33 protein-coding genes and 2 pseudogenes are annotated in these 41,151 nt (G+C 59.0%); 19 read left to right on the top strand and 16 right to left on the bottom strand.

The genetic code is table 11. The features are described from left to right. From AC04SF_RS36035 to AC04SF_RS36020, 4 genes and pseudogenes are all read right to left on the bottom strand, one after another. The coding region (locus AC04SF_RS36035; RefSeq protein WP_488481671.1) for a LysR family transcriptional regulator at window positions 1-269 on the bottom strand (269 nt) is incomplete at its 3' end. 56 nt (window positions 270-325) lie between these two features. Then, complete coding sequence (locus AC04SF_RS36030) at window positions 326-1,369, bottom strand: D-alanine--D-alanine ligase family protein (RefSeq protein WP_488481670.1); 1,044 nt, start codon at window positions 1,367-1,369, stop codon at window positions 326-328. Window positions 1,370-1,944: 575 nt separating this feature from the next. Further along, window positions 1,945-2,442: pseudogene (locus AC04SF_RS36025) on the bottom strand (IS630 family transposase); the annotation flags it as partial. A 695-nt stretch (window positions 2,443-3,137) separates the two neighbouring features. Continuing rightward, a pseudogene (locus AC04SF_RS36020) lies at window positions 3,138-4,439 on the bottom strand (ISNCY family transposase); the annotation flags it as partial. A gap of 377 nt (window positions 4,440-4,816) precedes the next feature. Here AC04SF_RS36020 and AC04SF_RS36015 point away from each other — a divergent pair. The 6 genes from AC04SF_RS36015 to AC04SF_RS35990 all read left to right on the top strand — a co-directional run bounded on the left by AC04SF_RS36015 (window position 4,817) and on the right by AC04SF_RS35990 (window position 9,999). Then, window positions 4,817-5,329: a Tn7 transposase TnsA N-terminal domain-containing protein gene (locus AC04SF_RS36015; protein WP_488481669.1), complete on the top strand. Its 513-nt coding sequence runs from the start codon at window positions 4,817-4,819 to the stop codon at window positions 5,327-5,329. Beyond that, window positions 5,326-6,456, top strand: coding sequence for a DNA-binding domain-containing protein (locus AC04SF_RS36010; protein WP_488481668.1), 1,131 nt, complete (start codon window positions 5,326-5,328; stop codon window positions 6,454-6,456). The genes AC04SF_RS36015 and AC04SF_RS36010 overlap by 4 nt, the downstream gene beginning before the upstream one ends. Beyond that, entirely contained in the window at window positions 6,432-6,956 is a 525-nt protein-coding gene (locus AC04SF_RS36005; protein ID WP_488481667.1) for a Mu transposase C-terminal domain-containing protein, read from the top strand. The genes AC04SF_RS36010 and AC04SF_RS36005 overlap by 25 nt, the downstream gene beginning before the upstream one ends. Beyond that, on the top strand, window positions 6,947-7,849 hold the full coding sequence (locus AC04SF_RS36000) for a TniB family NTP-binding protein (protein WP_488481666.1): 903 nt from the start codon (window positions 6,947-6,949) through the stop codon (window positions 7,847-7,849). Before AC04SF_RS36005 ends, AC04SF_RS36000 begins: the two co-directional genes overlap by 10 nt. Next, window positions 7,836-9,206 carry a TniQ family protein gene (locus tag AC04SF_RS35995; protein ID WP_488481665.1) on the top strand — a complete coding sequence of 457 codons (1,371 nt, stop codon included), beginning with the start codon at window positions 7,836-7,838 and terminating at the stop codon, window positions 9,204-9,206. Before AC04SF_RS36000 ends, AC04SF_RS35995 begins: the two co-directional genes overlap by 14 nt. A 454-nt stretch (window positions 9,207-9,660) precedes the next feature. Then, entirely contained in the window at window positions 9,661-9,999 is a 339-nt protein-coding gene (locus tag AC04SF_RS35990; RefSeq protein ID WP_488481664.1) for a hemin receptor, read from the top strand. Window positions 10,000-10,050: 51 nt separating this feature from the next. Here the strand turns inward: AC04SF_RS35990 and AC04SF_RS35985 are convergent, their stop codons facing one another. Further along, window positions 10,051-11,475: an ISNCY family transposase gene (locus AC04SF_RS35985; protein ID WP_488481663.1), complete on the bottom strand. Its 1,425-nt coding sequence runs from the start codon at window positions 11,473-11,475 to the stop codon at window positions 10,051-10,053. A gap of 426 nt (window positions 11,476-11,901) precedes the next feature. Here AC04SF_RS35985 and AC04SF_RS35980 point away from each other — a divergent pair, with 426 nt between their 5' ends. Then, window positions 11,902-12,639, top strand: a complete 738-nt coding sequence (locus AC04SF_RS35980; protein WP_488481662.1) for a hypothetical protein — start codon at window positions 11,902-11,904, stop codon at window positions 12,637-12,639. Here AC04SF_RS35980 and AC04SF_RS35975 read toward each other — a convergent pair. Next, a complete protein-coding gene (locus AC04SF_RS35975) occupies window positions 12,626-14,038 on the bottom strand; it encodes an ISNCY family transposase (RefSeq protein WP_488481661.1) in 1,413 nt (470 codons plus the stop codon). The two genes, AC04SF_RS35980 and AC04SF_RS35975, sit on opposite strands and share 14 nt — an antisense overlap. Before the next feature lie 530 nt (window positions 14,039-14,568). On the opposite strand from AC04SF_RS35975, the gene AC04SF_RS35970 reads away from it, so the two are divergent. Beyond that, window positions 14,569-15,846 (top strand): NAD(P)/FAD-dependent oxidoreductase, encoded by a 1,278-nt coding sequence (locus AC04SF_RS35970; RefSeq protein WP_488481660.1) that lies wholly within the window; start codon window positions 14,569-14,571, stop codon window positions 15,844-15,846. A 21-nt stretch (window positions 15,847-15,867) separates the two neighbouring features. Here the strand turns inward: AC04SF_RS35970 and AC04SF_RS35965 are convergent, their stop codons facing one another. Beyond that, window positions 15,868-16,116: a hypothetical protein gene (locus AC04SF_RS35965; RefSeq protein ID WP_488481659.1), complete on the bottom strand. Its 249-nt coding sequence runs from the start codon at window positions 16,114-16,116 to the stop codon at window positions 15,868-15,870. On the opposite strand from AC04SF_RS35965, the gene AC04SF_RS35960 reads away from it, so the two are divergent. Then, the gene (locus AC04SF_RS35960; RefSeq protein WP_488481658.1) at window positions 16,108-16,833 is read left to right on the top strand and encodes an aspartate/glutamate racemase family protein; all 726 of its coding nucleotides are present in this window, start codon (window positions 16,108-16,110) and stop codon (window positions 16,831-16,833) included. The genes AC04SF_RS35965 and AC04SF_RS35960 overlap by 9 nt on opposite strands. An 84-nt stretch (window positions 16,834-16,917) precedes the next feature. On the opposite strand, the gene ehuA is transcribed toward AC04SF_RS35960, so the two are convergent. From ehuA to AC04SF_RS35935, 5 genes are all read right to left on the bottom strand, one after another. After that, a complete protein-coding gene (gene ehuA, locus AC04SF_RS35955; RefSeq protein ID WP_488481657.1) occupies window positions 16,918-17,730 on the bottom strand; it encodes an ectoine/hydroxyectoine ABC transporter ATP-binding protein EhuA in 813 nt (270 codons plus the stop codon). Window positions 17,731-17,732: 2 nt separating this feature from the next. Beyond that, entirely contained in the window at window positions 17,733-18,401 is a 669-nt protein-coding gene (gene ehuD, locus AC04SF_RS35950; RefSeq protein WP_488481656.1) for an ectoine/hydroxyectoine ABC transporter permease subunit EhuD, read from the bottom strand. Beyond that, window positions 18,398-19,063, bottom strand: a complete 666-nt coding sequence (gene ehuC, locus AC04SF_RS35945; protein WP_488481655.1) for an ectoine/hydroxyectoine ABC transporter permease subunit EhuC — start codon at window positions 19,061-19,063, stop codon at window positions 18,398-18,400. Before ehuC ends, ehuD begins: the two co-directional genes overlap by 4 nt. A gap of 63 nt (window positions 19,064-19,126) precedes the next feature. Next, the gene (locus tag AC04SF_RS35940) at window positions 19,127-19,975 is read right to left on the bottom strand and encodes a transporter substrate-binding domain-containing protein (RefSeq protein WP_488481654.1); all 849 of its coding nucleotides are present in this window, start codon (window positions 19,973-19,975) and stop codon (window positions 19,127-19,129) included. A gap of 145 nt (window positions 19,976-20,120) precedes the next feature. Beyond that, on the bottom strand, window positions 20,121-21,302 hold the full coding sequence (locus AC04SF_RS35935; protein ID WP_488481653.1) for a M24 family metallopeptidase: 1,182 nt from the start codon (window positions 21,300-21,302) through the stop codon (window positions 20,121-20,123). Between the two features lie 415 nt (window positions 21,303-21,717). On the opposite strand from AC04SF_RS35935, the gene AC04SF_RS35930 reads away from it, so the two are divergent. From AC04SF_RS35930 to AC04SF_RS35905, 6 genes are all read left to right on the top strand, one after another. Further along, the gene (locus tag AC04SF_RS35930; protein ID WP_488481652.1) at window positions 21,718-23,010 is read left to right on the top strand and encodes a methylaspartate ammonia-lyase; all 1,293 of its coding nucleotides are present in this window, start codon (window positions 21,718-21,720) and stop codon (window positions 23,008-23,010) included. Next, complete coding sequence (locus AC04SF_RS35925; protein WP_488481651.1) at window positions 23,010-24,155, top strand: CaiB/BaiF CoA transferase family protein; 1,146 nt, start codon at window positions 23,010-23,012, stop codon at window positions 24,153-24,155. Before AC04SF_RS35930 ends, AC04SF_RS35925 begins: the two co-directional genes overlap by 1 nt. A 1-nt stretch (window position 24,156) precedes the next feature. Next, complete coding sequence (locus AC04SF_RS35920) at window positions 24,157-25,053, top strand: HpcH/HpaI aldolase/citrate lyase family protein (RefSeq protein WP_488481650.1); 897 nt, start codon at window positions 24,157-24,159, stop codon at window positions 25,051-25,053. 113 nt (window positions 25,054-25,166) lie between these two features. After that, entirely contained in the window at window positions 25,167-26,102 is a 936-nt protein-coding gene (locus AC04SF_RS35915) for a LysR family transcriptional regulator (RefSeq protein ID WP_488481649.1), read from the top strand. Between the two features lie 144 nt (window positions 26,103-26,246). Further along, window positions 26,247-27,680: an aldehyde dehydrogenase family protein gene (locus AC04SF_RS35910; RefSeq protein ID WP_488481648.1), complete on the top strand. Its 1,434-nt coding sequence runs from the start codon at window positions 26,247-26,249 to the stop codon at window positions 27,678-27,680. Then, complete coding sequence (locus AC04SF_RS35905; RefSeq protein ID WP_488481647.1) at window positions 27,670-29,220, top strand: fumarate hydratase; 1,551 nt, start codon at window positions 27,670-27,672, stop codon at window positions 29,218-29,220. Before AC04SF_RS35910 ends, AC04SF_RS35905 begins: the two co-directional genes overlap by 11 nt. A 12-nt stretch (window positions 29,221-29,232) precedes the next feature. On the opposite strand, the gene AC04SF_RS35900 is transcribed toward AC04SF_RS35905, so the two are convergent. Next, a complete protein-coding gene (locus AC04SF_RS35900; RefSeq protein WP_488481646.1) occupies window positions 29,233-29,712 on the bottom strand; it encodes an Lrp/AsnC family transcriptional regulator in 480 nt (159 codons plus the stop codon). 314 nt (window positions 29,713-30,026) lie between these two features. Here AC04SF_RS35900 and AC04SF_RS35895 point away from each other — a divergent pair, with 314 nt between their 5' ends. Together AC04SF_RS35895 and purU are read left to right on the top strand one after the other, a co-directional pair. After that, on the top strand, window positions 30,027-32,522 hold the full coding sequence (locus AC04SF_RS35895; RefSeq protein WP_488481645.1) for a GcvT family protein: 2,496 nt from the start codon (window positions 30,027-30,029) through the stop codon (window positions 32,520-32,522). A gap of 41 nt (window positions 32,523-32,563) precedes the next feature. Beyond that, entirely contained in the window at window positions 32,564-33,430 is an 867-nt protein-coding gene (purU, locus tag AC04SF_RS35890) for a formyltetrahydrofolate deformylase (RefSeq protein WP_488481644.1), read from the top strand. Window positions 33,431-33,556: 126 nt separating this feature from the next. Here the strand turns inward: purU and AC04SF_RS35885 are convergent, their stop codons facing one another. Both AC04SF_RS35885 and AC04SF_RS35880 read right to left on the bottom strand, forming a co-directional pair. Beyond that, window positions 33,557-34,963, bottom strand: coding sequence for an aminotransferase (locus AC04SF_RS35885; protein ID WP_488481643.1), 1,407 nt, complete (start codon window positions 34,961-34,963; stop codon window positions 33,557-33,559). Window positions 34,964-35,151: 188 nt separating this feature from the next. Further along, window positions 35,152-36,315: a M20 aminoacylase family protein gene (locus AC04SF_RS35880; RefSeq protein WP_488481642.1), complete on the bottom strand. Its 1,164-nt coding sequence runs from the start codon at window positions 36,313-36,315 to the stop codon at window positions 35,152-35,154. A gap of 1,612 nt (window positions 36,316-37,927) precedes the next feature. Here AC04SF_RS35880 and AC04SF_RS35875 point away from each other — a divergent pair. Together AC04SF_RS35875 and AC04SF_RS35870 are read left to right on the top strand one after the other, a co-directional pair. After that, window positions 37,928-38,395 carry a Ros/MucR family transcriptional regulator gene (locus AC04SF_RS35875; RefSeq protein WP_488481641.1) on the top strand — a complete coding sequence of 156 codons (468 nt, stop codon included), beginning with the start codon at window positions 37,928-37,930 and terminating at the stop codon, window positions 38,393-38,395. A gap of 848 nt (window positions 38,396-39,243) precedes the next feature. Further along, window positions 39,244-40,719 carry an NAD-dependent succinate-semialdehyde dehydrogenase gene (locus AC04SF_RS35870; RefSeq protein ID WP_488481640.1) on the top strand — a complete coding sequence of 492 codons (1,476 nt, stop codon included), beginning with the start codon at window positions 39,244-39,246 and terminating at the stop codon, window positions 40,717-40,719. A gap of 192 nt (window positions 40,720-40,911) precedes the next feature. Here the strand turns inward: AC04SF_RS35870 and AC04SF_RS35865 are convergent, their stop codons facing one another. Beyond that, complete coding sequence (locus tag AC04SF_RS35865) at window positions 40,912-40,995, bottom strand: hypothetical protein (RefSeq protein ID WP_488481672.1); 84 nt, start codon at window positions 40,993-40,995, stop codon at window positions 40,912-40,914. Window positions 40,996-41,151 lie beyond the last annotated feature (156 nt).

Raw genomic sequence — 41,151 nt, 5'->3', positions numbered from 1 at the left:
GAGAGGGTGCCGATTCGGTCAACGCACCGGGACATCTCGGAACATTCCTGGTAAATCTGTTCGCCGCGCAATGTCAGCGCAAAATGGCGAGGGTCACGGAAGACGAGCTTGCAGTCGAGTTGGTCTTCTAGTTTTTGCAGCGCAAGGCTCACGGAGGGCAGGCTCATGTGAAGACGTTTTGCGGCGCCCGTGATGCTCCTCTCTTCAGCGATGATGCAGAAACTGCGCAAGAGGTTCCAGCTCAGGCTTTGGCCGCCCAGATTGCCCAACAGGGCGCCTGGTTTGTCTCCTGGGCGTTCACACCCACCCCGCCATTGAGACAATTTCAAGATGTCCAACATGGCCGGGGGATGCCAATTCCGAAGCAGCGCAGGTGGGCGACATGGAGGATTTGATTTATCAAGCTTGAGTAACTGTGTCCGGCGGTCATTGCGGCTGTAGCAAAAGTAGAGTGGATGTTGAGCCCCGGCAGCGGGTTAATCTCAAGCACGAACGGCTGGCCCGCGCGATCGATCCGGAGGTCGACGCGGGCATAGTCCCGGCACTGGCACGCACGGAAGGATGCAACCGAAATATCCTGCACCAAAGTCGCAAGGCCGCTCCCAATTTCAGCCGGGCAAACTTTCGGCCGGCTCGCGGCCGCCTGGTACTTCGCTTCCCAAGTATAAATACCAGTTTCGCCGAGGTCGATCTCCACCGAGGGAAATACCTCGAGCTCTCCGTTTCCAAGCAGCGCAACGCAGATTTCACGACCGTCTATGTATTCTTCCACGAGCGCATCCTGCATATACTGCGTGACGACCGCTTCCACAGCCTGACTCAACTGAGCGGGCTCATGTACGAGCTGTAATCCGAAGCTGTTGTCTTCGTGCCGCGGCTTCACTACCACCGGGAATCGCAGGTCGCCGGTACTCTCGGTTCCCAGGCGCATGACGCGAAAGTTCGGCGTCGGCACGCCACTGTTGCGGATGAGTGTCTTGGTGATGACCTTATCATACGTTATACCAAGCCAGAGCGGGCTCGATCCGGTGAACGGAACACCGGCCATCTCAAGCATAGCAGGAACCTGCGTAACACGGTCCTCGCCATGAGTGCCCTCCGCCAAGTTGAAGACGATACCCGAGGGACGGGCTTGCGGATCGGGTGGCATGAATCGCTCGAGCGTAGCGAGCAGTGTTTTGTCGCCTTCGCAAAGCAGCGTCTCGTGGCCGACCTCTTGCAGTGCCGACACCACGCTTCTAATTGTGCCCGAGACCACGCTTCTAGTTGTGCCCCAATTCGGCCATGGCTGCGGCGGCTTCGGACAAGGCTGACCGAAGCGGTTGATCACGTCCGTAGAATCAACGTCCGTCACGATGGCTACCCGCATGAGCTACTCCTTGGATTTGTCCGCTATCAGTTCATTGGCTCGGACTTCTGATTGATGGAGGTTGATGGCTAAACTCCGCGCCTTCTGGCTCCAATGCAATCGGCGTGCCACCGTGTTAAAACAAAGAGGAAGCCTGTTTTTCGCGCCGGGCTGTCGCGGCTCAGTGTGTCGTGTCTCAGACAAAACCTCTTCAATCGGATATGGCTGAACATGACACGAAGCGGCCGGCTGAGGCGACTTCTAGGACGACATGCGAATCTGGATGACGGCAAGTGCCACAACGATCAGGGCCGCTACAAAATCTCAGCATCGATCGCCGGGATCAATTGGCGGTCGAAGTTATGATCCGAGCCGATGCGGCAGGACGTGCTGGCGATTCCGTGCCCTACTGGGTCTACCCTGGGCACGCTAAAATCGTGCGCATGGTCCTGATCCGTCCCTTTAGTCGGGAGGTAGAGCGCTACGAGAGTCTGAAAAAGTCTCTGGCTGCTTTGGCCAGCCCCGGCAAGATGACTTGATTGAGCTGTTTTCGACGTTCGGATCTGACGTGGTGGCGGAGCTAGAGCACGTCCCGTTTAATCCGGGTCATATCCTGCGGCCTTGAAGTAGTTCTGGCATTCGGCTGGGGTGAAGAGGTCGACGAGCGATCCGACGGCGTTCCACAGGGCTGTGATTGTCCTCACGGCTTTGGCACGCATAAGAGCCTTGCGCTTTGAGAAGGCGTTTTCGATCGGATTGAAGTCGGGGCTGTAGGGCGGCAGGAATATTAGCCTCGCGCCGGCCGTCTCGATCGCCTCTCGCACGCCGGCTGCCTTGTGGGCAGGCAAGTTGTCCATGATGACGATGTCACCCTCCGACAGGGTCGGAACCAGAACCTGCTCGACATAGGCCCGGAATACGTTGCCGTTCACGGCGCCGTCATAGACGAACGGAGCGGTCATGCCCGTCAGCCGTAACGCGCCAGTGAAGGTGGTGGTCTTCCAATGGCCATGCGGCACGCCGGCCCGGCAGCGCTCACCGCGCGGCGCACGTCTCCGCAGACGAGCCATCTTGGTCGACAGCCCGGTCTTATCGTTAGCCGGCGAACTTCTGACGATTGGCGGCTGATCGGCTACGGAGCGGTCGGCTTTGTCCCCTCCATATCATCGAGCGAAGAAGAGCCTGCATCTGCTCTGGCACAATGCTAGGGCGAGAGAAATTACGGAGTTGCTGTACTTTGAGATTAGTTAGGATTTGGCTTAGCTGTGTTCATAAATTGGACTGGAATGAGGAAATAGAGCTTCTTTGGTCCGAACTTCAGTCGACTAGGAGTTGAGCCAATTGCGGTCTGGCGGTGTGTTGGCGGCCTTGCTACATGCAATGTCAAAGCGAATTGGGGACGCGACACCGCCAGAAGTCAGAAATGCGGCAGCGCCGCCTGGCACGACCTCAGCGCCCGATCGGGCGCCACCTGGTCGGGGTTGCACAGCCCGATCGGGTGCGGCTCATGCTCTGGCTCCCGTCGAGAACTCCAAACATGTGGTTCGCCTGGCCCGCGCGCCGCGAGGTCCATGTTGGCTGCGCGTTAATTCGCGGCCGGCCTGCATCTCGGCCACCATCGCCAGGGCTCGTCTAGGGGTTTGTTCGCGACGATCTCCGATCTGTGAACCGAACGCAGCTTGTCAAATGTCTTATAGGGTAGGGGCGTGCTGCCCTCGTGAAGCGGCTCACCCGTTCGACCAGCGAAGTGACGTTCGCCTTGCCGAATTTCTTGCGGAACTGGATAAGATTGCATTCCCAGTGTCCGATCTGGTCTCCATCCCGAACGACATCCGGACAGTAGGCTACGCTTGAGTTCCCGACCTTTCTGCATCTCGGCAACCATCAGCAGCGCTGCATCGAGACGTTTGTTCTCGACGACCGCGGTCCTATGCACCGAGCGAAGTTTGTCGAACGTTCTGTAGGGCAGCGCTATCCCGTCATGAGTTACCTCGAGGCGGCCGTCTGGATAGTCGCAGACCACGACCTTCTTGCCGGGAAGACGCTTCGCCAAGGCGGTCGGATCGAGGATGAACAGGACCTTGTCGTACCGTAGAGTCAAAGCCTGCGACACGGTGCGAAACTCTTTATGGCACATCGCGCCATCCAGCTGCTCGTGATCGGCGAGGGGGCGATGCATGTTCTTCGGATTGCGGGGCTCTTTGCCAAAACGCGCGTTGAAATCCGCCATGAACTCAGGCGCAAAGGCGTTGGCCGCCTCGATCGTGCTGATGCCGCGAAGGCGCAGTTCCTTCACAAGTCGGTCCTGTAGGGTCTGGTTGGCGCGCTCGACACGTCCTTTGGCCTGGGGCGTGTTGGCACAGATGATGTCGATGTTGAGCTCATAGAGCGCGCGGCCGAACTGCGTCAGGCCGCTGGTCCGATCCAACTCCGAACCATGTGTCGTGCGGAAAATGCCGTGCTTGTCGCTGTAGAAGGCCAACGGCTTACCCCAGTCGCTCAGATACGCTTTGGCCGCACGAAAATAGTCGAACGTGTTCTCCGATGCCGCAAAGCGCAGATGCATCAGCTGGCCGGTCGCATCGTCGATAAAGACGAGCAGGGCGCATTTGGGACCGCGGTTCTCGAACCACCAATGGTGCGAGCCATCGATCTGCACCAACTCGCCGAGGCAGTCGCGCCGGCCGCGCGGCTGATGGAGCTGGCGTTTGCGCTCACGCCGTGATTTCCAGATGCCGGCTTCTGTCATCCACTGCCGCAGCGTCTCCTTGCTGATAGCTATCTGATGGCGTTCGAGCAGCTTCTCGGCAGCCAATGTCGGTCCGAAGTCGACATAGTGCTCGCGTACCAGGTCGAGTGCCTCGTTACGAAAATCCTCTGTGTGCCTACGATTGCTCGGCCGGCCGCGCTTCTTCGAAGCAAGGCCAGCAGCGCCATCGTGATCGTAAGCTTGCAACAGCCGGTGAACCTGTGCGCGGCTCAATCGCAACAGCTCGGCCGCCTGGACAACGCTCAGCCGACGTTCACGGATCTTCTGTACAGCTTCGAGGCGATGAAGTTCGTTCTGCGACAAGGTAACGAGACAAGGCATGACGGTCTCCAACGAGCCCGGTCTGTCGCCAGGCTGAGGCCGCAAGCCTTCCTTTCCAGCTTCGAGTTGGCCAAGGCATGAGCTGTGAAAGTCGGGGACTGTCGCATCTCTAAATTGCTCAAGTGTCGCTGTCGGTGCGACGAGTTTCGTGAATCGGCGCGCAGCGGAAACTGAGTCCGCGCAAAGGCTTGGCGACATAGATATTGTCCCATGTTTGTGAACTGACCCCAAAATGTGCGATGTTTGCGTACTGAGTCGTTTGAAGGTGGAGGCCGATGCGGCGGCGCATTCCCCTCAGCCGGCGGTCGCATGTGACCGGGTTCCAGGCCCTTGCGACGGGGGTGGCGGAGCACGAAAGCGCCCTCGAACGAGACTTCGTGACGCTTGTGAGCTGGACGGATGCGGGCGCGGTGGTGACCGAGCAGCCGGTCACGATCCGGTTCCGGCAGGGGCAGCGGTCGCGGCGATACACGCCTGACTTCCGCGTCGACTGGAGCGCCGGGGGCTCCGATATCGTCGAGATCAAATATCGCGCCGACCTTAGATCGGACTGGCACCGGCTGAGGCCGGCGTTCGCCGCCGCCCGGGCCTGGGCCGGCGAGCATGGCGCCCGCTTCAGGATCGCCACGGAGCGCGGCATCCGCGGTCCGCGCCTCGATGCGGCGAAGAGGTTGCTGCCGCTCAGGAACGTGCCGATCGACACGGCGCTGGCGGAGTTGGCCGTGGTGCGGGCGCGCGCCGACACCATAGACTTCATCGGGCTGGTCGACGCCTTGCCAACGACGCGCGAAGCGGGACTGGCCGTGGTCTGGCGCCTGATCGCGCGGGGCGCCCTTGTCGTCGATCTGTCGGCGCCAATCGTGCCGAGCACGCGCGTGGGTGCGGCGTGAGCGTGCCCGACATCGCGACCGTGAGCCCTACCGCTTGGGATGAAGCCCGCCGCTTCCTGCCGATCATCCGGCGCCTGGCGGACGATCCGACCCGAACCCGAGCGGACGTGGAAGCTGGCGCGGCGGAACTGGGCTGTGGGCCGACCCACGTCTATGCCCTGATCCGCCGCTACATCGCTGATCCACGACTGACGAGCTTGCTGCCGCGCAAGCGAGGGCCGAGCGCCGGCTTCTCCCGGCTCCAAAACGAGGTGGACGTGCTGGTCGAGGAGGCGATCGACGGCGTCTATCTCACGCGCCAGAAGCCCAAGATCATGCACCTGGTCGAGGAGGTGCTGCGCCAGTGCGCGGCGCGCGGCCTCACCGCGCCGAGCCGGCGAACCATCACAGCCCGGCTTCGCGCCCGCCCGGGTCGGGAGGTGATCGCCAAGCGCCAAGGCGCCAAGGCGGCGCGCGACCGTTACGCTCCTGTCGTCGGTTCGCTGGAGGCTCACTGGCCGTTGTCGTTGATCCAGATCGACCACACGCTGGTCGACGTGGTCGTGGTCGACAGCGAGACGCGCGCACCGATCCAGCGCCCCTGGCTGACCCTGGCGATCGACGTCTGCACGCGCTGCGTCGCCGGCTTCCACCTGTCGCTGGAGCCGCCCTCGGCGACGTCCGTCGCGCTCTGCCTGACCCACGCAGCACTCGCCAAGGATAGCTGGCTCGCCGAGCGCGCCATCGACGCAGAGTGGCCGGTTCGCGGCATCCCGGAACGCCTGCACCTCGACAACGCCAAGGAGTTCCGGTCCGAGGCGCTGAAGCGGGTGCGAGCAGTATGGGATCGCGATCGACCATCGGCCGGTGCGCACGCCTCACTATGGCGGCCATATCGAGCGGCTGATCGGCACCATGATGGGCAAGGTCCACCTGCTGCCCGGCACGACGTTCTCCAGCGTCCAGGAGAAGGGCGACCTGAATCCCGAGAAGAGCGCCGCCATGACGATCGACGAGGTCGAGCGCTGGCTCGGCCATGCGATCGCCGGCGTCTATCACCGCGATCTGCATCGGGGCATCGGCATGACGCCCTTCCACGCTCGGCCGTGGCGCGCCGGTCGCCGTGCCCGATCCTCGCCGCTTCCTGATCGACTTCCTGCCGATCGAGCGTCGCAGGGTCCGGCGTGATGGCGTGGCGCTGCACTCGATAGCCTACTGGGCTGACGTGCTCAGCACCTGGATCGGCTATCCCGAGCCGATGATCGTCCGCTATGATCCGCGCGACCTGAGCCGGATCTACCTGCTGGGGCCGGACGGCGCCTACTATGACCTGAGCTACCGCGATCTGCGGCGTCCACCGATCAGCCTGTGGGAGCATCGACTGGCGCTGAAGCGCTTGCGGGAGGAAGGGCGCTCGCATGTCGACGAAGCCGCGATCTTCCGGGCGGTCGAGACTATGCGCGCCATCGCCGATGACGCGGTCCACACCACCAAGACCGCACGCGGCCAGCGAGAACGCCGGCTCCGGGTCGTGTCGAGCAGCGCGCCCGAGCCGGCGGTGGGTCCCGAGCTGGGCAAGCCCGCTCGGCGCGCCGACGCCGACGTGCCGCTGGAGGATCGCATCTTCCCGTTCGAGGAATGGTCGTGAGCGGGGACTATCCGCACCTCCACCCTGCGGTCCGGCCGTTCGTGGACGAGGCGACAGAGGTGCGCGTCCGGCGCATCCGCACGGATCGTTGGATCGCCTATGCACGGGCGAACGCCGCCCTGGCGGCTATGGAGGACCTGCTGACGTTCCCGAAGCGGATGCGGATGCCGAATCTGCTGCTGGTCGGCCCGACGAACAACGGCAAGACCATGATCGTGGAGAAGTTCCGGCGTGCGCATCCGGCGCTCACTGCTGTCGAGGCGGCGGACGGCGTTGCAGTCCTGCCGGTGTTGAGCGTGCAGATGCCGCCGGGGCCGGACGAGGGGCGGCTGTTCGGCGCAATCCTCGACGGGCTTGGGGTGCCGTTCGGCCCCCGCGACCGCATCGCCGCCAAGCAGGACATGGCGGTGCGCATGATGCGTGCAACGGGCACACGCCTGCTGGTGATCGACGAACTGCACAACCTGCTGTCGGGCACCACGATGCAGCAACGGCGGCTGCTCAACCTGCTGCGCTGGCTGGGCAATGAGCTGCAAATACCGCTCGTCGGCGTCGGCACGGCCGAGGCGTTGCGCGCGATCCGCAGCGACGACCAACTCGTCAATCGGTTCGAGCCGTTCGCCTTGCCGCTGTGGCAGGACGACGAGGAATATCGGCGGCTTCTCGCGACGCTCGAAGCGGCCTTGCCGCTGCGCAAGCCGTCGCACCTCGACGATCCGGTCATGGCTGGCCGCATCCTCGCGGCGGCGGAAGGCGTGCTGGGCGAGATCATCGCTGTCGTTGTCAAGGCGGCTGTGCTGGCGGTCGAGACCGGGACGGAGGCGATCCCGGGACGCATGATCGAGGATGCGGGCTTCATCCGGCCCTCCGAGCGTCGGCGTGTTGCGGTCTGATCTGTTCGCCGTCTCGGCGATGCCCCAGGCGTTCCCGGCACGGGCGATGCTGCCCGTTCACATCGAGCCGGCGGCGGATGAGGCGCTCGTGTCGTGGCTCGTCCAGCTGAGCTGGGCGTTCCGACAGTCTCCGCTCATGTTCAGCCGGCACGGCTTCAAGGTGGATGCCGCGGGTGATCCCGAGTGGTGGCGTCGTCCGTCGGCAGGCCAGCTCGCAACGATCGTCGAACGGACCGGAGTCGAGCAGGCCCGGCTGAAAGCCATGACGCTCCTGGGCTGGTCGATCGCACGTGATGATGAGGGCGCGCAGCGCTTCACAAGCCGGCGCTGGACAAACCCGAAGCTGGGCCGCCGGAAAGGCCGGCGTGTCGATGTCTGCGGGCAATGTCTGGCGGAAGACGAGCGACCCTATCTGAGGCGGCTCTGGCTGTTGGGCTGGATCGGCGTCTGCCCGCGGCATCGGACCCGGCTGATCGGGGAATGCCCGGGATGCCGGTGTCCGATCCGGTTCAAAGGGCTGAACGCGAAGGCGCCAGTCGACCTGCTTGCGTGCCAGAAGTGCGGCCGAGGGTTGGCCTGCTTGCAGGGGCAACGGGCGAATGATCGGTCGGTCGATCTGCAATCGCTGCTTGTTGCGGGGAAGAAGACCGGCGTCGTGCTCCTGCCTAGCGTGGGCGAGGTCGAGTGGGCCACAATGATGGCGGTTGCAGACATGCTGCTCGGCATGATCTGGACCGGTGTCGCCACCCAGCACCGCGAGCAGCTCTTCAACCGGATCGCCCGCGAGCTTGATCTGGGCTGGGAAGATCGGCTCTCGCTCTCGCTTGGCACGAACTATGGAAGCTTGCTGATGCTCGACTGGCTGGTAGCGGACCTGCCGCACCGTCTGCCTGCGGCGATCGCCATCCTGAAATCTGTCCGCCTCGAAGGTCTCCTGGGCCGCCACAACGACATCGACGACGATATAGCCGCACACCTGCGCACGATCCTGGCGGCGGCAATAGCCACGCCGGCGGTCGGACGAGGTGCGTGGCATCCCTGGATCGAAAGCTTGCCTGATAGCGCCTCCGACCTGCGGGAGCGAGCCGCTCGCGAACGCTACAAGCACCGGCGCCAGCGGCTGACGGCCTTTGCCGCACTCAAGGCGGGGGCGACCATCGGGGAGGCGGCAGCGATAGCCCGTGTCCAGCCGATGAGCGTTTATCGCTGGCTCGACCGCGGGATCGAACATGGGCTCGAAGCGGCGCTCGAACGCCCGACCGGGAGGCCCGCTCTGACGTCGGCTCAATCCGAAGCGCCTGAGCAACGATGGCGTGGCGATTCTGGTTGGCGCGGTCGGCGCAGACCCATTGCGTGAATCGAGTCCGCGAAACTTCGCCCCGGTACACGAAACTCTGCGCCGGTTCGCGAAACTCGTCGCACCGACAAGGACACTTTAACTTTGCGGCTACAAGTGATGTCAAAGCGAATTAGAGACGCGACAGCGCCAGCCAGTTAGAAATGCGACAGCGACGCGCTTGGCGCCGACGGGAGCGCCCGATCGGGCGTCAGCTGGTCAGGGTTGCAGAGCCCGATCGGGTGCGATCCAGTGAACTCCTCGGCTTTAGCTTTGAGAGCCTGTCAATGACCTGCATTGAAGGGCAGGGGCTCGCCCTTTGCCGCCCTTATCTCATTGCTGAGAAAAGTGTTTCTTGCGACGATGAAGCGACCAGAGGATTGGAGACGCTTCATGACAAAACGCACGCCCCCGCCTGGCGTCGGGTCCACATAATGGCCGTGAACTGCAAATGATGCTTCGGGGCGAGAAACCAATGGCGTTGTTCTCAGCAGAACCGGGTATGAATGCAGAAGATGTCGGTGACGCGCATTTCAAACCCTTTGTCGATGAAGGGCGTATCCTCAAGTTCTCCTACACTGATCCTGAAACCTCTATCGAGGAACGCCGCTACTGCCTGCCAACAGAGGAGTGGCGCTGTAAGCTTAGCCAGATGATCTCACGGATGTGCCGCAGTGGGGAAGCCTTTGACGTCTTCACAACGAATGATTTAGCGAGGCTAGAGGGCACTCTCCTTGGCTACCCAAAGGACAGTATTGAAGCGTTTATTGCACATGCTACGGCGCTGAAAATCTCGAACTTCAGAACAGATTAATCGGGTGCCGCCCACATAGGCGCGATGTCGCTGAGCATCCGGCGTGGAATCTTATTCCGCAGCTTCCAGCCTCGCCAGCGACTGTTCTCGCCGTGCGATAACGGCAGGATCGTTCATGAAATCCGTCCGACGTCCCGGCTTCGTGCCGCGCTTCACATAACCGTTGCCCTGGCTGCCATCGGGAATGCCGAACATGTGGTTCGCCTGGCCGGTGCGGCGCGGGCCGTGCTGGCTGCGCTGAAGGTCGCGGCCAGCCTGCATCTCGGCCACCATTGCAAGCGCTTCGTCCAGGCGCTTGTTCTCGACAATCTCCGATCTGTGAACCGAGCGCAGCTTGTCAAATGTCCTGTACGGAAGGGACGTGCCGCCATCCATGATCTCAAGCCGGCCGTCAGGATAGTCGCAGACCACCACCTTCTTGCCGGCCAGGCTCTTCGCAAAGGCGCTCGGATCGAGGATGAACAGCACCTTGTCATAGCGCAGCGTCAAGGCTTGCGACAGCGTGCGGAACTCCTTGCGGCACATAGCGCTGTCCAGATTCTCATGCTCGGCGAGGGGACGGTGCATGTCCTTCGGATTGCGCGGCTGCTTGCCGAAGCGGACATTGAAGTCGGCGGCGAACTCCGCCGCAAAGGCATTGGCCGCATCGATCGTGCTGATGTTGCGCAGACGCAGTTCCTTCACAAGACGGTCTTGCAGCGTCTGGTTGGCGCGCTCGACGCGGCCCTTGGCCTGCGGGCTGTTGGCACAAATGATGTCGATGTTCAGCTCGTAGAGCGCTCGTCCGAATTGCGTCAGGCCGGTCGTTCGATCCTTCTCAGAGCCATGCGTCGTGCGGAAGACGCCATGCTTGTCGCTGTAGAATGAGAGCGGCTTGCCCCATTCCTGTAAATAGGCCTTTGTGGCGATCAGGTAATCGAACGTGTTCTCGGAACCGGCGAAACGCAGATGCAGCAGCTTGCCGGTCGCGTCATCGATGTAGACGAGCAGGGCGCATTTGGGGCCGCGGTTCTCGAACCACCAGTGGTGCGAGCCGTCGATCTGCACCAACTCGCCAAGGCAGTCGCGCCGACCCCGTGGCTGGTGAAGCCGCTTCTTGCGCTCCCGGCGCGATGTCCAGATGCCGGCTTCCGTCGTCCATTTGCGTAGCGTCTCTGTGCTGACGGCGATCTGGTGCCACTCAAGCAGCTTCTCGCGAGCAAGCGTCGGGCCGAAGTCCCGGTAGCGATCGCGTACCAGATCCAATGCGGCGTTGCGGAAGTCCTCATCATGGCGTCGATTGCTCGGCCGGCCGCGCTTCTTCGACGCCAGCCCGCCGGCGCCGTCCTGGTCATAGGCCAGCAACAGCCGGTGAACCTGACTGCGGCTGAGATGAAGGAGCTCCGCCGCCTCAACGACGCTCAGCCGTCGGTCACGGATCTTTTGGATGGCCTCGAGACGGTGCAGCTCTTTTTGCGACAAGGTGACCAAAGGCATGACGGCTCCGCAATGGGCCCGGTCTCACACCAGGCTCTGTGAGTCGCCAGCCTTCCTTTCCAGCTTCATGTTGACCAGTCTCGGAAGCGGGAAGTGTCGCATCTCTAACTGGGGCAACTGTCGCATTACTAAATGGCTGCTACAAGTGATGTTGCAACCAAGTTCGAATGTCGCGCTGCCAGCAAAGTAGAAATGTCGCCAGGGGCTGTTCAAAAGGGCAGGGCATGGCAAGTTAGAAATGCGACAGTGACGTACTTCCTTGCGCCGACATAAGCGCCCGATCGGGCGTCGGCTGGTCGGGGTTGCAAGAGCCCGATCGGGGGCGTTCCTGCCTGTCTCCCTGGCTTTAGCTTTCTCAGTTTCATTTTTAGCAATCCTGGTGAATGGTTCGCGACGGCTGCCTCAGCGTTGAAACGAGATGACGTAATGCTTCCAAAAATTGAGCTAGTTGCTGATGTGGATGTCGTGGCTATGTCGCCGCTGCTTCGCGGCATGGTGATGGCCATGTCCTATGCCGACACCGAAGGCGGCATCGGTCTGACCGCATCTGGTGCGATGAACCGCAAGTTCGTGCATTGGGCCGCTGTTCACTTCAATTGGCCCGACTACACGTCGGACGACTTATATAGCGTCAACAAGGCTCTCAATGAAGCCGACATGCCGCCGCTTTGGGCAGTCCGCGACATGCTCAGCCACCTACGGTTACTTCGGCGGCGAAAAGACGTACTGGTACCAACCCGACGCGGTCGGGAGTTTATTGCTGGTCCGCGTGCCTTCTTCGATCTGATCGCGACGGATTATCTTTATGCTTATATCCATGACGGGCAGACACAGGAGGCTGTCCGTGATCGAATGCGTTGGTGGCACGTCTTTCTCAATCTTATCAATGTGAAAGCAAAAACGGGCTGTTCGCTGAGTGACCTGGTGAACGAGCTATACCCGAGCGAGTCGTACCCGGCACAAGCAGAAATGACTGTCGAAGCCTGGACGGAAAAATCGGAGTTCCGCTACGACATCATTCGCCCGCTGTGCTGGCTTGGATTGCTGCACGAAGATCGCGAGGGACTCACTATTCTGCAGGACGGAACCTACCACAAGACACCATTGTGGACTGCCTGTTTAAAGCTGGAATCCGACGTGCAATCCGAAATCACCCTTCATTGAACTGTGTTGGGCGAGATTGTCCTTGCTCCGCCGCACCCAGCCGGGAAAGCGCTTGCCGGCGCCGCGCAACAACTGCCGGATCGTTCACGAAATCCGTCCTGCGGCCCGGCTTCGTTCCGCGCTTCTTATAGGCGGTCTGCTCGCTGTTAGTCTTTATCTTCGGCGCAGGTCGCGCCTCGTCTTGCTGAGCCTTGATCCACGAAAGCACTTCACCAAGCCGCTTATTCTCGGTGATCGCAGTGTGCGTGACGCGCTGCTCCTTGTCGAAAACGGTGTAGGGCAGGGAGCACGCCTTCCATCGAACTTCCAGTTGGCCGTTGGCGAACTCGTGGATATCGACATACTTGCCAACCAGCCCGCACGAGATGTCGTTCTTCTCGAGTATGATCTGTTTGCGTTCGTAGGAGAACGACAACTGCTGGCCGACATAGCGCTGCTCGCGCTTGCAAAGCACGTCGCGGAGCCGATTGGGCGCGACGTTCAAGGCGCGATGCAGATTGTCAGGCCGGGCAGGGACCTTGGCGAACTTCTGGTTGAAGCTCGTCGTGAACACCGGCAGGAAGGCGTTGGCCGTCTCGATGTCGGATACGCCCGCGAGGCGCAGTTCCTTCACAAGCCGGTCCTGGAGCGTGCGATTGACGTGCTCCACGCGGCCTTTGGCCTGACTGGAATTGGCGCACAGGATCTCGATGTTCAGCTCCGCCAGAGCTCGGCCGAACTGTGTCATGCCCCGGCCGGCGCGCGCCTCGGCCTTGGCAACCCGGAACACCGTGTGCTTGTCGGAATAGAACGCCACCGGGCAGCCGTGCGCCGCCAGATAAAGCTCCAGCGCCTCGAAGTAGCTGAACGTGCTCTCCGACTTCACAAAACGTAGCTGCTGAAGCTTGCCGGTGGCATCATCGATAAAGACGAGCAGGGTGCATGCATCACCCCGCTCCTCGAACCACCGATGCTCGCTGCCGTCGATCTGCACCAACTCGCCATAGGCTTCACGGCGCAAGCGCGGCTGATGGAATGTCCGGCGCTGCTTGCGCGACAGCCAGATTTCGGCCTCAGCCATCCATTTGCGAAGCGTCTCGCGCGATACGGCCAGGCCGTGTTCTTCGGCCAGCTTCTCAGCAGCTAGCGTCGGACCAAAATCGAGATAATGTTCGCGGACCAGACAGACGGCGAAATCTCGAATGCCATCGCCAATCTCACGATTTGAGCGTCGACCTCGTGCCTTGTGTCGCAGCGCGGAAGCACCGTCGATTTGGAATGTCTTCAAGAGCCTCTGGACCTGACGCCTGGTCAAGCCGAGCACATGTGCCGCCGTGACCGTTGTCATCCTTCGCTCGATGATCTTCGATAGAACCTCTATGCGTTGCAGCTCGCGTTCGCTCATCAACACCAATCCCACCTACAGTCTCCCTCGCTATCGGTGCCGGGGAGAATGGCATTCAGCAAAGCGGAAGCGACATTCCTACTTTGCAGAAGTGGGACATTTTAACTTTGCGCGTACATCAAAAAGTCGCATAATCTATATTATGGAACCTAAAATTCTGCAACAAAATCACTATCTTATTCGACGTCATGAAAGTTTCGGCCTTGTCGGAGGGCTCGTCTGCAACCGTTAGCGGGGCATTTCATATGACTGATCATTTCGAGCCCTTTGGTATCCATCGTCGGCTCCATCTCAGACGGTAATGGAGGCAAGGCTGCCGATTACTTGGCAATACGATCTCGAAGCCAGATACCGTAGATATCAACTATGAATTTGACGTTGATGTCCTCTGGGATGATCTTCACTAAGATGGTTGCGGGTAGGATAGTACCTGGTGTTCGACAAAATGAATCGAGATCCTTCGCCACCAACGAAGCGGACTGCCTCGGAGCCATGCGTGCTACGGGGTAATCGCATGTGAGGGTTTCGGCTTTCCGGGATGGCAAATGATCACTGAGCAGTCGCACGGGCTTTGGGGGCAGACGGCGACACTTCGTCCGGAAACGGAAAGTTTGGCGGGCGAGACCGCCGTGGATGTTGCCGTAGTAGGCGCCGGCTATACCGGATTGTCGACCGCACTGCATCTGGGCCAGCGCGGTGTGAGTACGGTTGTGCTCGAGGCGAGTGAGATAGGTTCTGGTGCAGCCGGCCGCGCGACCGGGATGGTCAATGCGGGTCTCTGGGTCATGCCGGCTGCACTTCGCGAGACCTTAGGTCCCATCTACGGTCGACGCATGCTTAACCTGCTGCGCTACTCGCCACGCATCGTTTTCGACATCATCGAAAAATTTGACATTCAATGTGAGGCTAAGCGGGTGGGCACCGTGCACTGCGCTGTCGGAAAGAAGGGCGTGGCTGAAATTGAGGAGCGTGCGCGGCAATGGCAGGCCCTTGGTGCCCCAATTCATATTCTCGCCAAGGAAGAGACGAGGGCGAAAACTGGGACCAACGCCTTTGCGCTAAGCCTTCTTGATCTTCGTGCCGGTACCATCCAGCCACTTTCTTATGTCCGCGGCCTCGCCAAGGTTGCGATGGCATGTGGAGTCAAGATCTATACCAAAAGCCCTGTAAAGACGATCGCCCGCGACGGTACCAAGTGGCGGCTTCAGACAGATCGCGGTAGCGTCCTTACCAAATGGGTTCTGGTTGCTACGGACGTGTACACATCGGAAATCGCTCCGGAGCTTCGTGCGGGACAAGTTGTCTTGCCCTTCTTTCACGTCGCGACGCCGCCGCTCAGCCCTGATATTCGCCAAACGATCCTTCCGGAGGGCCACGGAGCTTGGGATACCAGAACCCCGATGACGGCGTTCCGAATGGATGACCAGGGTCGGCTGATCCTTGGAGGCGTTGGCGCTCTCCGTGGCACAGGGACAGCCATCCATCGATCGTGGGCCAAACGGCGCATGCGAGCGCTTTTTCCCCAACTCGACAAAATAGAGATCGAGCAAGCATGGTATGGACGGATTGGCACGACCCGCGACCATCTGCCTCGCCTTCATGCCATCGCCGATCAGATGATCGCGTTAACAGGTTTTAACGGCCGCGGAATCGCACCAGGCACGTTGTTTGGCAGTGAACTCGCGCGCTACATAATGGGCGATTTGGCTGAGGACGACTTGTTCCTTCCCTTCTCTGCAGCGGAGGAAGCACCCCTACGCTCTCTCAAGGAAGGGTATTATGAGTTGGGTGCTCAGATCGCACATCTGCCGCCCCTAAATTGACGCGCGCGAGACGGGTTTGACTCAATCACAGGTTATCTGCAACACGAACACGTTGCGACCTTCGACTTTATAAATGCCAAGCGAAGCTTCCTCGGGCTCCACGGTAGAACCAAGGAACGCCACGTCGCCGTCTCCGACTTCGCAAGGCGCATATCGTGCCTTGAGCTGCGAAAGTCGAAAACGACCGAAAACTCGTCCGCCCGGCTTATGCTGGGAGGGATTGCTGGGACCATCAAACATCAGGATTGCGAGCCAATCAAAATGAGACACGTCGGCATTCTTGCACATAGCGCAGAAGGTTCATCGCTTTGCTACCTCGAGTTTTGTCATGCTGCTTCGGCTAAACTGGGGGATCACATGCACCCGGACGTAACGATGGATGCGATCGCGATGGGCGCAAGCATGCCAGACTGGGAACGTGACAATGTCTCTCTGATCCGCAACACTCTTGCTACCTCGGCCACTCGATTGGCCGCGGCAGGCTGCGACTTTTTCATATGCCCCGATAACACCGCTCATCTAGCTCTTGGGTCAGTCGGCCCAGATTTGTCGCTGCCAGGGCTTCATATAGCGGATGTGGTAGCAGCGGAGGCAGTTGCAAGAGGCCACCGGAAAATTGGCATTCTAGGGACTAAATGGACAACTGGGAAGCCCATGTATTTCGAGGCGGGGCGGCGGAAAGGTATCAAGGTAATCGCTCCAAACGACGCCGATAGAACCTACCTAAACCATGTCATTTTTGCACAATTATGCAAAGGGATTTTCAGCGAAGAGACGCTTGATGAACATGTCAGAATTATTCAGCGCCTCAAGAACTCGGGTTGCGACGCTGTAGTACTCGGCTGTACTGAGATTCCTTTGCTTATCTCGCCTGAGCAGTCCCCGCTTCCGACACTGGATTCGACGCGATTGCTCGCGCGACATGCACTGGATGTTGCCTTGGGCGCGGAAGATCTCCCAACCTGGCGCGGAGGCCCAAGGGCGTGAAACGAAGCCTCAGCGCACGGGCGAAGCTATATTTCGCAGTAATACTGCTATCTAGACAAGCGGTGCCGGAAACAATTTGTACCCTTAAATTGCTTCCTTGATGGCGGACAGGAACTGTTTGGTGCGATCGCGCTGCGGGTTGCCAAACAGGCTTTGTGGAGATGCTTGTTCCTCGATCGTGCCGCCGTAAAAGAAGCAGACACGATCCGAAATGTCGCGTGCAAATCCCATCTGATGGGTGACCATAATCATAGTGAGCTTATGCTCGGAGACCAGCTTGCGAATTACCTCTGTTACCTCCCCTATCACCTCAGGATCCAATGCGGACGTCACCTCATCGAAAAGCATCACCTTAGGTCGCATCGCCAACGCGCGCGCGATGGCTACGCGCTGTTGTTGTCCGCCAGAAAGGCGCGAAGGATGCTGATCGCGCTTGTCGATCATGCCCACCATTTTCAAAAGCTCTTCGGATCGCTCCAAGGCTTCTTGTTTTGACAGGCCAAGGACTTGGACCGGGCCCTCCATGCAATTCTGGATGGCGGTCATGTGGGGGAAAAGATTGAACTGCTGGAAGCACATGCCGATCGACGAACGTATTTTCCGCTGATAGCGCTCGTCCGCCGGGACCAGGACTCCGTTGCGAGGCATGTGAGTCAGAGGTTTCCCTTCAATGTAGATCACACCCTCATTGATTGCCTCAAGCGTCATCAGGGTTCTCAAAACGGTTGTTTTACCGGACCCCGACGGGCCAATAATGCAAACCATTTCGCCTTCGGACACGTCGAAATCGAGGCTCTTAATTACTTTAAGCTGTCCGTAGCTCTTGCTGACGTTCATGAACCGGACCATCGGTCGATCATTCGCCGCCAGTTCGAGAGGGTATTCGGTGCTGGTCATCACTATAGTCCTAGCCCGAGGCGTAGCCGGCGTTCAAACACCCGGACGAAGCCAGCTGTGGGTAGTGAGATCAAGAGAAAGATCAGCCCAACAAGCGTGAACGGTTCCAGGTAGCGATAGTTTTCTGAACCGATGGCGTTGGCTGCGTGCATAAGCTCAGCGACCCCTATGACCGACAGCATCGGCGTATCCTTAAGGATGCCGACAAGATAGTTGCCCATGCCGGGAACTGCAGTCGCCAGAGCTTGTGGGAAGATGATGCGGAAGTACGTTCTCCGCAGTGAGAGGTTCAACGCGCGACAGGCCTCCCACTGACCGCGCGGCACAGCTTCAATGCCTGCGCGATAAACCTCGGACAGATATGCTGAATAATGAAGGCCAATAGCGATGAGCCCCGCGACCCAAGGGGAGAGATTAACGCCGAACTGGGGTCCCACGTAGAAGACAAAGAAAATTTGCAATACGAGTGGTGTGGACCGAATGAACTCAATCACCTCCCGAATGGCCCTCCGGCCGCCCGGGATTCCAGTCCGCTGTGCCAACGCCAGCCCAAGCCCCACTGCAAGAGCAATTGCATAACCGATTAGCGCAGCAAGAAGCGTATTTACGGTTGCCCATAAAAGCCGTGGCAGGATCGCCAAGGCGAAGTCCCAGTGCCAATCGAAGGTCATGCCTTGCCAAGCCTCCTGGCAGCCACACGCTCCATCAGCCCCATCAATGGTGTGATCAGCAGCCGGGCCAAGATATAGTAGATGATCAGAGCGGTTCCGAACGCCTGTGCCGACAAATAGGTCGATGCGTTGATCTGTTTGGCCTGAAACATCAGGTCAGTTACCGATATCAGCGAGACGAGTGCAGTTCCCTTGAGGAGCTCAATCAACAGATTTCCCCAAGGTGGTAGCATAATAGCAAGTGCCTGCGGCGCAATGATCCGCCGCATTCGGGTAAGTGGTGTCATGTTGATCGCGATTGCCGCTTCCCATTGCCCTCGAGCAACCGACTGAATCGCTCCGCGGACTATCTCCGCACCGTAAGCTCCGTAATTAAGTCCCACCGATAGGAAGCCAGCCGTAAACTTCTCTAGCGACAGGCCGAACAAGGGTAGGACATAGAAAATCCAGTAAAGTTGGACCAAGAGAGATGTACCTCGAAACACTTCAATAAAGGCCACGGACGCCCCGCGGACGAGCCAGTTTCGTGAGAGCTTGCCCAGTCCTGCGATGATTGCCGCGACAATCGCGACCATGGTCGCCATGGCGAACTGCGCAACGGTGATGGCAGTGCCTTGCACCAACACCGTGCCATAAGTTTCAAGGAACTGCCAGAACGACATCCACTGCCCTCTGTTTCGCCAACGCTAGCGGGATGCAGTCCCGCTAGCGAGAGGTTAACGCGGTCAGCGATTAGCGCAAATCCATTCCGCCGTCTCGTTTCCAGGCAGCATGTTTTTGTCGTAGCCATATTGCTTCACCGCCTCCAACATAGCAGGGGTCCCGATGTATTTTTTCTGGGCGGCATTGAACTTGTCGATGAAGTCTTTGTCTGCCTTTCTGAAGCCGACACTCACCCAATTTTTGGTCCAATCAGGCAGAGCATTGGGGTCAGTAACCTCGACTTTTCCGCCGGCCTTTTCAGCCATGTCCTTAAGCGTCAGGTAGCTGTGAGCAGCAGCCGCTGCCCGGCCCCCCACAACCGCGGCCAACATTTCGGAGGGTCCTGGAACCTCCATGATCTGCGATTCCGGAACTCCATCCTTCTTGGCATTCTCGATCAGGCTGTAGCCGATGCCGGTAACCATGGTTTCACCGGTTCTGGTCAAATCCTTGTAGGTTTTGATCCCCTTCGGATTTCCCGGCAGCACGATGAAGGCATCGGAAACCTTGGCGAGAGGCTCGGAGAAGGCAACGTTTTCGCACCTTGAGTGAAGGATGTAGAGGCCGCCTGTGATCATATCCAGGCGATCCGACTGCAAGGCCGGGATCAAGCCGCCCCAGTCAGTGACAACCGTTTCGACGTTGTCATACCCCATCTCCTTGAGCACGCCGAGCACATAGGCATTGACGTAGCCGACTGGTTTGTTGTCAGCGTCTGGATAGGCAAAGGGCGGCTCGTTGGCGTATCCGATACGGATCGTCTTACCGCCTGAGGCACGGTCCATCAGCTCTCCAGCATTGGCTTGAACACCCACGATGCAAGCAACTGCAAAGCCAAAAGCCGCCGTGATTTTCGCAAGTTTCGTTTTCATTTTGAGTTCCCTTTGTTGTTGTCAGTTGACTCGTAGAGCGCCTGGTAAGCGCTTCTCCTGCTTTGCAGGTCTGGTTTATTGGGAGACACATCTCCGATGAAGGACTGCGCAGGTTTTTGACCCTCCGCGGTCCGATAGGCTGTCGTCAGTCGACGACAATGAGGCTGCGTTCGACGTCGCAGAACCGCTCACCGCCTTTGGCAGTTACAACGAATGATTCCGAGACAGCTGCGCCAAAGTCATCGAGCCAGACGCCCGATTGAAAATGAAAGCACATGCCCTCTTGCAACGGTGTCTTCTCGCCGGCGCGAATGCTGATGGTGCGTTCACCCCAGTCGGGCGGATAGGCGATACCGATCGAATAGCCGACGCGGCTGTCCTTTCTGTACCCGTAGCGCTTGAGGACAGCCTGAAACACGGCTGCGACTTCTTCCACCGCCACGCCTGGCTTGGCGGCCTCAAGTGCCAGATCACCACCTTCGATGATCGCGGATGCTAGGCGCGAGACCGCCTCAGGGGGGGGGCCGACATGAACTGTGCGGGTGAGCGGAGTTGTGTAATGACGTCGCGCAGCCCCAAGCTCCATCATAATCAGCCCGGACTTTGGGACGATCTGATCGCTCCAGGTTAGATGACATGTGCTTGTCCCCTCCCCGATTTGAAGTAACGGTGAAAGGCTCGTGTAGTCACCAAACTTACCGTCGGTACCCAAGATCTGGTTTCGGTAGACGTCCGCTATAACCTCGTAGTCGTGAGCGCCAGGTTTTAGCGCAGCTATCGCCTCTCGCATCGTATTGCTTATGATGAGGCCAGCTTCCCTCATATAGACAAGCTCAGGCTCGGACTTAACAAGCCTTGCCCAGTTCACAAGCTCTCGACTGTCTGCAAACTTGGCATTAGGAAGCCCCCCCACGAGATGCTGGTGAGCGCGCGCGGTGTAGTAATGAGCGTCGAGCTCGACACCGATGCGGTCTGTCCCCCAGCCTTTGGAGACAATCAGTTTGCACAGATCATCGTAGGGATGGTTGTCGGGGTGATGAACCAAAGTTTCGGAAAAGGATAATATGTTTTCGGGTGGCAAATTAGTCGTGACTGTAGCCGACTTGGCATCGATTGGCCGCCCGAACCAAAACGGCATGTCTTCGTTCAGATGCACCAGGACGACCTGCGGGGTATAGAAGGACCAGCTGTCGAAGCCGGTTAGCCAGCCCATGTTGGCCGGGTCCTGGCAGATCAAGAGGTCAAAGCCAGCTTTCTCCATCCGGTTCTTCACATCTTTGACGCGGCGGTCGAACTCCTCGGGCAGAAACGCTTTTTCGTAGTGCATCGTGCGATCCTTCTCGGAAATGGGTAAGTGCTCGAGTAAAGCCGTATGTCCGCGATCACCGCAATCCGATGATGATCAGCCACCTGGCATTCTTGGGTACCCCTCATTGTGTCGCCCGCAGGTCCCTCTTTTTTTATTGCGGGAGGCTCATGAAGCATTTGTCGGGAGGGGTTCGCAGTCAAATGCAGTGTTTATATCGGCATCATCTCGCTTCGAGATGCCGGCACCGTGAATGGAAATCTTGCATGAATCAGGTCGAGCCGTGCCGTGGGAGTGGCGCGTGTGTTGAAGCACCCATCTGAAAACGCGATGGTTCGCGTATGAAATTTATATTGGGCTTAGGCTGCTCGCTGGGGCCTTAATCGGGTTACGTCGGCATTGGCAATGCGACGGACACCGTCGGGGCGAGTAACATATGAAAATCGTAGACATCGTGCTGGCGCCGGGTACCGGTGCATTCTTTTACGACGATCAGGCCGCTATCAGGGCAGGCGCGGCACAAGATGGTTTCCTGTATGTGGGCGAACCCGTGACGCCTGGCCTCGCTGCCATCAGGACTCCCGCTTCATCGCTTAGCATCGGGTTGGTCCTCTCTGACGACACGGTCGCTTGGGGGGACATGATGAGCGTCCAATACTCGGGCGCTGGCGGCCGGGATCCTCTCTTCAACGCTGATGCAATGTCCAAGATTGCCAAGGAAGTAATCGCCCCTAGGGTTGGAGCCGCCAACATATCGTCTTTTCTCGATGCTTGCTCCCAAGTGCTTGCGCCAGTTGAGGACAAACGTCTTCCTCTTGCGCTGGAATACGGCGTCAGCCAAGCGCTGCTGCGCGCAGCAGCCCATGCCGGCCGAAAGACAATGGCCGAAGCGGTTTGCGACGCTTTCGACCTTCCCCTGCCCTCCCGTGGTGTGCCGATCTATGCGCAAAGCGGCGATGCCCGAGAGATCAATGTCGACAAAATGATCCTGAAGAACGTCGACGTTCTCCCGCATGGCCTCATCAACTCAAGACAAAAGTTCGGTGTCGGAGGCGAAACCTTCCTCGCTTTCGTCGAGTGGGTAGCGGCGCGAACCCGAAAAATTGGCCGAGCGGGTTACCGGCCCACTCTTCATTTTGACGTTTATGGGTGGATTGGCCTCGAGTTCGGCCTCGATCCGCAGGTCATTGCTGACTTCATTTGCCGGGTCGCAGATACCGTCCCTGACTTTACAGTGAACATCGAGTCTCCCGGCGACTTCGGATCGACCGAAGCACAGATCGAAAACTACGCCCGCATTGTTTCGATCTTGGATGGACGGGGTTCCAATGCCCGCATCGTGGTCGACGAGCGTTGCAATACCCTTGATGACGTCCGGAAGTTTGCTAAGGCGCGCGCCACACACCTGGTGCAAATCAAAACGCCGGACGTGGGCTCGCTTGCAGACACCGCGAAAGCCGTACTGATCTGCAAACAAAACCAGGTGGGTGCCTATGTCGGCGGCAGTTGCACCGAAACCGACCTGTCCGCCCGTGCAACCGTCCATGTGTCAGTAGCAACCCAGGCTGACATGATGCTCGCGAAACCCGGTATGGGGGTCGACGAAGGCATTTCAATCGTCGGCAACGAGCAGAGCCGCCTGCTCGCTCTTCTCGAAAGGCGCCGCGCCGTTGGCGGCAAGTCTCAGGAGCAGCAAGGCGCGGCGATACCAAGGGTGGTGCTGCGGTGATGGAAGCTTTGTCAGGGATCACCGTTGTCGCGGTCGAGCAGGCAGTCGCTGCGCCATACGCGTCGTCTCGCCTCGCTGATGCCGGCGCCCGGGTTATCAAGATCGAGCGCCCGGAAGGCGATTTTGCCCGCAACTATGACAGTCTGGTTCAGGGTCAAAGCGCTTATTTTGTCTGGCTGAACCGCGGCAAAGAGTCAGTCTGCCTCGATCTCCGAACAGACGCTGATCGTGAGCTTCTTGACCTCCTCGTTTCTTCTGCCGATGTGTTTATTCAGAATCTTAAGCCTGGCAGTATCGACAAGCTCGGTTTCGGCTCCGCGAGCCTTCGTGAACGGCATCCTAGATTGATCACCTGCGACATCTCAGGCTTCGGAGAAGGCGGCGACTACTCGCATCTCAAGGCGTACGATCTCATTGTTCAGGCGGAAAGCGGCTTGGCCGATATAACGGGAACGGTAGACGGCGCAGCGAGGGTCGGTGTGTCCGTGTGCGATATCTCTGCGGGTATGACTGCGCACAGCGCCATCCTGCAGGCTCTCTATGCGAGGACTATCACAGGAGAGGGCAGCTCCATTCAGGTCTCGCTCTTTGATTCTGTTGCAGACTGGATGAATGTGCCGGTGCTCCAGCACGATTATGGAAGCTACCGCACCCAACGCGCTGGAGTTAACCACCCGTCCTTAGCGCCCTACGGAGCCTATCCATGTGCGGATGGCAAGGTTGTAATATTCTCCGTCCAAAACGACCGTGAGTGGGTGAATTTCTGCGCAGATTTCCTGAAACGTCCGGAGCTTACCCGGGCCGCGGGTTATGCGTCGAACATGGATCGGCTTGGTAACCGGCCTGCCCTTGACGCCACCGTCCAGGCACGTTTTTCGGAACTGACGAGCGAGCAAGCGATGAGCGAGCTTGAAGCCGCAGGCTTGGCTTATGGCAGGTTGAACGATATCGCCGCGGTTTCGGAGCATCCGCATATTCGGAGAGCCGGCGTTGAAACTCCAGGCGGCACGATCGAGGTGATTGCTCCGGCCGCGATCTTCAACCGTCAGTCCGCGGCATTGCGCCCGGTGCCGGCCTTAGGAGCCCACACAGCGTCCGTTCGACGTGAATTCGAGGGGCAGCCTTCCAAAGTCGGAGTCAAATAGCGTGAGCGGCGTCGGCAAGCGTACGGCATCAACGACGTCCATTGAACCTCGCTGGCGATCTTTGCTGTTTGTACCCGCTCACTTGCCCAAATTCGTGGAGAAGGCCCACGAGCGGGGGGCTGATGCGATCGTTCTGGATCTTGAGGACGCTGTTCCCTTGCTGTCCAAGGCAGAGGCGCGCCAACGGCTTGGCGAAAGTATCGCACAGGTCGGTCGGGATGGAGCGGCAGTCCTGGTGAGGGTCAACCAAGGCATGCGAGCGCTTTGCGCCGATCTTGATGCCGCACTCGTGGCAGGCGTCGCAGCTATCGTCTTGCCGAAGGTTGAATCGGCAGAGTGGGTTGTCGAGATCGAACGGGAGATACAGGCGCTGGAGAGCGAGCGGGGTCTGGTCTCCGGGGTTATACGCTTGGTAGCCCAAATCGAAACCCCGGCTGCGCTGCCGAAGCTCACAGCCATCGCGACAGCGCATCCCAGGTTGGTTGCCATGGCGCTCGGTCCAGAGGATTTTAGCGCGGCGGTAGGCGGTCAGCCGACAGCCGACCTTCTGCTTGGTCCAAATCTCGCGGTCCTCTTTGCCGCGCGCGCGGCGGGCCTTGTCCCACTTGGGTTCGTTGGCAGTATCGGCGACTTCGCAGATCTGCCGAAGTTCCGCGAAACCGTCCGCCGTTCCAAGACATTGGGGTTCGCGGGTGCGTTCGCTGTTCATCCCGCCCAGGTTCTCGTTCTAAACGAAGAGTTCGCTCCACTGGCAACCGAGTTAGAGTGGGCAAGGCGTGTCATTACCGCGGAACAGGAAGCCAAGGCCCAGCATCGTGGCGCCTTTGCCGTTGATGGGAAAATGATTGACGCTCCAGTCATTCGGCGTGCGAAAGCGCTTCTGGCCTGGGATCAATGAACACAACGGCTTTACCCCTCCTCACTACCGAAGTGCCCCCCTTCCGCCCCATCTGATTCCGAGATAGGTTTGTTTTTGACAGCGCACAAGGCGCTGCGGTAGGTCGCTCTTCGGTGGAATTTAGACAGCTCAAATATTTTGTCGGAGTGGTCGAGGCTGGCAGCTTTACGAAGGCCGCAGCCATGCTCAATGTCGCGCAAAGCGCGCTGAGCCTTCATGTACGTCAATTGGAGGAAGAGTTCGGATCACAGCTGCTCATTCGCGACAGGAGCGGCATCAACGTGACGCCGTCCGGTGCAAAGCTGCTCGAGCGGGCACGCACCATCTTAAATGAAATCAGGATCACCAAGGCCGAGATGAGCATTACGGCCGCCTCGGGAGAAGTGACGATAGGCATCCCGTCCGGAGCCGCACGCGTGCTTTCTGGGCCTTTGTTGGAAGCCGTGCGCAATGAACTCCCTCTTGTGACCCTGAAGATGGTCGAAGGAATGACGGGCCCCCTTGAAGAATGGATGGCTGCGGGACGGTTCAACCTGGCGATTCTCTACCGTACCGCCGATGCCATCGCAGGCCTCCCCGTGCTGGCGAGAGAAGATTTTTGCCTGGTCGCTCCGCCGAACCTACCTCCCTTCCCCGACGTGGTTGCGCTATCGGATCTCCATGCGTTTCCGCTCGCGGTCCCCATGCGCAACAACAACGTTCGGCGTTCGGTCGCAGATGTGGTGGCCCAGCATGGTTGCCGCCTTGACGTGAGATTTGAAGTGGACTCGTTGTCGACGATCATCAACATGGTCTCGGAGGGCAAGGCCTATTCCATCCTCACGCCCTCTGCCATCCACAGAGAGGTCCAGCAGGGGCTTGTGCATATGGTCAGGATCGTCGACCCCGTTATCACCCGCTCGGTGGTTCTGGCCGTGAACCCTAAAGACGAGCACTCCCCTTCAGTGTCTGCGGTTCGCAAACTCATCCCCGGAATCGTCCGGAAGTTGATTCAGAGCGGGCACTGGCTGGCGAAGGTCCCGACAGACGCGGACCGCGTGAATTGCTGAAACGCGCATCGATCTCGTATCAAGATACCAATCGGCAAAATTCCATATTTGACCCAAAGCCTTGAGCGGGATGTAAGTGCGAGTGACTGGAACCGGTCCGGCTGGCTCACCGTATTAGGCCCCCACTTTCAACCGGAGCTACACATGTCGGAAGCCAAACGTTATGAGCTCTTCATAGACGGAGTATGGCGGAGCGGCGGTCAAGACGACATTCCGGTTATAAACCCTGCTACCGAGCAGGTGTTTGCCTCAGTCGCTTCGGCATCGATACAGGACCTCGATGATGCCTTGGCCGCCGCTGAGCGTAGCCGCAGTGCATGGGCGGCACGACCTGCGCACGAACGGGGTGCTCTGCTGGTCTCTGCTGCTCGTATCCTTGGCGAAAGGGTCGGCGAGGCCGCGAAGTCACTGTCAACTGAACAAGGCAAGACCTTGGCGGAGGCAGCAGGCGAATATCGCCGCGCGCTCGAAATGCTCGAATGGAATGGGGCTCACGCAGAAGAGCTTTGCGCGTCAATTCCGATGGGTCCTGGCCGCACCCTCGTACCTGAGCCCCTCGGTGTGGTTACGGCCTTTACACCTTGGAACTACCCCGCGGTCCTCAACGCCCGCAAGCTAGGCGCCGCCTTGGCTTCGGGATGCCCCGTAATCCTAAAGGGCGCTGAAGAGACACCAAGCGCGAGCGTGTTTATTATCCAGGCTCTGCATGAGGCGGGCGTTCCGGCTGGTGTCGTCAATCTTGTATTCGGGGTGCCAGCCGTTATTTCGGAGCATCTGCTCCGTTCCCCCATAATCAAGGTCCTCAGCTTCACAGGCTCCACGGCCGTCGGGAAACATCTCGCCAGGCTAGCTGCCGATAACCTCCAGCGTTGCGTGCTCGAGCTGGGCGGGCATTGCCCTGTGATCGTATGCGAGGATGCTGATCTTGAAGCCGCAGCCACGGCAATTTCGGAATACAAATTTGAATGTGCCGGTCAGAGCTGCAATGCGCCAAGCCGTATCCTGGTTGCACAGCCGGTTTACCAGAAGTTCCTTTCGAAAATGGTAGATGTCGCGAACTCGATCAACGTCGGCCCTCCTGATGCGCCAAGCACTGAAATGGGCCCAATGGCGAACGGTCGTAGGATTGAAGCGTTGCAACGTCTGACCAAAGACGCTGTTGGAAGGGGCGCACGGATTGAATCTGGCGGTAGCAGGCTGGACCAAGCCGGTTTCTATTGGCCCCCGACGATCCTGACCGGGGTGCACTCCGAGTCGGACATTCTCCGTGAGGAACCTTTCGGGCCGATTTTGACCATCGCTCCCTTCGACACGCTCGACGACGCGATTGCTGAAGCAAACGACACCGAGTACGGCCTGGCGTCTTATTTTTTCACGTCCTCCGAGGAGACGAAACGCCTGTTGGCCGCCAATCTGGCGGCGGGCGCGGTTAGTATCAACTTTCTGAAAGGCGTTGCCGCTGATGCCCCGCATTCAGGTGTGAAACAGAGCGGGTATGGTTATGAAGGGGGTGAGCAGGGTATGCGAAGCTTCCAGAACCTTAAACTGATCAATGGGCTGGACGCGCTTGAACGATAAGAGCACGCATACCTCGATTCTCGGGGAAGACATCACGCAGAGCATTGCAGATGCCCTGCAATATGTCTCTTACTATCATCCGCCCGATTACATCCAATATTTGGCGGGAGCGTTTCAGCGGGAAAAAAGCGTCCCGGCGAAGAATGCGATTGGCCAGATTTTGGCCAACTCCCGCATGGCAGCCTTCGGCCGGCGACCGATATGTCAGGACACAGGCCTGGTCGTCGTCTTCGCCAAAGTGGGCATGTCGGTCCTGATCGACGCCCATGTACCCTTCACGGAGCTCATCAACGAGGGTGTTCGTCGCGCCTATCTTGATCCCGACAATCCCTTGCGTCCGTCAGTCGTGTCCGACCCTTTGGCTGGCCGAGCCAACACCAAGGATAATACGCCCGCGATCGTTCACGTTGAATTGGTGTCAGGCAACGACATCACATTTACAGTTTCCGCGAAGGGCGGGGGTTCCGAAAACAAGGCCCGGTTTACGACCCTCAATCCTGCGGCTTCCGTGGCCGACTGGGTCGTCGACACTGTTGCAACGCTGGGGAGTGGATGGTGCCCGCCGGGAATGATCTCGGTCGGTATCGGCGGCAGCGCGGAAAAAGCGATGTTGTTGGCCAAGGAGGCGATGAATGAGCCGATAGATATGGCTGACCTCATCGAGCGCGGAGCGTCGTCGCCCGAAGAGGCTTTGCGACTGGAGCTTTATGAGCGGATTAACGCATTGGGAATAGGTGCCCAGGGTTTGGGTGGGCTCACCACGGTGGTCGACGTTAAAGTGGCGACCTATCCGACTCATGCCGCTTCCAAACCTGTGGCGCTGATCCCTCAATGCGCAGCGAACCGGCATGTATCGTTCGTCTTGGATGGATCTGGACGAGCAATTTTTGATCCACCGGACCTCTCCCAATGGCCAGACATCGGGTCTGATGACTTGCGTCCTATGGGCGTCCGGCGTGTCAATCTCGACACCCTGACCAAGGAAGAGGCCCGGGAGTGGCAATGTGGTGAAACGCTGCTACTCTCAGGCAAACTCTTGACGGGTCGGGACGCAGCCCACAAGCGGATGGCCGAACTGATCGATGCCGGCAAGCCGCTTCCGGTGAACTTCGCTGGCCGGGTAATCTACTATGTGGGTCCCGTGCGAGCGGTTGGCAGCGAAGTCGTCGGTCCTGCAGGACCAACCACTTCAAACCGGATGGATGGCTTTACCGAAAAAGTGCTTGCAGCCACTGGGCTCCTCGGCATGGTGGGCAAAGCCGAAAGAGGGCCTGCCGCCGTGGAAGCTATCGTCAAGCATCAGGCGCCCTATCTGGTAGCGGTCGGCGGGGCTGCCTACCTCATATCGAAATCAATAAAATCTGCCCGTGTTGTAGCTTTCGAAGACCTCGGCATGGAGGCCATTCACGAATTCGAAGTTCAGGATATGCCGGTAATCGTGGCGGTCGACGCCGCCGGCGCATCCATCCATACATCTGGTCCGGCTGAGTGGCGGAAGCGCATGGCAGCTGACAGCATAGCCAAAAGCATTGGTATTTAGGGAAATCGTTGCCTAATCATCATCTTCCGGATCCTCGATAGGCACCCCGAACGTCGCCTTGACCCGATCGACTACCACCATGGTCTTCAGGCTCTTTATGTGCGTGTTTTGATAGAAAAATTTCCGGGTGAATTGCTCATAGTCTTCCATGCTTCGAGCAGTGATATAAAGCACGAAGTCGGCCTCGCCGGTGATGTAGAATCCTGTCGCGATCTCTGGAGAGGATTTTATATCGCGCTTAAACTTGTCGATGATATCCGCACGCTCCCTCTCCAGGGTGACCATGACGATCATCTGGATCGGTCGACCAACAGCCTTTGCCGATATAATTGAGACGTCTGCTTCGATAATGCCTTCTGCCCGAAGCCTTTTGAGGCGGCGCTGGCATGCTGTAGCGGAAAGCCCGACCTTATCGGCGATGACATCGGAGGTTAAGCGGTTGTTCCGTTGAACCAATTCGAGGATGCGGGCATCAATCCGATCATATTTCATCTAATGTGATCTCGGCTACGGCTGGCTCTCCAACCTCCCATGCGACACTAACAGCCGCCGGCAGATCTTCAGCGTTTATAGAGGCTATGTTGCCGGCAATGCAACGCGGTAACGGCGCCTGTATTGGTTGCGATGCAAATCCCCGCATTGTCCCGGCTTTGAGAAACGCTGCATCATGATGACGGTACGCGCAGGAAGACTGCGGCCCCTCCCCTCATATCGGCGAAAACCAGTGTCCGCCTAACGGTACTTTATCGGCCACAACCAACCCGCCTCCGTCGCACTGTCGCGAGGAGGCTACAATAGGGTTTCAAATGGCCAGCAAACTCCCTTCACACGCCGAATATGTCATCATCGGAGGTGGCATTATCGGCCTCTCCATAGCCTATCACCTGACCCGCCTGGGCCACAGGGATGTGTTGCTGCTTGAGCGCGACCAGCTAACTTGCGGGACTACGTGGCATGCTGCAGGCCTTGTGACACAGCTCCGTGCGAATGAAACCATGGCCAAGCTCGCTCAGTACTCCGCCGAGCTGTTTCGGGATCTCGAAAACTTGACGGGGCAGGCCACAGGCTTTCGTCAAACGGGATCCATCACCGTCGCTGCGACTCGGGACCGCCTTGAAGAGCTCAAGCGCGGCTCATCGATGGGACGCTCGTTTGGGCTGGATGTGGAGATGATCAGCGCTGCGGAAGCGCAAAGCCGCGTTCCTCTCCTTGACGTCAGCGACGTTCTCGGGGCCGCTTGGATTGCATCCGACGGGATGACCAACCCGATCGATACAGCGCGCGCCTTCGCAATCGGCGCTCGCCAGGGCGGAGCGACGATCCTCGAGCGAACCCCAGTCAGCCGGATCCTGGTCGAGAACGGGCGCTTTACCGGCGTAGAGACCAGCCAATGCACCGTCCGAGCTGAAAAGGCAGTCATCAGCACCGGGCTGTGGACCCGGAATGTGGCAGCAGATCTGAATTGGTCGGTGCCCTTACAGGCTGCAGAGCATTTCTATGTGGTGACCGAAGCCATCCCCGACCTCCCTCACGACCTGCCGACCATCCGGGATATGGACGCGCGCGTATATGCCAAGGCTGACGCGGGGAAACTCCTCGTCGGCTTCTTCGAGCCGGACGGAAAGCCTTGGGGCATGAACGGCATTCCCCATGATTTCAGTTTCGACTCACTGCCAGAAGATTTCGATCACATCGAACCCTATCTCTCCGCTGCGATCGAGCGCATGCCTGTTTTGGCGAACGTCGGGCTGCAACTGAATTTTAATGGCCCGGAAAGCTTCACTCCGGACAATCGCTTCCACCTTGGTCCGGCACCCGAGATTGAGGGGCTATATGTCGCCTCCGGTTTCAATTCCTGCGGTATCGAGTCATCGGGCGGTGCAGGCAAGGTCATGGCAGAATGGATGTCGACAGGCCTGCCTGCGGGCGACTGCTGGGAAATGGACGTCCGCCGGTCGATGCCCTTCCAACGCAACAAGCGGTATCTCTACGACCGCACGGTGGAGGCGGTGGGCAACCTCTGGACGCTTCACCTGCCGCACAAATCGCCAAAGACGGCGCGCAACGTGCGGGTGTCTCCGCTCCATGACAGGTTGGCCGCTGCGGGCGCCAACTTTGGTGAAAGTGCCGGCTGGGAACGGGTCCAATGGTTCGGCGCTCCTGGATCTCCAAATGAAAATCACGCCACCTTCGGCCGTGACGAATGGTTTCACCGCAGTGGCGCCGAACACACAGCCACTCGCTCTGCCGTGACCCTTTTCGATCAGACCTCCTTTGCCCATATCCTGGTCCAGGGGCCCGACGCCCTTGCCCTGCTACAACGCCTCTCCACGAACGATGTGAATGTTCCAGTTGGCCGGGTTGTGTACACCCCGTGGCTCAACGAGCGGGGGGGTATGGAGTCTGACGTAACGATTGCGCGTACCGGCGATGAGGAATTCCTCGTCGTCACAGCAGCAGTCCAACGCACGCGGGACCTCGCCTGGTTGCGCTTGCACGCGAAGGGCGCCGGCCACGTCTCGGTGGTCGACGTGTCATCCGGATATACAACTCTCTCGGTCATGGGTCCGCGATCGCGGGAATTGCTGGAGCGGGTCAGCCCTGCCGACTTCTCCAATGAGGCATTCCCCTTTGCAACGGCCTGTGAAATCGAAGTCGGCTACAGCTTGGCACTTGCTTTCCGTATGACGTTTGTCGGTGAGCTAGGCTGGGAACTGCACATCCCGACGGAACAGACATTGGGCGTATACGACGCTTTGGTGGCCGCAGGCGCAGATCTTGGTGTTGGCCATGCCGGGTATGTCGCGCTAAACACATTGCGTCTTGAGGCGGGCTATCGCGATTGGGGCTCTGACGTCGGTGATGAGGACACCCCATTGGAATCCGGGCTTGCCTTTACAGTTGCCTGGGACAAGTCCGAAGATTTCATTGGCCGCGCGGCCCTTGAAAACCAACGTGGCAAGCCATTGCGCCGCAGATTGGTCCAGCTCGCGTCGCCCGATGCTAACGCTTTGATGTTCGGCACTGAGCCCGTTTGGCGGGATGGGAAGCTCGTGGGGTACCTGCGCTCAGCTGGTTTCGGCCACACAGTCGGATGCGGCATTGGTATGGGTTACCTCAACTCGGATACCGGGGTGACCGCGGAGTGGCTATCGTCAGGGGCATTCGAGATCGAGATCGCGGGCGAGCGCTATGCCGCAATAGCGTCCCTGCGTCCGTTCTTTGATGCCGGGCGCAGCCGCGTCAAGGGCGAGTGGCGTGATTCTGGGGAGTTGATCGCGCCCGAGCTTCTCAAAGCCTGAGCCTTCAACCCGCCTCTCTCACAAAAACGGACTCCCGCCAAATGTCTTCAGACCACTCAACGGTCCTCTCGCTTTCGTGCGCGGACCGACCAGGCATCGTGTCGGCTGTTTCAGGGCTGTTATACGCTGCCGGCTGCAACATCCTTGAGGCTCAGCAATACAGTGACCCCGAGACTGGGCTATTTTTCATGAGGGTTGTCTTTGCACGCCCCGGCGATGCACCCCCCAGCGACCAACCGGCGGCTGGGCTTGATGAGCTCGCCGGGCGACTCGCAATGACGTACACGCTGCGCCCACTGTCGCGGCCCAAGCGGGTCATGCTGCTTGTATCAAAGTTCGATCATTGCCTTGCCGATCTCCTCAATCGGTGGCGGATTGGCGAGTTCCCGATGGATGTGGTCGCTGTGGTCTCCAACCATGGCAAAGAATACCTGGCTTCAACTGACCTCAAGGATTTGCCCTTCCATCATCTGCCCGTCAGCCGCGACAGCAAGACGCAACAGGAAGGGAAGCTTGAGGCCCTGATTGAGCTCACCAACCCAGATCTTATTGTGCTTGCCCGTTATATGCAGATTTTGTCGGATGGCTTCGCAGCCAAGCTGGCAGGCCGCTGCATTAACATCCATCACTCGTTTCTGCCGGGCTTCAAGGGCGCGAAGCCTTATCATCAGGCACACCTGCGAGGTGTAAAGCTGATCGGCGCAACGGCCCACTACGTCACGTCGGATCTTGATGAAGGACCGATTATTGAACAGAACGTCGAGCGTATCTCCCACCAGGATACGCCCGACGATTTGGTCCGCAAAGGTCGGGACATCGAACGGCAGGTCTTGGCTCACGCCGTTCGTCTTCACCTTGAAGACCGGGTTATCCTCAACGGCAATAAGACTGTGGTTTTCTCTGGCTGAACGGCGGCACTCCGCAATATTGCATTCAACGAAAAAAAGGCCGGGCTGTTCATTGAACATCCCGGCCTTTCGTGCTCTCCAGGGTGACGGCCAGGCGGAACGACCCGGCCGCCAAGTCTTGGGAGACTATACCGCGCCTTCAGCCTGGAGCGCTTTATAGGTTGTTTCGACCGCACGCACCGTGGCGTCGACGATGATATCGATTTCTTCTCTTTTGATGATGAGCGGCGGTGCATAGCCCAAGGTATCAGCGTGCGGCATGGCCCGCGCGATCACACCGTTTTCAAGCAAGGCTGCCGCTGCGCGCACACCCACTTGCAGGCTGGTGTCAAAGGGCACCCGCTTTTTCGGGTCACGCATAAACTCAACCGCCGAGAGAATACCCACACCGCGAACCTCGCCGACTATGGGATGACCTTCAAGCTTGGACTTCATCTGTCCATGCCAGTAGGGCCCCACATCGCGCACATGGTCGAGGATATTGCGCTCCTTCAGGACCTGGATGTTCGCCAACGCCGCGGCGGCACAAAGCGTGTGACCTGAGTACGTCCAGCCGTGACCGATCGGCCCAAACTTCTCGCTGCCTTGCTCCAACACCGACCAAACCCGCCCTCCAATGATTGAGCCTGAAATCGGAAGGTAAGCTGAACTGAGGCCCTTGGCGATCGTGACCAGGTCCGGGCGCATTCCATAAAGATGCGAACCGAATTTCTCACCTGTGCGGCCAAAGCCGGTCACGACCTCGTCGGCGATCAGGAGAATATCATACTTGTTTAGAACTGCCTGAATCTCAGTCCAGTAGCCCTTCGGTGGCGGCACAATACCGCCCGTGCCGAGGACGGGCTCACCGATGAAGGCGCCCACGGTATCTGGGCCTTCCGCAATGATGAGCGCTTCGAGCTCCTTAGCGCAGCGCTTCGAAAATGCTTCCTCGGTTTCGCCGTCCTGCGCCTGGCGATACCAATGCGGGGTGGTCGTATGGCGGACGATGTCGAGCGGAAGATCGAAGTGGTTGTGAAAGAATGCCAGGCCTGTCAGGCTTCCGGTGACCAGCCCCGAGCCGTGGTAGCCACGCTGCCGCGAAATGATCTTCTTTTTTGCCGGGCGACCCAGAACGTTGTTGTAGTACCACACCAGCTTGATATTGGTTTCGTTGGCGTCCGACCCCGAAAGGCCGAAATAGACACGCCGCATGTTCTCGCCAAAATACTCGACGACGGCTTCCGCGAGGAGGGTCACCGTTTTCGTGCTCTGGCTTGCATACACGTGTGCAAACGGGAGCTCATGGGCCTGTTTGGAAATCGCTTCGGCGATTTCCTTGCAGCCGTACCCCATGTTGACGCAGTAAAGGCCGCCGAATCCGTCGAGACTTTTGCGCCCCTCAGTGTCCCAGATGTAGACCCCCTCAGCTCCTGCCATAACGCGGTTCGGGGTTTCACCTCGGCTATGCTTGGCTAAATGGGTCGAGGGATGGAAAACGTAATTCCGATCCTTCTCCTGAATTTGCGCAGTACCCAAGTTGCTCAGAGCCATTTTTTCTCTCTTTTCGAATGACAAGTGACCGGCCGTATGTCGGTCAGCTGTTCAAAATTAGCAGCAAGTCTGCGCCGGGTTTGACGCAAAATCGGGCTTTCGCGTTGAAATTCAGCGCGAAACGAGCAAAGCCGTGGACTTTCCATCGCTGTCGTCAGTGCTCATGGTGTCGGCAGTCTTTTCCTGCACTAGGCGGCCAGAGTGCCTTCGACCAGATTCACCCAATATCCAATTCCGTAAGGAATCGCGTTGTCGTCGAAGTCATAGGTCGGATTGTGCAGCCCAGCCGTAGGACCGTTGCCGAGGAATAGGAACGCGCCGGGCCGCGCCTGCAGCATGTAGGAGAAGTCTTCGGAGACCATAACCGGCTTGACCTGGTCATTGACTGCATCCCGCCCGACCAGGCTGCGCGCCGCAGCTGTTGCCCGTTCGTAAGCCTCCGTGTGGTTAAACGTCAGGGGCTCGAGGCGCCGATGGCGGAATTCGAGTGTAGCTCCGAAAGCCGCCGCGATGTTCTCTGCGCAGGTCTTGATCTGTTTTTCCGCAAAATCCCGCAATGCGGGAGATAGGCTTCTCACGGTCCCGCCGAGCGTTACGGTGTCGGGAATGATATGGTAGGATTCACTCCCCGTGAACTTCGGAACGGACACCACCAAAGCCTCCGTCGGATCGAGGTTGCGCGACACCAGGGTCTGGAGGGCCATGACGATCTGCGCCCCGACCACGACCGGATCGATCGTGTGGTGTGGCGTGGCGGCATGGCCGCCTCGTCCGGTTATCACGATGTCGAACTCATCGAGAGCCGCCATGATAGAACCGTCCCTGATGCCAAATTTGCCGACCTCAATCCCGGGCATGTTATGCATGCCATAGACCTGGGAGATGTTGAAGCGGTCCATCAGGCCTTGCTGAACCATGCGGTTTGCGCCCTGCCCGTCTTCCTCGGCGGGTTGGAAAATGAGCGCCACGGAGCCTTTGAAATTCCGCGTTGCCGCGAGATGCTTCGCCGCGCCGAGGAGCATGGCAGTATGACCGTCGTGGCCGCAGGCATGCATCTTGCCTTCGACCAATGACGTCCAGGGCTTCCCACTCTGCTCAACAATCGGCAAGGCATCCATATCTGCGCGCAGACCGATGGTCGGGCCGTCGCCGCCGGTGCCTTGGATCACAGCAACAACACCCGTCTCGGCTATACCGGTCTCAATGTGGTTGATGCCAAAAGACGCCAGCTTTTCAGCGACGAAGTTGGCCGTGTTGTGCACGCGATAATCAAGTTCAGGATTTTGATGCAGGTGATGGCGCCAGGCTATAGCCTCTTGATGAATATCCCGGAAATCATTCACGCTGCGCATTCGAGTCTCCTGTTCCAAAATGTAAGAACGCGCTTCAGACCTTGCCGCCCATCGGATCTCGCAACCCAATCGTCGAACTAGCGGACAGCTGTCGCATGCCTAGTCGGCCAAAACCTTCGAGGGTTGTCCGCTCGCAGTCAAATGCATTGTCTGTATTGACCCCATCTCACTTCGAGATATGGCCACAGGGCTCGGGTTGAGCGGTCGAAACAATTGCCGTCTCGCCCGTCTCGACGTTCGATCACGTTACGCGAGGGCGAACTTTCGCAGGCATCGGCCGGTCTAACACCGAACCGAGGCCGTTAGGTAGGAGAACCTGGCTTTTCATGATCTTTGCCGCCGTGTCGATTAAGCAGGCCACATAGTCGTCTTCCGCGTCGGCAGCGGTGCCAACCATCATCGCAAATATAGCCAGCCGAACCGTCGCAAGCAGCATTGAAATGGCCCTTTGGCGATGTGTTTCTCCCGCCGGCGCCAAAGGCTCATCAGCCGTCCGACGTCTGCCCAAATCCGGCGCGGACATCAGCGTTCGTCAATTGGTGGCTTGCTGGCGAGGCCAAGCCTGGCGCGCTGGTCATCGGCGAAATTCTCGGCGGGACACTGTGTCCTGAACCGATGAACCGTCAGCTTGCCGCCCTCCATAACATGAACGGCCCATCCCCCACCGCAACGCTTGACGCGCACGTCGTTTGGTTCGCCAGCCACCATCGCCGCCCCTCATTTTCGTCGCCGTGTATCGAGACTGGAAGTCGCCCCCTGGCACGGCGAAAAAAACGGGACCTTACGACCCGTCAAGCACAGATTTTCTGATGGCTGATGCCCTATGGATCTGACGGCGACGGGCGATTTGAGTGCGGAACGTCAGACCGCGCGGCATGATGACTTGTATCGGTTTAGACCGGCAGATTTTAATGCAGACATAAGGATCCGCAGCTAATGTGAGTGAGAACGCGTATTCAGTTCGAGTAGCCCTGCAAAAAAGCCCGCCGCTCTTGGCCTCAGGAGTGGCGGGCTTTTCGGCTTGAAATGATGGCGCGTCGGTACGGATTCGGCCACAGCATGCGCGGCAGATTCTCCTCCCCTTTCCGCCAAGGTTACGGTGCAGTCCTAGGGAAGCGCAGATCGAGGATGGAGCTGAACGCTCTTCCCGAAGGCCGCCGGGTCCTGCTGATACTGTTCGCCGCCCCTCCCCGTGAACACGCGCCTTGGCGCCCCGAGTTGGTCGGTGCAGTCGTTCCCGGTCTCGACCGGATCGTGGCTGAAGAACAGGAAAACACCTGCTGCTACGAGTGCGTTCGATTCTGCTGCTTCACCGGCGGCCAGCCCTGCTCTTAGAGACGGCAGCCACTGTGGAATTCTCCGAACGCTCGATGCCGAGCTCCGGCATAGAAGAGATCAAGAACAGCTTGGCAGCGTTTAGGATCGCTCGCTTTGCTACATCGAGCATGGATGTGCCAACAGCAGTCTGATTACCGGCGAGATGCATCGCTATTGACCTGAGCGCACGACGAGCATGGCAACGTTCTTGCTGGATCTTTTATTGCTTTCAGCGGCAACCGCCCCTATGTAGCCTCACTTCGCCGACTGTCCTTCAAGCCACCCGGAGAGTTTCATGACCGATGAAGCCGATAACACAACCGATGTCCTCATCGAGCTGACCGCCGATGTCGTCTCAGCCTATGTCTCCAACAATCCGGTCCCGGTCGGTGAACTCCCTGCCCTGATCGGCCAGGTGCACGCGGCTCTCAAAGGCACAGCCGGCGCCGGTGTTTCCGCAGAAGATCCCGAGGTTCGCAAGCCTCCCGTATCGATCAGGAAGTCGGTGACGCCGGACTATATCATCTGCCTTGAAGACGGCAAAAAATTCAAATCGCTCAAGCGCCATCTGTCGACCCACTATGGGTTGACGCCGGACGACTATCGCGCCAAATGGGGCCTGCCGGCGGATTATCCCATGGTCGCGCCGAACTACGCCGCTGCACGCTCGGCATTGGCGAAAACGATGGGGCTCGGCCGCAAACCGGCCGAACAGGAACAGCCAGCACCGGCGAAGCGGGCCCGCAAGAACGTCGCAGCTTGATTTCAGCAATCGAGCGTTGTTCTGGGCGCAGCTGCCACTGGCATAATCTGCATCTGTTCGAAATATGAAAAGGCGGGGTGGTAGCCCCGCCTAGCCAGCTCTGCTCCCCAAGAATTCGCTCGGGCTTGCAGCATTCCGCTGATCAAGCCGGACTGGTCGAGCTCTGCGCTCGCCCCCCTTGTCACGCGGCGTTCAGACCTCCCGGGATCCATGCGTTCGTGCGCTGTTGCCAGTAGGCGGGAGAAAATTCAGCCGGCTTTACTGAGGCTGCCAGCTGAGGACTTGCCGGTCCGGCGGCCCTGTTCTGGCCATCAGTGAGGGTCGAAAGAGACCCCGCTCGTTCAACGGGGGAAATGGGGGCAAAAACATCCTGACCGCCATCGCGTTAGGCGAAGCAAAAACGAGAAATTTGCAAGCTCGGTTTGACCGGCGGCTTTAACGCCTCATGGACCGTCCAGCACCCGCCCGTAGGGCTCACGCAGAGTTTCGGTTATGAATCGGGACGGCCTCACGGCCTGCCACATTGCAATGGTTACAAGGGAAAACCGACATGACGACAGGCTTTGCGGCCCCGATGCCATACTCGAGACGTCCGGGGGAAAGATGGCAAGAGTTACCAACCAGGGTTGTTTCGCTGGGGCAGACGGGGGACTGTAGACGGCGACGCTAGCGGCCGGTTCGAGACTCGCCGGTTCTAGACGAAGCTGGCCGTCGGCCTTCCCCGAGACAGGTCCACCCGGCCCAAGGGACGCGCAACTTTTCGTGGGAGCTGGTCCTATGCAAAAGCCGCACGTCCGCAGTAGATGTCCATCCGGCCGGACAGGCCAAGAGCCTCTGGGGAATCGACATTGCCGCTCCACCCGCCTTTGATCCGCCACCTCAAATCTCCTGACCTGTTTTGCAGCCTTGACCGCCTGCCGGCGCTTGGCAAACCAGTCAGTCAGCGCACATTTGTGGTCCTCAACCCATCGACGGGCGAAGCTCTGGCAGAGCTTCCCGACATGGGCACCGAGGAGACGCGCGCGGCGATCGCCAAAGCCCATGGCGCGCAGCCTGGATGGGCCGCATTGACAGCCCGTGAACGCAGCGACGTTCTGTGGCGCTGGCATCAGTTGATTATAGACCACGCCGATGACCTTGCCGCGATATTGACCGCGGAAATGGGCAAGCCCCTGCCCGAGGCCAAATCGGAAGTGGCGCATGCGGCTGCCTACCTGCAATGGTACGCCGAAGAGGCCAACCGCATCTATGGCGAGACGATCTCCGCGCCATCGAGAGACCGTCGCTTGCTGGTGATCAAGCAGCCGATCGGCGTCGTCGGCACGATCACGCCATGGAATTTTCCGGCGTCCATGGTGGCGCGCAAGATCTCGCCGGCTTTGGCAGCGGGCTGCACGATAGTACTGAAACCCGCAGAACAGACGCCACTCGTGGCGGGTGCAATGTTCGTCCTTGCGCATCAGGCTGGCTTTCCCGAAGGCGTGGTCAACCTGATCTACGCTTCCGAGGGCGATGCCGTCGGACGCGAGCTCTGCACAAACCCCAAGGTGCGCAAGATCAGCTTCACCGGCTCGACCGAGGTTGGCCGGCTCCTCATGCGCCAGTGCTCTGACCAGATCAAGAAAGTCAGTCTCGAGCTCGGCGGCAATGCGCCTTTCATCGTTTTCGATGATGCCGACGTCGATGCCGCGGTCGACGGTGCGATCCAAGCCAAGTTCCGCAACGCCGGCCAGACCTGCGTTTCCGCGAACCGCCTTTACGTTCAATCGGGCGTTCACGATGAATTTGTCGACAAATTCGGGGAGCGGGTTCGCCAGCTTCAGGTTGGTGACGGCTTCGATCCAGGTGTCGCCGTCGGCCCGCTGATCGACAGGCATGCGCTGACCAAGATAGAATCGCATATCGCCGATGCCGTCGCAAAAGGCGGTGCAATTCGCTGCGGGGGTGCACGCGTTGGGAAGGAGGGTACATTCTTCCAACCTACAGTGCTCACTGAAGTTTCCAGCGAGATGACGATTGCGCAGGAAGAGACATTCGGGCCGCTGGCCCCGATCATCCGCTTCCACGATGCGGATCAGGTCGTGCACGAGGCAAATGACACGATCTATGGCCTCGCCGCCTACTTCTATGCCTCGAACCTACAGCGTGTCTGGCGCGTGGCCGAAGCCTTGGAGTATGGCATGGTGGGCATCAACACCGGACGCATGTCATCGGAAGCGGCCCCCTTCGGCGGGGTGAAGCAGTCTGGCATCGGCCGGGAGGGTTCGCGCCATGGGCTTGAGGACTACCTAGAAATGAAATACCTCTGCATGGGTTCTATCTGAAGAGGAGCGGCTTCTCCGGACCCCGCTGAAAGCGTTCGTCACCTGAGGTCAGCTTCGCGCCGATGTCCGCCGTTTTGCAGCAGTCGGGGCAAGGTGGTGAGCCGACCCGGTCCAGCCATCTCCACGATCGCCATGATGATTGCAGCTGTCCTGGCGATGGTCAGTCAGCAGTTCCCGAGCCTCTCCGATTTATTAATCGCTGCGCAGAATCTTTGCTTCGAGCGCGGCTGCCACGAAAGCTCTTCGAGCAATTGCCGGGTAAGCCTCACCGCGCAATACCTGCAGTAATCAGCAGCAGTTCATAATGTGAAGGAACGCGCCGAACACGCGATTTTCCCAGCAGGCAGGCCCGATCGGCCTTCGGCGTGCTGCGCATTATTTTTCGACATGAGATCTTTGGCTGTCGTTCAAAACGCAGTCGAGGAGATTTTC

The organism is Mesorhizobium sp. CNPSo 4671 (assembly GCF_057784245.1).
The sequence above is the reverse complement of the archived record's forward strand: the minus strand, read 5'-3'. Positions and strand labels throughout refer to the sequence as shown.

Excerpts from the sequence above, each read along its gene's own strand:
- AC04SF_RS35910 (WP_488481648.1), top strand. The coding sequence starts at position 26,247 with ATGTCGGAAGCCAAACGTTATGAGCTCTTCATAGACGGAGTATGGCGG.
- AC04SF_RS35895 (WP_488481645.1), top strand. The coding sequence starts at position 30,027 with ATGGCCAGCAAACTCCCTTCACACGCCGAATATGTCATCATCGGAGGT.
- ehuA (WP_488481657.1), bottom strand. The coding sequence starts at position 17,730 with ATGACCAGCACCGAATACCCTCTCGAACTGGCGGCGAATGATCGACCG.
- AC04SF_RS35900 (WP_488481646.1), bottom strand. The coding sequence starts at position 29,712 with ATGAAATATGATCGGATTGATGCCCGCATCCTCGAATTGGTTCAACGG.
- ehuD (WP_488481656.1), bottom strand. The coding sequence starts at position 18,401 with ATGACCTTCGATTGGCACTGGGACTTCGCCTTGGCGATCCTGCCACGG.
- AC04SF_RS36000 (WP_488481666.1), top strand. The coding sequence starts at position 6,947 with ATGGTCGTGAGCGGGGACTATCCGCACCTCCACCCTGCGGTCCGGCCG.
- AC04SF_RS35875 (WP_488481641.1), top strand. The coding sequence starts at position 37,928 with ATGACCGATGAAGCCGATAACACAACCGATGTCCTCATCGAGCTGACC.
- AC04SF_RS35935 (WP_488481653.1), bottom strand. The coding sequence starts at position 21,302 with ATGCACTACGAAAAAGCGTTTCTGCCCGAGGAGTTCGACCGCCGCGTC.
- AC04SF_RS35990 (WP_488481664.1), top strand. The coding sequence starts at position 9,661 with ATGGCGTTGTTCTCAGCAGAACCGGGTATGAATGCAGAAGATGTCGGT.
- AC04SF_RS35925 (WP_488481651.1), top strand. The coding sequence starts at position 23,010 with ATGGAAGCTTTGTCAGGGATCACCGTTGTCGCGGTCGAGCAGGCAGTC.
- AC04SF_RS35940 (WP_488481654.1), bottom strand. The coding sequence starts at position 19,975 with ATGAAAACGAAACTTGCGAAAATCACGGCGGCTTTTGGCTTTGCAGTT.
- purU (WP_488481644.1), top strand. The coding sequence starts at position 32,564 with ATGTCTTCAGACCACTCAACGGTCCTCTCGCTTTCGTGCGCGGACCGA.
- AC04SF_RS35930 (WP_488481652.1), top strand. The coding sequence starts at position 21,718 with ATGAAAATCGTAGACATCGTGCTGGCGCCGGGTACCGGTGCATTCTTT.
- AC04SF_RS35960 (WP_488481658.1), top strand. The coding sequence starts at position 16,108 with ATGAGACACGTCGGCATTCTTGCACATAGCGCAGAAGGTTCATCGCTT.
- ehuC (WP_488481655.1), bottom strand. The coding sequence starts at position 19,063 with ATGTCGTTCTGGCAGTTCCTTGAAACTTATGGCACGGTGTTGGTGCAA.
- AC04SF_RS36030 (WP_488481670.1), bottom strand. The coding sequence starts at position 1,369 with ATGCGGGTAGCCATCGTGACGGACGTTGATTCTACGGACGTGATCAAC.
- AC04SF_RS35880 (WP_488481642.1), bottom strand. The coding sequence starts at position 36,315 with ATGCGCAGCGTGAATGATTTCCGGGATATTCATCAAGAGGCTATAGCC.
- AC04SF_RS35885 (WP_488481643.1), bottom strand. The coding sequence starts at position 34,963 with ATGGCTCTGAGCAACTTGGGTACTGCGCAAATTCAGGAGAAGGATCGG.
- AC04SF_RS35970 (WP_488481660.1), top strand. The coding sequence starts at position 14,569 with ATGATCACTGAGCAGTCGCACGGGCTTTGGGGGCAGACGGCGACACTT.
- AC04SF_RS35985 (WP_488481663.1), bottom strand. The coding sequence starts at position 11,475 with ATGCCTTTGGTCACCTTGTCGCAAAAAGAGCTGCACCGTCTCGAGGCC.
- AC04SF_RS35980 (WP_488481662.1), top strand. The coding sequence starts at position 11,902 with ATGCTTCCAAAAATTGAGCTAGTTGCTGATGTGGATGTCGTGGCTATG.